Genomic DNA, 57671 nt, shown 5'->3' with positions numbered 1-57671 from the left:
ATGTCGACCTGCAGCAGTTCCCACACCAGATCGGCGCCAAAGTGACCCAGTTCAATTATCAACTGGCCGGGGCGGACATTCTTAACGGTGGCATTCAGGGCGAGGGCAATGCTCAGGTAGTCTATCAACAGACGCCGGCGCAGATTGTCGTCAGCCAACTGAACGTCAGCGCCAACAACAGCCAGTTGGCCGGCGATATCAGCGCCACGCTGGGGGCGGTGCCGGGCTATGTGGTGAATCTCAATTCGGCTAACCTCGATCTCGACGCGCTTTCCGGCTGGCAATCCAGCAGCAATACTGCCGAACAACCGGCCGTGACTGCCGCCCCGGTGATCGCGAGCCAGGTTGACGATCGGCAGCAGAATTTAGAGGCGCTGCGCGATTTCAATGCGCAGTTGAACCTGCAAGCGGCGCAGTTGACCTATCGCGGTATGAACGTCACCCAATTGACCGTTGCCGCAGACAACCAACGCGGTCTGCTGACGCTGCATAAGCTTGCCGGGCAATTGGCCGGCGGGGATTTCTCCTTGCCAGGATCGCTGGATGCGCGCGGCAATAAACCGGCCATCAGCGTGCAGCCGACGCTGAACCAGATTGAGCTGGGCACGGTGCTCAAAGCCTTCGACATGCCGCAGATGCTGGCCGGCAAGTTCAGCATGAAAGGGGATTTGACCGGCGATCGCCTCTCTTCACAGTCATTTGAGCACCGCTGGCGCGGTACGGCGCAGCTGGCGATGCAGGATGCGCAACTGCACGGTTTGAACATTCAGCAGCTGATCCAACAGGCCGTGGCGCGCAATGACAACAGCGTGCGCGGTCAAGACAGCTATCAGCGCTATACCGAGGTCAAAAGCGTTTCGGCGCAGGCTACCCTGAACCAGGGCACGGTCAAACTCAGCGGCCTGACGGCGGATTCGCCTTTGCTGGCGCTGACCGGCGCCGGCAGCATCGATATGCCGGGCAAACAGTGTGATATGGCGCTTAACGTGCGCGTCACCGGCGGTTGGCAAGGACGCGGCGAGCTGATCGAACAGCTGCAAAAAACGCCGATCCCGCTGCGGGTCTACGGGCCGTGGCAACAGCTGAATTATCAACTGCAGGTCGATCAGGTGCTGCGTAAAACGCTGCAGGATCGGGCCAAGGATGCGCTGAACAAGTGGGCTGAAAAGAACAAGGATTCGCGCGAAGGCCAGGATCTGAAAAAGCTGCTCGACAAACTCTGATCTCCCTGACGCGGGCCGTCTTGAGGCCCGCGTCAATATCGACATTTCCCGTGAATATTTCCCTCCGTTACCTTGATGAAGGTCATGAAGACCCGCGTTCAGTTTGTGCAAAGTAAGGGCCTGTTCTGCTATGACTATGCGCCTGAGCGCGAAAACATGACGAGTTGAGGAAACATGATAGAGCTTCTTATTGGCGCCTTAGTAGCGGCGGGCGTGGGCCGTTACATCATCAAAGGGTATTCCGCCACCGGCGTCTTGATGGTGGGAGGGCTGCTGCTGCTCGGCATCAGCGCCCTGATGGGGAAAACGCTGCTGCCGTCCGGCGCTGCGTCTACCGGCTGGCGCGCGACCGACATGATCGAGTACGTCAAGATCTTGCTGATGAGCCGCGGCGGCGATCTGGGCATGATGATCATGATGCTGTGCGGCTTTGCTGCCTACATGACCCATATCGGCGCCAACGACGTGGTCGTCAAGCTGGCCTCGCGCCCTTTGCAGATGATCAACTCGCCTTATCTGCTGATGGTGGCGGCGTACTTTGTCGCTTGCCTGATGTCGCTGGCGGTTTCTTCCGCCACCGGCCTTGGCGTATTGCTGATGGCGACGCTGTTCCCGTTGATGGTGAACGTCGGCATCAGCCGTGGCGCGGCGGCAGCCATTTGCGCTTCGCCGGCGGCGATTATTCTGGCGCCAACCTCCGGCGACGTGGTGTTGGCGGCCAAGGCGGCGGAGATGCCGCTGGTGGACTTCGCGTTCAAAACCACGCTGCCGATCTCGATCGCCGCCATCGTCTGCATGGCCGTGGCGCACTTTTTCTGGCAGCGTTATCTCGACAGAAAGGGTAATGAACAACATCACATCATGGACGTCAGCGAAATCAAAACCCATGCGCCGGGGTTTTACGCGGTATTGCCGTTTACGCCTATCCTCGGTGTGTTGATCTTTGACGGCAAATGGGGCCCGGAGCTGCACATCATCACCGTGTTGGTGGGGTGCATACTGCTGGCGGCAGCGATCGAATTTCTGCGCAGCTTCAGCGCCAAACAGGTATTCAGCGGCCTGGAAGTGGCCTACCGCGGCATGGCAGACGCTTTCGCCAGCGTGGTGATGCTGCTGGTGGCTGCGGGCGTCTTCGCGCAAGGGTTGAGCACCGTTGGCTTTATCAGCGGATTGATCGGGTTGGCGCAGTCGTTCGGCACCGGCGGTTTGATCATGATGCTGGTCTTGGTGGTAATCACCATGCTGGCGGCGATGACCACCGGCTCCGGCAATGCGCCGTTTTACGCGTTTGTCGAACTGATCCCGAAACTGGCGGCGCAGATGGGCGTGAATCCGGCCTATCTGGTGATCCCGATGCTGCAGGCGTCTAACCTCGGCCGCACGCTGTCGCCGGTCTCCGGCGTGGTGGTGGCGGTTTCCGGTATGGCGAAAATCTCGCCGTTTGACGTGGTAAAACGCACGTCGGTGCCGGTGATTGTCGGATTGGTGGTGGTGATCGTGGCGACGGAGCTGCTGGTTCCCCAGTAAAGAAAGGCCGGGCAATGCCCGGCCTCAATGTTAAACCTCGTAGTCCTCCGGTGGGGAAGGCGGGGTGATCTTCACTTTCAGGATACGGTGGCTGTTGACCTCCAAAGGTTCGAACTGGTAGTCACCGATCTTGATTTGCTCGCCCTCTTGCGGCACGCGTTGGCTGTGCTCCATCAGCAGCCCCGCCAGCGTGTGGTATTCGCGCTTTTCTTCCAGCGGCATCGGCAGATACAACACCAGATCCTCCAGGGGCATATAGCCGTTGGCAATCCAGCTGCCGTCTTCGTTTTGCTGAATGTCGTGGCGTGCGTCCACCTCTTCGCCGGCCTCCGGCAGGTTTCCGGCAATGGTTTCCATCACGTCCGTCAGGGTGACGATACCTTCGACCGAGCCAAACTCATCGACCACAAAAGCGAAGTGCGTCTGCGCCTGACGGAATTGTTCCAGGGCGCTTAACAGCGTGAGCTGTTCCGGGAAGATCAGCGGTTGGCGTATCAGCGCACGCAGATCCAGCGGTGCCTGCGCCAACTGCTGTTTGAGGACGTCGATGGTGTGGATCACGCCCAGCGGTTCGTCGCTGGCGCTGCTTTCCACCACCACGATGCGCGTGTGCTGATTACGTTCCAGCAATTGCGTCAGCTTTTCCTGTGGATCGTTCAGCTCAAGATATTCGACGTCATGACGCGAGGTCATGATGCTGCTGACCGTGCGCTGCGCCATGCCCAGCACGCGTTCGATCATGCGCCGCTCCTGCTGGTTAAAGATCTCGCCGTTTTCACTATCGCTGTCCGCCAGCAGGTTGGCCGAATGGCTGTCGACTTCTGCTTCTTCATGTTTACCGCTCAGCATGCGCAACACCGCCTCGGCGGTACGTTCGCGCAGCGGCCGCACCTTTGACAGGAAGCGGCGGCGGTTGAACTGCGCCAGTTGGTTCAAGGCTTCGATCATCACCGAGAAGCCGATCGCCGCGTAGAGGTAGCCTTTCGGAATGTGATAGCCGAAGCCCTCCGCCACCAGGCTGAAGCCGATCATCAGCAGGAAGCTCAGGCACAGGATGACGATAGTCGGGTGAGCGTTGACGAAGCGCGTCAACGGTTTGCTGGCCAGCAGCATCAGGCCGATGGCGATACAGACCGCGATCATCATCACCGCCAGGTGGTCGACCATGCCGACCGCGGTGATCACCGAGTCGAGTGAGAAGACGGCGTCCAGCACCACGATCTGCGCCACTACCGGCCAGAAACGCGCGCCTTTGCGTGTGCCGTGCTGCTCTTCATCCTTGCCTTCCAGCCGCTCGTTCAGCTCCATGGTGGCTTTGAACAGCAGGAATATCCCGCCGACCAGCATGATCAGATCGCGGCCGCTGAAGGGGTGCTCCGCAACGATGAACATCGGTTTGGTCAGCGTCGCCAGCCACGAGATGGAGGCGAGCAGCGCCAGACGCATCACCAACGCCAGCAGCAGGCCGACGACTCGAGCCTTATCTCTTTGTTGTTTTGGTAGTTTATCCGCCAGAATGGCGATGAAGACAAGGTTGTCTATACCCAGAACGATTTCCAGCACGACCAAGGTGGCCAGGCCGGCCCAAATTGTTGGATCAGCGATCCATTCCATACGCCCAATTTCACCTGTAAGTTCTACGGCTTATGCCGCAGGGGAATGATGGGCGCTGAGACGGCAAAATTCAACTTTAATCAGAGGAAGTGAATGAAAACAGGTTATTTCGGCAGAAAAAGCATCCAATAATTTAAAGCACATTCAGGTGTATCTGGCATCACGGGGAAACGTTGTATGAGAATGCTAACTGGGCTGTTCATAAAAAACACACGCTTTAAACATCAATAATATCAACGTATTGAAATAGGTTTCTTATGCTATTATTTGCATGGCTCCAGCGCGTTAGTAGTCTTATTCTGAAAACACCTAGCCACGGGTATCTAAGGCTTGTATCAGCAAGTCAATAGTATAAGAATCTTAGCCATATAAGCGAAGATAACTCGCGTTTTTTGGTTATAAGGGCATAGATTCTCGTTGTTCTTCAAGCTGCGAAATACCAACGTGTGATGCGCGCTCTTTGCCATGTACAGAAGCGTGCTTAGCGTTCATTGGATTGCGTACAGGAATTTTCATAACAGCGTTTTGGCAGCTATAAGCCAAGGGCGGTAGCGTGTCTGATCGAATGGTTTGCGCTGCCATACTTTGCCTAAAATTCGTTGTTTATACTATATAAATCAGTTAATTGCTTGTGGAAGTGGAAATGCAGAAAAGACTGAAGGCTGTGATCCCAGTGGCGGGTTTAGGAACTCGTATGTTGCCGGCCACCAAGGCGATCCCTAAAGAAATGTTGCCGGTGGTCGATAAGCCACTTATCCAATACATTGTCGGTGAGTGTGTCGCCGCCGGCATTAAGGATATCGTGCTGGTCACCCACTCTTCGAAGAATGCGATTGAAAATCATTTTGACACTTCTTTCGAGTTGGAAGCCGTGCTGGAAGCGCGTGTAAAACGCCAGCTGCTGGCTGAAGTGCAAAACATTTGCCCGCCGGATGTGACCGTGATGCAGGTGCGTCAGGGGCAAGCGAAAGGGCTCGGGCATGCGGTATTGTGCGCGAAACCCATGGTAGGGGATTCCCCTTTTGTCGTCTTGCTGCCAGATGTATTATTGGATGATGCAACCGCGGATCTTCGTACAGAAAACCTGGCTAAAATGATCCAGCGCTTTGAGGCTACAGGGTGCAGCCAAATCATGGTTGAACCGGTACCAGAGCAGGATGTGTCAAAATATGGTGTAGTGGATTGTGCGGGAGTAGCACTGGTTGCAGGCGAAAGTGCGCCGATGTCGGCAGTGGTGGAAAAACCCGCACGCGAGGAAGCGCCATCTAACCTGGCGGTTGTGGGGCGCTACGTGCTTTCCGCAGCTATTTGGCCGTTGCTCGAGAAGACGCCTCCAGGCGCGGGCGATGAGATCCAGTTGACCGACGCTATCGCCATGCTGATGGATGAGCAAATAGTGGAAGCCTTCCATATGAGCGGCAAATCACACGACTGCGGCGATAAACTGGGTTATATGAAGGCCTTTGTGCAATACGGTCTACGCCATGCCACAGAAGGTGAAGATTTCTCGCGATGGTTGAAGCAGGCCTTGAATAACAACTAACATGTGGCTGAGTACGTTCACAAGATTGAAGAGGACGAGCATGACGAAGTTGAAAGCTGTCATTCCTGTCGCTGGCCTGGGCATGCATATGCTACCGGCGACCAAAGCGATTCCTAAAGAGATGTTGCCGATCGTCGATAAGCCTTTGATTCAATACATTGTTAATGAGTGCGTAGCGGCAGGTATCAAAGAGATCATTCTGGTTACGCATTCATCTAAAAATGCAATAGAAAACCATTTCGATACGTCCTTTGAATTGGAAGCGATGCTCGAAGCTCGCGTTAAGCGCCAGTTGTTGGATGAAGTCCAATCGATAACGCCGAAAGGCGTAACGTTGATGCATATTAGGCAAGGGCAACCTAAAGGGCTGGGTCATGCGGTACTGTGCGCCAAACCATTGATCGGAGACTCTCCTTTCGTGGTGCTGTTGCCGGATGTGTTGCTTGACGATGCTAAAGCCGATCTGAAAAAAGATAACCTGGCTCACCTCATTTCCCGCTTCGAAGAGACGGGTTTGAGTCAGGTATTGATCCAACCCGTGGATGAGCATGTTTTGCGCGACTATTCCGTTGTGGAGTGCCAGAACAATGCGTTGCGACAAGGTGAATTTTCACCCATCACCGCGATTATCGAAAAACCGGACAGCGGTGTTCAACTGAAATCCAACTATTCAGCCGTTGGGCGCTACGTGCTTTCAGCCGCTATCTGGCCCATTTTGGAAAAAACCGAGCCGGGTGCCTGGGGGCGCATTCAGTTGACGGACGCGATTGCCGAATTGCTGAAACATCAGACGGTAGAGGCCACTGAGTTGGTTGGCGAGTCGTTTAACTGCGGCGAGAAGATGGGCTACTTACGAGCATTCGTGACGTATGGCTTGCGTCATCCAACGCAGGGTAAGGCCTTCCGTGAGTGGGCTGAGCAGCTCTCTCTGTAGCGTTTATCAATTATCTTTATGATGGCTGGTCTGGAGCGATATCCGACCGGCCTCTGCTATGTTTAGGCAAAAACGACGGCGCTTATGCTGCTCTTTTTATTTAAGAACTATGCAATAATGCTCCTAGGCTCTAAGTCTAACAAATCTGAATTCAACACTTGCTCAATGAAAGTGCGTTTTAGGATGTCTTCGTGTGAGCATTGATAACTCATTTCGCTGAGTGCCGCGGTAGGCACCATGGTTGGCCTGGGACTTGGCATTACATGCATTTTTTACTTTGAAAGTGATGATAACTCGATGGCAAAAAAACAATGGAAACTGATACCGCTTCTGGTATCTATCAGTGTGGTCAGCGGCTGTACTATCGTGCCGGGCTCTCATCTTTCAACCAGTGGCAAAGACGTCGTAAAACAGCAAGATAGCGATTTTGATCTCGATAAACTGGTTAATGTTTACCCAATGACCCCAGGTTTGGTTGAAAAAATGCGACCTAAATCTGTTGTAGCACAAACTAACGCTTCACTAGAACGTGAATTGCAGAACTACGAATATCGCATCGGTATCGGTGATGTTTTAATGGTCACTGTTTGGGATCACCCGGAATTGACGACGCCGGCGGGGCAATACCGCAGTGCTAGCGACACAGGGAACTGGGTAAATTCCGACGGTACGATTTTCTACCCTTATATCGGGAAGGTTAAAGTCGTCGGTAAAACTATGAGCCAGGTTCGTAATGAAATCGCTAATCGGTTGGCTCAATATATTGAAAGCCCGCAGGTAGATGTCAGTATTGCCGCGTTCCGCTCGCAAAAAACTTACGTCACTGGTGAAGTTGCCAAGTCAGGTCAACAACCGATAACAAACGTTCCATTAACAGTAATGGATGCGATCAACGCCGCAGGAGGGTTATCGGAGAATGCGGATTGGCGTAACGTAGTGCTAACACATAATGGTAGGGAACAGCGTATTTCTCTACAGGCATTGATGCAACGTGGTGATTTGACGCAAAACCGTTTGCTCTATCCTGGCGATATTCTCTATGTACCTCGCAATGACGACCTTAAGGTATTCGTCATGGGAGAGGTCAAAAAGCAGGCGACTCTGAAGATGGACCGTAGCGGAATGACCTTGACCGAGGCGCTCGGTAACGCTGAAGGAATGGATCAAAGTTTCGCTGATGCTACAGGGATATTCGTCATTCGTCCTCTTCGAGGAACTGAAGGTCAAAAGCTAGCTAATATTTATCAGCTTAATGCTTCAGATGCAGCAGCTATGGTTATGGGAACCGAGTTCCAATTGCAACCCTACGATATTGTATATGTCACTACTGCACCAGTAGTTCGTTGGAACCGCGTTATTAGTCAATTAGTACCAACAATCACTGGATTCAACGATCTAAGCGAAGGATCGTTACGCATTCGCAACTGGCCTTAGTCGTTCGGGAGGGGCTTATAATGTTTGATTCAGTTCTAGTTATATGTGTTGGCAATATATGCCGCTCCCCAACTGGGGAGCGTTTGCTACAACGTGAGTTGCCTGAAAAAAAAATCCATTCTGCAGGCATCAGTGCGGTTGTTGGCCATGGGGCAGATAGCAGCGCGGAAGAAGTCGCAAGGTCTTATGGATTAAGTTTAGATGGGCATATAGCAAGACAGCTAACAAAAGAAATGTGCAGGGATCATGATTTATTACTTGTAATGGAAAGGAAACATATTGAGGCCGTATGCCAAATTGTTCCTGAAATGCGAGGAAAGATAATGCTCTTCGGCCATTGGGATAATCACAGAGAAATAGCCGATCCTTATAAGCAAAGTCGAGAAGCATTTGATTTTGTATATCGATCACTTGAAGCCTCATCGAAACTGTGGGCTGCGGCGTTAAAGAACTGAATTGGAATAGTTATGTCAGATAAAAAGAAATCGGCTCCGTCTTCGGATGTCTTGAGTGAGTTGGATATAACTCGATTGATGGCTACTTTGGTTGATAGTCGATGGTTAATTTGTGCAGTAACGGCCTTAATAACCATGATTGGAATTATGTACGCATTATTTTCGACGCCAATATATCGTGCAGATGCATTAGTTCAGGTTGAAAAAAATATCGGTAGCTCATTATTGAATGATATATCATCAATGTTACCGACAAATTCATCAGCTTCCGCATCTGAAATAGAACTCATTCAATCACGTATGGTTATCGGAAAGACAGTCGATGATCTGAATCTAGACATTGAAACAAACCAGGACTATTTCCCTGTATTTGGTAAAGGATTTAGCAGACTTGTTGGTAACAAACCTGCAGAGATTGCTGTTTCGCGTCTTTCTTTACCTGAGACTTGGTCTGAAAGCGACCAGGAAATAAAGGTTACTGTTATTGACGAAAATACTTATGAAGTATCTTCAGATGGCAAGGATTTATTTAAAGGAACAGTTAATAATTTTGAGTCTCACAGTGGCTTGAGCCTATTAATCAGTGGCATTAGCGCCCCAGCAGGTACGACTTTCACCATTGAGAAACACACACGCTTAGAGTCTATCAACGATATTTTGGACAGACTTACTGTTTCGGATAAAGGAAAAGAAACAGGCGTATTAGAGATATCTTTAACTGGTCAAGATCCTGTCCTTATTCGTAAAATTGTTGATGGGATTAGTCAAAATTATTTACGTCAAAATGTTGAGAGAAAATCTGAAGAGGCTGCTAAAAGCCTTGAGTTTCTTAAAGAGCAGCTACCAATTATTCGTGCCAATCTTGATAGCGCGGAAAATAAGCTTAATAGTTATCGCCAGCAGAATGATTCAGTTGATCTATCACTGGAGGCTAAGTCTGTCCTTGATACAATGGTCTCCGTTGAGTCACAGCTGAATCAATTGACATTTAGTGAAGCCGAAATATCAAAACTTTATACAAAAGAGCATCCTGCATATAAGGCTTTGTTAGAAAAAAGAAAAACACTTGAAAATGAAAAGGAAAAACTGAACAAACGAGTCAGTAGCATGCCAAAGACTCAGCAAGAGATCTTGCGATTGACACGTGATGTTCAATCAGGACAAGAGGTTTATATGCAGCTGTTGAATAAACAACAAGAGCTAAATATAAACAAAGCAAGTACTATCGGTAATGTTAGAATTGTTGATAATGCAATAACGCAACCTAAACCTGTAAAACCAAAGAAAACAATCCTTGTATTAGCTGCGATGATAGCTGGCTTCGTTCTATCATCTGGCTACGTTGTTCTTATGAGTTTGTTACACCGCGGCATTGAAAGCGCGGAGCAGCTTGAAGAAAACGGCATAAGTGTATATGCAAGTATTCCTCTTTCGGAATGGCAGGTCAGCCAGGCTACAAAAAACCTGGCTAAGATGAAGTTCTCCAAGAGCCAGGCAGGCAATGACCTGCTTGCGGTGGGCAACCCAGCTGACTTGGCAATGGAAGCCATAAGAAGCCTTCGGACAAGTTTGCATTTTGCAATGATGGAGGCAAAAAACAATGTAATAGTTATCTCCGGCGCCAGTCCTGGTATCGGTAAAACATTTGTCTGCGCCAACTTGGCTGCAACAGTGGCGTTAAGCGGATTACGCGTGCTTTTCATTGATGGTGACATGCGTAAAGGCTATTCGCATAAACTGTTTACGGACGGAAAAAATCACACCGGACTATCATCTGTGTTATCCGGTAAAGACTCCATTGAAAATGCAATTACAAAAACGAAAGTTGGCGGATTAGATTTTATGGGGAGAGGGCAAGTTCCTCCAAATCCATCTGAATTACTGATGCATAAGAATTTCGAACAGTTGATAAAAGTAGTCTCTGAAAACTACGATATTGTATTGATTGATACACCACCAATATTGGCCGTTACCGATGCGGCTATCATAGGCAAGCAAGCTGGAACATCATTAATGGTCGCCCGTTTTGATATAACGCCGCTGAAAGAGATTGAGGTGAGTATTCGTCGATTTGAGCAAAGTGGTGTGGAAATTAAAGGGGTCATCCTAAATGCTGTTCGCAAAAAAGCCTCAGGCTATTATGGCTATTATCAATATGACTACAAGTCATCGAATACATAATCTTTGTGGCTAGTAGTTTGTTAGTTGTTACCAGGTTCTGGCTCTGTTCAGAACCTGATCTTAATTCAGAGTGTGAATATGGATAATGCGCTTATTTCAGTATACATTCCCACGCATAACCGCAGTGAAATGCTTAAACGGGCAGTGTTTTCAGTTATTAAACAAACCTATAAAAATGTTGAGATAATTATTTGCGACGATGGTTCATCCGATAATACCGAGCAAGTTGTTATTGCACTACAAGAAAAATATAAAAACATCCGCTATTTAAAAAATGAGACTCCAAAAGGAGCGTGTGCGGCTCGAAATCTAGGTATATTCGAGGCTAAAGGCGAATATATCACAGGTTTGGATGACGATGATGAATTTTCTGATAATAGACTCGAAGAGTTACTTAACTTTTTTTGTTTGGCCAGTGGAAAATATGCGTTTGTTTGTAGCGGCATTGAAATGAGAGAGAGAGAGGTTACCTCATTTGGCTATACAAAACCTGGAGCAGTTAATCTGGATGACTTGCTTAGTTCAAATGTGGTAGGGAATCAAGTACTGACTAAAACGAAATATCTACAAGAGATTGGTGGGTTTGATACGACATTCCCTGCTTGGCAAGATTATGATTGTTGGGTTCGGCTCTGTAATAGGTTTGGTAGCGGGTATAGAGTAGGTAACGTAAGTTATATCATGCATATGGAGCATGAGCAGCAAAGGATTTCTACCAGTAGTAAAGTGAGAAGTGGCTATGAACGTTTTATCAGTACCCACTCAATACTGATGAGTGCAACACAGAGAAAATCCCTTTATGTCAACTTTAAACTGGGACAAAACGAAAAGTTCTCTTTTTCTGAAATAATAAAGTTTACCTCTTATAAAACACTCCCTTTAGTTTTTAAAGCGTATTTAAAAAAACGGTTATTTTTTATTAGAAAGTTGTACAATTTTGTACGGGAACAACAGCTATCAAATAGACGAAATTCTTTAGAAGAAAAGGACTGATAGTGTTAACTGAATATGAAAGTAGGACGATAAAGACGGATGCTAGTCTAATATTTTTCTTAGGATCGTTTCTTCTATGGGGAGTTGCGGCATTTTCTCCGTTATTAGGTTTCTATTGCTCATTGATCTATCTTGCTACGCAGGGATTCTCATTGAGGATTCTTCGGATTAATGTGGCTATTATAGCCATCATAAGCGGTTCATTTATTGCTGCGTCCCGTAATACGTTGATGGTACTGGGTGATGACTTTAATGTAAATTATTATGTGTATCAACTGATGCAACATGGTGAGTCAGTTTTTTATCATGACTTTTCAGGTGGGATTGAATTTATACTGCCGTTGTATTTTAAGATAATTGGTTTTGTTTTTGGTATTGAAAACCCCGTTTATATCTTTTTTGCAGTTACAGCACTTTGCTTGACGTTATTTTATATTTGGTTGGAGAAGTATGGGCTGAAAAATATAGAAGCTGATAAGAGGGCATTATGTGTTGCTGCGTCTTTGGGATTGTTTGTTCTATTTAGCACGACACAGCTAATGCGACAGATGATCTCCACCGTCTTTCTTTTATATGCTCTGTCACTTTGGTTTGAAAGAAAAAAAACGCCTTTCCTCATATTTTTTGCGCTGGCAATATTTTCTCATTTGAGTTCTGTTTTGTTATTTTTTATCATAACAACTCTAATGGGGGAAAGCCGATATAAAAAATATATGATACTAATGATAAGCGCAGGTTTTGTATCCTTATTTACAATATTCTTATCATATGTATTGGGGAGTAACTTGTTAGGGGCCGCAACCTATAAATTTAATTATTATGCATCCACAGAGTTATCAGGTTTTAATTTGGATTCATTTTTCAAGTTTCTTGTTATTATGTGGTGCGGAGCTGCCTTTTTTAGAGATAAAGCTAACGCTAAATGGAATAGTTTGCTGGTATATGGTGGCGCATTATATGTCATATTCCTTCCGCTTCCCTTAGCGTCGGATCGAATATTAATGCTGATGGTTTCTTACCTTCCTGGTTTTCTCATGTTTATTGCCTTTTATAGAGCTGCTCTAGTTTTTAAAGTAATACTTATTGCTTTTTTTACTCTGAAGATATTACTTTTGGGGCCATTGTACAGTGGAGGCTCATTAGAAGGTATGGAACTGTGGAAAAGTTATCCTTGGTTTAATAAAGAGTTTTTCTATTATCTTGTTTGACTGGTCAGGGATGGGGATTTATTTATGAAAGTAGTTATGGTTGTACAATGCATTCATAAAATTGGTGGAACAGAGAAGGCAACGATTGAATTAGCTAATCTTCTACAATCGAATGGTCATGATGTCACAATTGTTAGTCTTTATAAAAAGGTGGAGAATGCAGCTTTAGCTCTAAGTCTCGTTCAAGGAATTAATATTTGCTACGTCTTTCCCCATGTTGTCCTCTTTAAATACAATGATAAGTTTTATCGCCTGCACGATCTCTTACTAAAAAAAAATATTAGCAGATGTGTAGATTCTTTTTCACCAGATGTAGTATTCCATACCAGTATAAAAAATATAGATTTCAAGAATGATAATCATAAAAAAATATTGATGGTCCATTTTTCTCTAGAACATTATTTGACCGGAAAGGTGACTTCAACATTATTGAAGAAAAAGCACCCATTCATTGATAAAATTGTTTTTCTATCAAACAAAGATGCAGAAATGTATCACGAAAAATTCAATACCAGTAATGGAACTTATGTGCCCAATAGTACTACCGTCAAGGTAGTGGATAGGCAGGATGCGGAAAGTAATAAGAGGATCATATTTCTTGGCCGTATCGATGAGGGGCAAAAACAACTCTCCCACGCTATAGACATAATTGGTTCCCTTAAAATTCACAATCAGTTAAATGGCTGGCGGCTTGATATATATGGCAGTGGGCCTGATGAAAAAGCACTTGCTGAATTGATAGATAGCAAGAATTGCAGTGATGTGATTACTATGCACGGTTTTTCAAATGATATAGATAATGTTCTTAGAACTGCTGATATTATGATCTTGACGTCAAGATATGAAGGCTTGCCCATGTGTTTGATAGAAGCTGCTGCTAGTGGAATGCCACTAATCAGCTATGACTGTGCACCTGGTATCCGTGATATTATAATTGATGGCCATAATGGGTACATTATAGCCCAGGATGATAAAGAAGAATTTATTGAAAAATTATCACGTATTATTAATGAACCAGAACTGCAGGCTACTATGGGAAAGAATAGTAGGGACGTTGCTGAGTCTAAGTTTAGTCAATCGAGCATTAAACTGCGTTGGGATGAAATATTGGAAAACGTGGGAAAGAATTTTAAAAAATTAAGGAATTAAAGGCTGTGATATATATAAATGGACGGTTCCTTACTCAAGAGCTTACAGGTGTTCAGCGCTTTGCTGAAGAAATATCCCGTCATTTGCAGAAGATTCGTGACGATATAGTAATACTGTGTCCTCCTAACATTGACCAGTCAAGAATTGCTCAGCTCGATAACATTGAAATAATTGGTAAAAATACAGGGCATATTTGGGAGCAATATGATCTCCCTATTTATTTAAGAGGTAGAGGTGGTTCACTGTTAGTTAACCTAAGCAATACGGCTCCTGTTTTTTATAAGAATAAATTAGTAACTCACCATGACATAACTTATAAGCGATATCCGAATAGCTATTCATTAAAGTTCAGGTTGCTTTATAACTCAATTATTCCTGTTATCTTAAAAACTAGTCGAGCACTAATTACTGTTAGTGATTTCTCTAAAGGTGAAATCTGCGAAGCATATAATTACGATCCTAAGAAGACACATGTTATATATAACTCGACTAGCAAAGAGTTTGCTCCGAATATTAATTATGAAAAAACTGAGTCATACTTCTTAGCGGTGTCCTCTTCGAATTTTCACAAGAATTTTCACGGCCTTATAAAAGCCTTTGGAGAGATGCCTAATGAGCAAGGTGTTAAGTTAAAAATAATTGGCGGTTGGAATAAAAACTTTTCCAATCCTGAATTGGATTTGATAATAGAAAATGGTGATTCGAAAGGAATAGTTTTTTTAGGAAGAGTGTCTGACGAAGAACTGATTAAACTTTATTCAAATGCATTGGCATTTATATTTCCATCATTTTATGAAGGTTTTGGTATACCTCCATTAGAGGCTCAGGCTTGTGGGTGTCCTGTAGCATCATCAAATAGAGCATCGTTACCAGAGGTTTTATCTGATAGCGTTCTATATTTCTCCCCAGATGATGAGGAGGAAATAATAAATACAATGGAGTTGCTCATTGCAAATCAATCTATAAGGAGTGACTTAATTGAACGTGGTTTCAAAAATGTTAAAAGATTCTCTTGGGATAATTCAGCAGAAAAATTAAACGATTTAATTAGAAGCCTGGAGTAATCTTTATATTTATTGAGAAATCTTTCTTTGTGATTTTAAGGTGATAAGATGAATAGTGGTAAAATGAATGTAGGCGTTGTTGCTGACTGGCTCGTTACTTTTGCAGGTGCAGAAAAGGTTATTCAAGAAATTATTAATATATATCCGGCAGCTACCCTATATTCAGTTGTCGACTTTTTGTCAGATAATGCCCGTAGCAAGTTACAAGGCAAGAAAGCAAACACAACATTCATACAAAAGCTTCCAAAGGCAAAAAATGCCTATCAGAAATACCTACCTCTAATGCCTTTTGCGATTGAGCAATTAGATGTTTCTTCCCATGATGTCATTGTTTCTAGCAGTCATGCTGTTGCTAAAGGAGTACTGACTGGGCCGGATCAATTGCATATTAGTTACGTGCATTCACCGATCCGTTATGCTTGGGACTTGCAACACCAATATTTGAAAGAGGCGAATTTAGACAAAGGCATTAAAGGACATTTTGCTCGATGGATTCTACATAAAATGAGAATGTGGGACTATCGCACTGCTAACAGTGTTGACCATTTTATCGCTAACTCGAAATTTATTGCTCGAAGAATTAAGAAAGTTTACGGAAGAGACGCAGACGTAATATATCCACCAGTTGATGTTGAGCGTTTCAGTTATCAAGAAAATAAAGAGGACTTTTATTTTACGGCTTCTCGAATGGTCCCTTATAAAAGAATCGATTTGATCGTTGAAGCATTTAGTCACATGCCTGATAAAAGGCTGGTTGTGATCGGTGATGGTTCAGAGATGGCTAAAATCAAGTCAAAGGCCAAAAATAATGTAGAGATTCTCGGCTATCAATCGAACGAAGTTATGCTTGAATATATGCAGAAAGCTAAAGCATTTGTTTTTGCGGCCGAAGAGGACTTTGGTATTACTCCCGTTGAAGCACAAGCCTGTGGTACACCTGTGATCGCTTTTGGAAAAGGGGGGGCCTTAGAAACTGTGCGTCCGTTTGGTACGTCGAAATCGACAGGATTATTCTTTGCTACTCAAGAAATAGCCTCAGTTGTTGATGCGGTTTCTAGTTTTGAGAAAGTAAGCACTTCTATTCTTCCACGCGATTGTCGCGACAACGCATTACGATTTTCTGTTTCTCGTTTTCAACAGGAAATGGAACAGTATGTAAATAATAAGTGGGGAGCCTTTAGTAGATCAAAAATGATCAGTTATTGATTTAGGATTGCGATTTTATTTATATATGGTGTGTTTACTTTATAAGTAAGGTGTCATCATGAAAAAAACAGTTCATTTTTTTGCGATTGCTTCTATTTATCTGATTACAGGTTTTGGATATTCATACGCTTTTTATCCTGGTGTCGGAGTTCACCCCAATGAGTTTAAGGGGAGCGCTGAAGAACTTGTTGGTTTAATGAAGAAATATCGAATAGAGTCGTTCAGAACTGACTATCCATGGAGTAACGTAGAGATTCAGAAAGGGATACTGGCGAGTTCAAACGATACTACCGACAAAGTTATTAGTATTGCCAAGGGTAATGGAATTTCTCCACTAATTATATTAGATTATGGTAATAAAAACTATGGCGGCGGAAAACCTCTCTCATCATCGGAGATTGAGGCCTTTGTAAACTATGCTGCATGGACTGCGAGACATTTTAGAGAGAAGGCTGATATTTTTGAAGTTTGGAATGAGTGGTCTCATCGTAGTGGTCAATCTCAAGATGCGGCGAATAATGCTTCAGCTGAGGCTTATTTTCAACTTGTTAAAGCAACATCACTTGCTGTAAAAAAAGAAAATCCGAAGGCAATTGTTATTGCTGGCGGTTTCAATCCTCTGGATAATACAGATAAAAATTGGGGCATAATGCTCGTAAAACTAGGCATACTTGACTATGTCGACGGAATTTCTCTGCATCCTTATTCTTACCAGAATAGAACTGTTGCAGATCCGATGTTTAATCTTAAACGAATTGATCTTTATCAAGACGAATTGATTAAAATTACAGGAAAAAAGGTTCCGTTCTATATTACAGAAGTTGGCTATCCTGCATACGATGGTGGAGCAAATCTGTCTGATGAAGAGGTTGCCAGGTATGCCTACGAATATATGACATTGGCCAGTAAAATGGATTATGTGGCAGGTGTTTGGTGGTATGACTTTATTGATGATGGTGTTGATAAGAAAAATAGAGAGTATAATTTTGGTATCTTAAAAAATGATCTTTCTGAGAAGTTGGTAACTAAAGAATTTAGTGGTGCGCTGAAAAAAATTACAAAAGATGCTAATAGATAAAATGTAACGTTTTAATCTTTATCACGCTTAGTAAAAGGTCAAATTTGATTTTCAAATTTGGCCTTTTTTATTGTAAAATTTAAACCACCTCTTAAGGTGGTGGTGATTGAGCCTGTGAGACTCTATCCTGAAGGAAGCCCATACCGGAATATTCTAGCTTACGCACCACAAGTAAGAATGGAATCATCAGTATGGGGCTGTATAGGATTTCATCACATGTGTTCTGGGGTTGCAAATACCAGCTATCTGGAAGCTGAAATATCGATTTCAAATTCTCCGCGACAAGGTGGGCAAAGAGCTCTACCGAACAATTTATATCCTCTGCAACATGAAGGGCTGTGAAGCTCTTGAGCTAAATATTCAGCTAGATCATGTGCATCTGGTCGTGATAGTCCCACCGAATTTATTGATTTCAAAGTTTATTAGATTCCTGAAAGGACGAAGTGTAATCCGGCTTTACAATCGTTTCCCACATATACGAAAGAAGCTGTGGGGCACTCATTTTTTGCTGGGGAATACTTTTTCGATACGGTAGAGGTAATTGAATAAATTATCAGGCGATTCGTCAAGCATTAGAATAAGAAGGGCCAAGAGAACGAACGGCAGGTGGAGTTGTTGCAGGCTTAAGTCAAACACTGCCCCTGGGTGGGGGGCATTTTATAAAGCTACCTCCTCAGGCGGTGGTCTTTTACTGGGGTAAATGTAATGGAAGCTGTCTTTTATCTCGTCTTAGCTTGAGTTATTTCCATATTGTAGATTCATTTTAATAGTAACGCGGCATCAGTAATGAGTTTATGGCTGTGTTACCATGTTTATTATTCGCTTTTCACGTTGAGTATGGCAGTGGGAAACGATTCGGTTGATTGTGGCTATAGGTTTCTTGCTCTTAATCGCGAACTCAGTTTTGAATTATATTGACGTTGAATCTATGTTTTTTATTCTTATCATGCTAAGAATGCTGTTGTATTTCAAATTTGTGAGCTAGTGCCTAAATATTAATATCAAAACTGGACGTTTTTATGTGGTTAGAGTAATCTTTTAAAATGTTGCTTCCCCCAATACTATACTTCACTATGCCGATAGTGGTTTAGTTGTTTTATGAGGGTGTATGTTGAAAGGTAGGAAAGTCGCAGTTATTTTTACAGCATCAATCCTCGGGGGCCATGAAGTGATGGCTGTTTCTCATCTAAGACGATATGTTAAAAAAGATGTGAGGGTGACGTGTTATATTCCATTGGGGAATAATAAGCTGGCTGAATTATTGATGGCTTCTTCCATTTGTTATGAGTTTCATGATGTTCGTCATAATAACATGGAGATAATTCATTCTTTTTTTAACCCAACTCATATTTTTCGTGCTGCTTGCTTTCTTATCTCAATAAGAGACGAATTTGATTTTATTTTTATAATTCAGGGTGATATAGAGTTTGGCTCTGTTTTTATCAATGTAGGAAAGATTCTGGGAATGAAAAACACTATTAGTTATCTTCCCTATACTCATAGTTTTAAAAAAATGGAAAGCTGGGCCCCTTCTATTAAAGATTTCCTTGCCAGGTTTGTATATAGAAATTGTGACTGTTTCTTCACCATTTGTGAGGCGACAGCTAAAGGTATCATTGCCAGAAATAAAAATGCTTCTGTCAGGGTTATTAATAATTTTGTTGCCAAGCCACGACGTTCTGAAATAAGAGGTATTGGATATGAATTTTCTCCTTCGAACAAGGCATTAAAAATTATCATGGCAGGAAGGGTTCTTTTCCGTCAAAAAGGACAGGATATATTGATCAATGCATTGAAATATATAGACTTTCCTGTTGAGTTGCAAGTTTTCGGTGACGGTCCAGACCTTAAGCGGCTCAGAGAACTCGCTGCTAACCTCTCTCCTAATATTGAGGTCATTTTCTTGGGGTGGAAAAATAATGTTTGGGAGAACTCGAGAGATATAGATTTCACTGTTGTTCCATCCAGATATGAAGGTGTTCCATTAATAATGCTTGAATCTTTGGCGAGAAACATACCAGTTATTTCTCCGGCTAGAGATGGGATGATTAATTATTTAACATCCGAGTCGCTTTATAATACTGGTAGCGCGGATTTTGAGTCGCGAGAATTAAGTAAGAAAATTTCGGACTTTTTCTTTGAAAGAGAAGGTAAAAAATGAGTGGGTGGATTGTACCTTTTGTTTTTTTCAGACATGAGAAACTCGCCCTATTCTCTAGGATATGATATGAGCGAATGAGGGAGGTGAAGGGTGTGAGCAATAGGCGAATAATGCTAATCAATTCTTTTGCTTTATATAGCCGAACGTTGATATTGATGTTTGTAACTTTGTACACTTCCCGTATGGCGCTAAACACTCTTGGCATCTCTGATTTTGGACTTTATAGTCTGGTTAGTGGTGTCACATTTCTTTTTTCTTTTATTCAAAATGTCTTTTCACTGTCTACGCAAAGGTTTCTTACAATCGAGATAGCAAGAAAAAGTGAGCTATTAGAGAAAAGATTTGGCAGTATTGTTATGATGTATTTAATTATTTGCATTGTTATTCTTCTTGTTGCGGAAACTTTTGGGCTGTGGTTTGTTTTATCGCAAGTTAAGTCTGCAAGAGTAAGTGCTGATGATGTTTTTTTACTATATCAATTAACAATAGCAACTCTACTTTTTCAAGTTTTACAGACCCCTTTCATGGGATATTTACTTGCATCTGAAAAAATGTCTGTCTTTGCTAAAGCTGGAATATTTGATGCCTTTCAACGTTGGTTGATGGTTTTTGTTTTTACATCTTTCCACTTTCAAAACAAGATTGTCTCGTATGCTTTACTTGTTTTCCTTGGTTATGCTTTTGTTTCTTTATTGTATGTTTATCTATGCTCAAGATATGTTTCTTTCCATAAAGTATTTTTTTCAATTGGGATTGATGGTCTCTTTTTTAAAGAGATTATCTTGTTCTCTCGTTGGCCATTATTAGGTGCATTTAGCATTATAGCGGTATCCCAATCAATTGCTCTCTTAGCTTATTATTTTGTAGGTTTGATCGCTAATGCAGCAGTCTGGTTGGCTGAGCAGGTTCTGAATGCTTTTAATCGAATAACTGGTGCTTTACAAATGGCATTTACGCCAAAAATAATTAAAAGTGGTTCTTTAGGTAATACCGAAGAGATGAGTGATGTTATCTTATTGTCTTGTAAATTGACTGCTTTTGTTACTATTTTATCAGGCGTCCCAATGTTTGTGTTCGCTAATTTTGTGAGCGCCATTTGGCTTGGGGATATACCTGATTATCTTCCCAATCTTATCAGGGTTGTTATCGTTTATATGTTTGTTGATTCATTGTCAAATCCCTTTGTCACTGCTATATATGCCAATGGTGAGTTGAAAAGATATCAATTGGTTATATCTTTAGTTATGGGAATATCCGTTCTGTTGATGATGGGTTTATTTTTTTTGAACTGCTCAATCTATTTTGTTTTTTTGATAAGGATCTTGTGTGCGTTAATTCTGTTCGTGTTGAGGGTTTTGTGGACGCAAAGAATTTTTTCTCTTTATAGTTTAAATGCTTTCCTGCTCATAGTTTTTCCTAAGTTTGTGGCTATAGCAACAATTTCTGTTTTTACCTGTCTTTACATGAGTCGTTTGTTTGACGATGGTTATTTTTCTTTATTGATAGTTTCTCTTTGTAACTTGCTTATTGTTACCGTGATGTTCTTTTTTATCATATTTGATACTGGTGATAGAGCATCATTTTTCAAGTTGCTTAGGAAGATGAATATAGCTAGATGAGGTTATAATGGCTGCGTATGGATTTCTGACGTACGAGAGTGATATCTACCGTAAAAGAGGGTGGATTAATTTAGGCGACTATGTGCAAACTATTGCAGCTAGACAGTTTTTGCCTTCATGTGATATCCCAATACCACGGGATAGCTTAAGCAACTATCGCGGTGAGCCCGTGAAGATGATAATGAATGCCTGGTATATGGACTCGCCAGAAAATTTCCCTCCATCCTGCAGTATTTCTCCACTTTATACGTCTGTTCATATCAATGCATTAGTTGCTGATAAGATCTTCTCTGCTAAAGTCATCTCTCATTTTAAACAACATGCTCCCATTGGATGCAGGGATTTTTATACGGTAGAATTGCTCAAGAAGCATGGGATTTCTGCATATTACTCGGGGTGTATGACTCTTACCTTGGGCGATACATATAAGCGTGACTCTTGCTCTGGTGATATCTATTTTGTTGATGTGATGTATGATGCGTTGACACCTTTTGAATTGGTGCGACAACCTCTACGTTTGGCGAAAAGGATTCTTAACGGCCGTGTTTTGGAGTTTTTTCATAAGGATAAAGTTCTTAATAAATGCTTTAGCAGGGATCTATTAAATGATGCCAGTATATTGACTCAAATAGTTCCTTATGTCTCTTATGAAGAGGGTATTGAAATGGCTCATAACTTTCTTCTAAAACTTTCTTCGGCTAAGCTGGTTGTTACTTCACGTATTCACACCGCGCTGCCTTGTCTGGCAATGGGGACGCCTGTTATTTTCATTAATGGCGGATTTAAGAATAAAATAGACAACTGCCGTTTTGATGGCCTGCTTGATTTTTTCAATAGAATTGACGTTGATAGTCGAGGGAGGGGGGTGAAAAATTTTGGTTCATCAAATGTTAAAATAAATAATAACACGATGATTATTAATGGTACCAAGCACCTTAACTATTCATTTTCTCTTGCCATGGATTGCAAGGCATTTATTGGGTAGCTTGATTCTCGCATTCTATGAATTTTTTTTGAAACTGCTTTTTCAGAGGTCTGAGTATGGTTGTGTTGTGATTTTATACGTGATTATTAATCTGTATATAAATTCTATGTAGTGTAACATACATTATGTCTGTTTTTTGTTTTTTTTGGTTTTTTGTGTTGTTAGGAATATTTTTATTTTAATTTTTTTATGTTGTTTGACAATGTTGAGTTTTTGAACTTTCCTTAACTTGCATGTGTCCACATGTTTCTTTTTTGTTTTTGTTAACCTTTTGATATCTGAGATTAATTTTTAATTTTGAGGATATACTTATGGCTTCTCAAGTTTTGCTGTACCAGAAGGTCGTGGCAGCTATACAGTACGCCGTCTTAGGGCATAGTACTTTTACTAGCCTTACGGCCTTTGATGCCGATGCTGGTCAAATCCGTACGGGACAAATTACTGCGCAGACTTACGTTGGCAACCTGTTAGCATCTGCTGAAGGGCAGGCCTTGTATGGGTCGAGCACTTCGTTGGATATCCTAAGAACGGTTTATACAAAGGTTTATGGTACTGCACCGGCTGACAGCGTTCTTCAAGGTATTCTGGGGACAACGTCTCTGAACAATGCAATTTACAGCGCAATCGATAACTTGTTAAATTATAAGCAATTCGATAGTACTAATTTGACTGCCCAAAGCAATTTTGACAACCACATCGATGCTCTGTTGTTTAATAATTACGGCACAGCAGCATGGAACCAGTGGAGCGTTGCGCTTTCTTCTCAGGAGCAAGTTGCGTCTGTTTATCTGGCGGTGCCTTATCGTTCGGCTGACTCTAGTGGATTAAACTATTGGACGAACTATTTATTGCAACCGGGCAAGTCATTTTCTCTTTTGGTTAGCAACCTACTGGCTTCCTCAGAGTTTCAGCAGAAAGGCGCTAATTTGACCGGTGATGCGTTCATTCAGCACATTTTTAATGGCGTGTACGGTGTGAATGCTACGGCTTCTCAGCTAGCGACTTATAACGCCTTGGGAACGAACAAATCTGTTATTACGCAGGCTATCATCAATGACTTACGTAACTCGACGGCTACCGATGCTCCCACAGTTACGCTACAGCATGCCTTTGAATACCAGATCGGTACCAGTCTGGTTTACAACACTGCTGCGGCGTTGTCATCATCGGCTTCCGGTGGTAATGCCATTGGTACGATCAATTCGGGGCTGTCCCACCAGATCAGCAATGCTGAAACGGCGGTATTGACTGATGTTCAACTTAATGCCAGCACAGCCAGCCTGGTCAACCTGAAGTTCGCCGATCACCTGGCTAACCTGACCATCAACGGCACCAGCGCAGCAACGGTGAACCTGTCTGATAACGGCGTCAACCCTGGCGTGGCGGTGACTGTCAACAACGGCAACGTCATTCTGAACGCCAGCTCCGGTTCAGACAATGTGGTCGTGACTTCGACGGCTAATATCGCGACCGGTACCGCACAGTTTAACCTCGGCGCCGGCAACGACAGCCTGCACTGGGCGGGTAACGCGGTCTCCGGCGGTGCGAACACCGTTGCCAATACCGTCAAGGCTGACGGCGGTACCGGCACGGATTCCATCTCTGCCAACTTCATCACCAAAACCGTAGTAACCAACCAGAACGCCCTGGGCGTTCGCACCAGCACGGTGACCAGCAACGCCAACAACTTCTCGAACTTCGAGCAGATTGATCTGACCGGCTACATCGGTAAGTCTGTCGGTACGCTGATTACGACACCACTGATTGGTTCGCCGACTACCACTACCGTCACTACGCCAACCAACACCTTCGACTTCGGCCTGACCAACGGCACGTCCACGGTGGAAGGCACTACCGGCGGTACGGTTACCCAAAACGCGGCAGCGACCAACCTGGGGGCGCAAGGTTTCGTGATTTCCGGGCTGGCTAACGTCAACGTCATCAACGCCGCCGGCGGTAACGCCGCGCAGCTGGAAGTGAAAGGGGACGCGACCTCTGCCAGTACGCTGAACTTCACCTTCGTGCAGAACGCCACCGATCACTTCAATATCAACTTCGATGCGGTGAGTTCGGCCAACGTGAATGCCGGCGCCATCAGCCTGAACAGCAGCAGCAGCGCCCTGCTGGGCACTGCGCTGACAACGGTGAACGTGGCTTCCGGCGGTACAGGTTCGTTTAACAACATTCTGTCTCTGGCCGGTACCAATGCGCAGGTTCAGACTGTTAATGTGACTGGCGATCATGCGTTGAATCTGACGCTGGGCAGCGGTTTCAGTAACGTGCGTGATGTTAACGCTTCGACCAATACCGGCGGTTTGAACCTGGATTCAAGCCATGCGGGTACTGGTGACGGTATCATCGTGCAGCTGTTGAACGCCTTGCCATTGAGCGCGGTTACCACCGCGTTGCTGACCCCGTTGTTGAACACCTTGGGCCTGAACGGTTATCAACTGACGGTTGAAGGGACGTCGACAGCCGACAGCTTCAACGTACTGGGCAACACCACGTTGACCGGCGGTGCCGGGGCGAATATCTACGATCTGAAATCCAGTAACACGCAGGCGGGGGTCACCATCACCGACTTCAGCACCGCGAAGGACAAGATCGTTGATGCTGCTTCCGGGCTGACCCTGTCCAATACCGGTACTGCGGTGGCGGATTACGGTACTCGCGCTTCAGATACGTTGGATGCACTGTTGGGCTCGTTGGTTGGCGGTCTGACCACCGGCGTTGTCGGCCTGTTGGGCGGCATCCTGGGCCTGAGCAATCCAAACTCGCTGACGGCGAAGGTGGGCGTGGCTTCGGTGGTGTTCAGCGGTACCGGTAACAATGCTGACTCCTATGTGATTATTGATAACAACAATAACCACACGCTGGATGCCAACGACACGGTTATTTACCTGACTGGCCAGAACCACCAGCAATTGGTGGATACTCTGCACTACGCCTAAGGGTAAAGTTGCAATAACCAATAATTCCCCATGGGACTATTGGGAATTAAATAATGCGGGGGCGTAACCCCCCGCATGTTTAATTTTGTGAGCGGCATCATCCTCTCTAAGTTATTCCATTTCGTTATCTTCCTCTCTTATTTTTGCTCTCCTATATCTCATTGTTTTGTCATGGTTTATTTCATCTTTGTGACCGTCTTTTTTTTTATGGCCAACCTTGCCGATTTTCACTTTCTCAACCTATAGTTAACGAAAGTATCTGCAGTCTCGGGCATTTTTTTGGGGTGAGTCTTCCCGGGGTAAATTCTTTTTTAGGAATTTCTTTAGGGGAGGGGTCAATGCGGATTGGACTGACAGTGCACATGATGTAAGGGCAGAACGTGAATCAATTTATCCCGCGCAACGAAATTGCGGATGTTATACGGACGCGCAGTAAAGTCTTCTGGACCGTTGGTATTTTCACGGCGTTTATTAACCTGTTAATGCTGGTTCCTTCTATTTACATGCTCCAGGTTTATGACCGGGTGCTCCCTTCGCGTAATGAAATCACGCTGTTAATGCTGACGCTGATCATGCTGGGTATGTTTGGCATGATGTCCTTGCTTGAATACGTGCGCAGCATGGTGGTGATCCGCATCGGCAGCCAGCTGGATATGCGCCTCAATACGCGCATCTATACGGCGGCTTACGAGGCGAATTTAAAGAACGGCTCTTCCGATGCCGGCCAGATGTTGAGCGATCTGACCAACGTGCGCCAGTTTTTGACCGGAAGCGCGCTATTTGCCTTCTTCGATGCGCCCTGGTTCCCGATCTATCTGCTGGTGATTTTCCTGTTTAACCCTTGGCTGGGGTTGTTCGCCCTGGTGGGTTCCTTGCTGTTGATCGCCCTGGCGGTGATCAACGAAGTGGTGTCGAAGAAGCCGTTGGCGGATGCCAGCCGCCTTTCTATTATGTCCAGCAGTCTGGCCAGCACCAACCTGCGTAATGCCGAAGTGATCGAAGCGCTGGGCATGTTGCCTAATCTGAAAGGACGCTGGTTCGGTCTGCATCAGCGCTTCCTGAACAGCCAACGCATCGCCAGCGAGCGGGCGTCGCGGGTGACGTCGATCACCAAGTTTGTGCGTCTGTCGCTCCAGTCGTTGGTTTTGGGGCTTGGGGGCTGGCTGGCGATCGATGGGCACATTACGCCGGGCATGATGATCGCCGGTTCCATTTTGATGGGGCGCACGCTGGCGCCGATCGAGCAGGTGATCAACGTTTGGAAAAGTTGGAGTTCTGCCAAGCTGGCATACCAGCGCCTGGTACGCTTGCTGGATCAGCATCCTCCGCGCGGTACCGGCATGTCGTTGCCGCGTCCGGAAGGGGTGATCTCTGTTGAAGGGGTGACTGCGACGCCGCCCGGTTCGAAGGGAAGCGCGGTGTTGCATAACGTCAGCTTTGCCATTCAGCCGGGAGACGTGCTGGGGATTATTGGGCCAAGCGCCTCAGGCAAGTCAACGCTGGCGCGCCTGTTGGTCGGTATCTGGCCAGTCAGCGAAGGCATTGTGCGGCTCGACAACGCCGATATCTATCAGTGGAACAAGGACGAACTGGGGCCTTTCATCGGTTATCTGCCGCAGGATATTGAACTGTTCGCCGGCAGCATCGCAGAGAACATCGCCCGCTTCAACGAACTGGACTCGGAGAAAGTGATCGAGGCCGCCAAGTTGGCCGGGGTGCATGAGCTGATTCTGCGCTTCCCTAATGGCTATGATTCGGTGATCGGCAGCGGTGGCGCCGGGCTTTCCGGTGGTCAGAAACAGCGTATCGGTTTGGCGCGCGCGCTGTATGGCGATCCTTCTCTTATCGTGCTGGATGAACCCAACTCCAATCTGGACGATGCCGGCGAGCGGGCGTTGAACCAGGCCATTACGTTCCTTAAACAGCGGAATAAGACGGTGATTCTGATTACTCACCGTACCAATCTGCTGGCGATGACCAACAAGCTGTTGCTGTTGGTTAACGGGAACGTCAATGCGTTTGGCCCTACGCAGCAAGTACTGCAGGCGTTGGCGAATGCGCAAAAAGCGCAGGTGCCTCCGCAAGCGGTGCGCGCGGTGAACTCCGAGCCGGATGAAGGCGATATTCCTAAAACTCAAATTAATTAAGCCGTGAACTTGTCTGGCGGCGCCGTTGCGTCGCCGACAGTCAAAGGAGTTGGTATGTCTACGCATATTGGCGAGCCGAATGACTCGTACTCAGAACAGATCCCGCTGGATGAGCGTCGTTATACCCGCCTCGGGTGGTTGGCGCTAGGAGTGGGCGTGTTCGGCTTCTTAGCCTGGGCGGCGTTTGCGCCTCTGGATAAAGGGGTCGCTTCGCCGGGATCGGTAACCGTTTCCGGCAACCGTAAAACGGTGCAGGCGCCGGCCAGCGGCATAATCAAAAATATCGTGGTGAAAGACGGCGATAAGGTGAAAGCCGGCGAAGTCCTGGTGCAGTTGAGCCAGGTGCAGGCGCAGGCGCAGGTCGATTCCCTGCGCGATCAGTACTATACCACGCTGGCGACCGAAGGGCGTTTGCTCGCTGAACGGGATGGTCTGAGCGCGGTCACTTTCTCCCCCATCTTCATCAAGATCAAGGATCAGCCACGCGTCGCGGAGATCATCGCGCTGCAGACGCAGCTGTTCGCCTCCCGCCGCCAGGGGCTGCAGAGTGAAATTGACGGTTACAAGCAGTCGATGGACGGGATCCGTTTCCAGTTGAAAGGCCTGCAGGATTCGCGCGCCAACAAACAGATCCAACTCTCCAGCCTGCGTGAGCAGATGAACAGCATGAAACAGCTGGCGGCGGACGGTTACCTGCCGCGTAACCGCTATCTGGAAATTCAGCGCCAGTTCGCCGAGGTAAATAGCAGCATCGATGAAACCGTCGGGCGGATTGGTCAATTGCAAAAGCAGCTGCAGGAATCTCAACAGCGTATCGATCAGCGTTTCGCCGACTATCAGCGCGAGGTTAGAACGCAGCTGGCGCAAACCCAAATGGACGCCAGCGAGTTCCGCAACAAGCTGCAAATGGCCGATTTCGATCTGGGCAACACCGCCATCACCTCACCGGTGGACGGCACCGTGGTCGGATTGAATATCTTCACTCAGGGGGGCGTCGTGGGAGCGGGTGACCACCTGATGGACGTGGTACCCAGTCAGGCGACATTGGTGGTGGATTCTCGCCTGAAAGTCGACCTGATCGACAAGGTGTACAACGGGTTGCCGGTGGATCTGATGTTTACCGCCTTCAACCAAAATAAAACCCCGAAAATTCCGGGAACGGTCACCTTGGTTTCCGCCGACCGTCTGGTCGATAAAACCAATGGCGAACCTTACTACCAGATGCAGGTCACGGTCTCGCCGGAGGGCATGAAAATGCTCAGCGGCGAGGACATCAAGCCGGGGATGCCGGTGGAGGTGTTCGTGAAAACGGGGTCGCGCTCGCTGCTGAGCTATCTGTTTAAACCTATTTTGGATCGCGCTCATACTTCATTAACCGAGGAATAATTTTGATTCAATCAAAACGACAGGCTGCCGGTCTGGTTATCGGCACCCTATTGTTTGCGATGTCTGCGCCGGTTTATTCGATAGGGATTTTAGACGCATATTCGCTGGCATTAGAAAAGGACCCGACCTTCCGGGCGGCTATAAAAGAGAAAGAAGCGGGAGATGAAAACGAAAATATCGGCAGGGCCGGGTTGCTGCCGAAGGTATCGCTGAACTACCAGAATTCGCCGCGCAACTGGCAAACGCAGAAGTACCCGCAGAGCGACTTCTTTGGCAATATTACGGAAGCGACGCGGCGTCAGCAGTACCGCAGCTATTCCAGCTCGGTGACGTTGACGCAGCCGCTGTTCGATTACGAAGCCTATGCGCGCTATAAAGGCGGCGTGGCGCAGACGCTGATGTCGGACGAACGCTATCGCGGCAAACTGCTCGATCTGGCAGTGAGGGTGGTCAATGCCTATGTCGAAGTGGCCTATTCCAAAGATCAGATTGCCTTGGCCGAGGCGCAAAAAGCGGCCTATAAAGAGCAGCTGGCGTTGAACGATCGGCTGATGAGCGCGGGTGAGGGGACGTTGACCGACGTTTCCGAAACGCAGGCGCGCTACAGCCTGGCTGAAGCGCAGGTGATCGAAGCGCGCGACGCGTTGGATGCCGCGCAGCGTGAGTTGGAAGTCATCATCGGGGTACCGCTGAATCAACTGGATGAGCTGCAGGTCTTGCGGCCGGGCAAATTCCAGGTGGCGCCGCTAATCCCGTCGAAGTTCGATGAGTGGCAAAAGATAGCTCTGGAGAATAACCCACTATTGGCCGCCTCGCGCCACGGCGTCGATGCGGCGAAATACGAAGTAGAGAGAAACCGCGCTGGCTTTATGCCGAGTGTGCAACTCTATGCTTCGCATTCGGAGAACGATTCCAGCAGCGACAACACGGTTAACCAGAAATACCGCACCGACAGCATCGGGGTACAGGTGAGTCTGCCGATTTACTCCGGCGGCGGCGTGGCGGCCTCAACGCGGCAGGCGGCGGCACGTTACGGCCAGGCGATGGCCGAGATGGATACGCAAGTGGGTTCGACGCTGAACGATCTGCGCAAGCAGTTCAATCTGTGCATCAGCAGCCGCGCCAAGCTGGCGGCCTACGAGCTGGCGGTGAAGTCGGCGACTACCCAGGTGACGGCGACCCGGCAGAGCGTATTGGCGGGGCAGCGCGTCAACGTCGATGTGCTCAACGCCGAACAGCAGCTCTATAGCGCCCAGCGCGATCTGGCTTCTGCCAAGTACACCTACATCAAGTCCTGGATTACCCTACTGAGCGACTCCGGTACGCTGGACGAGAAGGATGTGTTGCGTGTGGCGCAGTATTTTTCTGCAGGACGCTGAACAATAATTCGGCGAACAGTTCTGACCACCCTAAGTATAAATCTGAAAGAGCAGCTCAAAGCTGCTCTTTTTTGTGTTTATACGTTATGTTATCGCTTGATTGGTGAGATGAGCTAAAAATAGCTCCCTTGCCTTATATAAGCCTTGTGAAGTCAGATGCGGTGATGTGTTAACACGCTTTTATCGCCGCTTGGTATGTGATGTTTACCAAGTGACAAACATCACAGTAGTGACCATTAATGACAACAAGTGGACGTATACATCAGTGATTGGTAACTGGAAGCCAAGGGCGGTAGCGTTGTATTTATTTTGTTGATTTTTATGGCTTTTGTTTTTTCTATTTGATGCTGCTAGTGTCAGGGGCTCACTCAGAGTGCTGGAGCCATGTTGTATAATAGTAAGTCACGTCCCTGATATTAACATTATACTCTCAGGTTATTCTTATTATTGGTTTGAAAGATCTTACCAGTCATTTTCAGGCTTTTGAGAATTATCACATTAATAATTTTAAAGATTTTTTCGAATGCACTGATTTTCCTATTTCTTATCAAGAACTATAGCTTTTAAAGCTCATGTTGAAATAACAGATTAGTGAAGGGTTAAATTATGTCCAAGATAGTCCCGGTAATTATGGCCGGAGGAACGGGTAGCCGCTTATGGCCTTTGTCTAGAGAATCTTTTCCTAAACAATTCCTGTCGATTGACGATAGTGGTTTAAGCCTGTTGCAGCAGACTTTAGTGCGCTTGGAGAACGCTTCCAATCTAGATATTGTGGCACCTTTAGTGATATGTAACGAAGAACACCGTTTTTTGGTCGCAGAACAGTTGCGTGAGATCGGCCAACTGGGGACAAATATAATTTTGGAACCTATGGGGCGGAATACTGCACCAGCTGTGGCTTTGGCGGCTCATTTGGCGGCAGAAGAAGCCTTTGATGGTATGCTTCTGGTATTGGCAGCCGATCACTTGATCACTAAAGTGAGCAATTTTCATAAAGCAATCAATACGGCTGCTCAGTTTGCGACACAAGATCGGCTGGTGACGTTTGGCATTATCCCTCAGCACCCAGAGACGGGGTATGGGTATATTAGACGTGGTGACAGCCTCTCCAAGGAGTGTTTCAAAGTAGATGCCTTTGTTGAGAAGCCTTGTCTGGAAAAAGCAAAAGAATATGTCACTTCCGGCGAGTATAGCTGGAATAGCGGCATGTTTATGTTCAAGACGGAGAAGTTTCTCAGCGAGCTGGAAAAATTTAGCCCGGAGATTTACCTGGCGACTAAAAAATCAGTCATGGAGAGTCAACGTGATATGAATTTCATTCGCGTGGAGAAAGAAACCTTCCAATGCTGCCCAAGTGACTCCATTGACTATGCCGTGATGGAAAAAACCCAGGATGCCGTTGTGATCCCGATCGATGCAGGATGGAGTGATGTCGGATCGTGGTCGTCATTGTGGGATGTGTCTGCAAAGGACCATTCGGGAAATGTGAATGTTGGGGATGTTATCTCCATTGATTCAAATAACAATTACATATCCTCTGACTCTGCCCTGGTGGCTACTATAGGGTTGCATGACATGGTTGTGGTTACAACGAGCGATGCCGTGCTTATTGCCACCAAAGATAAGGTTCAAGAGGTGAAAAAAATCGTCGAGGAACTGAAAAAGCGCAATCTTCATCATTTCCGGCAGCATTCTTCCTCTTACCGTCCGTGGGGGAAAATTTGCGACATTGACAGCGGCCCGCATTTCCAAGTGAAAAAGATCATTGTTCGACCAGGTGAAGGTTTGTCAGTACAACGTCATCTCCACCGTGCTGAACATTGGGTGGTCGTGAGCGGGACAGCAAAAGTTAACATTGATGATAAAGAGTTCTTACTATCCGAAAATCAGTCCACTTTTATTCCTGCGGGCAGTGTCCATACCTTGGAAAATCCAGGGAAAATCAATCTGGAAATGATTGAGGTCAGATCGGGCCGCTATTTGGAAGAAGATGATATTGAACGCTTACAAGATCGCTATGGCAGAGTTTAAAAAAGGGTTTGGCAATGCAAAAGTTGACGTGTTTTAAAGCCTATGACATTCGCGGAAAATTGGGCGAAGAGCTGAATGAGGACATCTCATACCGCATTGGGCGCGCCTACGGCGAGTTTTTGCAGCCTAAAACTATCGTATTGGGCAGCGACGTGCGGTTGACCAGCGAAAGTTTGAAGTTGGCGTTGGCGAGAGGCTTGCAGGATGCGGGCACCGACGTTATCGATATCGGACTAACCGGTACCGAAGAAATCTATTTCGCCACGACCTATTTAAAAGTTGATGGTGGCGTTGAAGTGACCGCCAGCCATAATCCTATCGACTACAACGGGATGAAGTTGGTTCGTGAAGGCTCTCGCCCAATTAGCGGCGATACCGGATTACGAGCGATCCAAGAGCTGGCGGAGAAAAACCAGTTTCAGGCACCGGTGGCAATACGCGGCAGTTACGTCCGTCAGGACGTGTTAGGGGCTTATGTAGCGCATATTTTGTCCTATGTCGATGTGAACAACTTCAAACCGTTGAAGCTGGTGATCAACTCGGGCAATGGTGCGGCAGGGCACGTGATCGATGCCATTGAAGCGCAACTGAAGGCGCAGGGTGTACCACTGGAGTTTATAAAGTTGCATCACCAGCCGGATGGTACTTTCCCTAACGGTATTCCAAATCCACTGCTGCCGGAGTGTCGCACGGATACCGCCGATGCTGTGCGCGAGTATGGCGCTGATATGGGCATCGCGTTCGACGGTGATTTCGATCGTTGCTTCCTGTTTGATGAAAAAGGCGATTTCATTGAGGGCTATTACATCGTTGGCTTGCTGGCGGAAGCCTTCCTGCAGAAACAGCCAGGGGCGAAGGTCATTCACGATCCGCGTCTGAGCTGGAACACCATCGATGTGGTCACCGATGCGGGGGGCGTACCCGTGATGTCGAAAACTGGGCATGCTTTCATTAAGGAACGTATGCGTGCGGAGGACGCCATTTATGGTGGAGAGATGAGCGCCCACCACTATTTCCGAGATTTTGCTTATTGTGATAGTGGCATGATTCCGTGGCTGTTGGTCGCTGAGTTGGTCAGCGTGAAGGGACAAACTTTGGGGCAATTAGTACAGGATCGCATTGCCGCCTACCCGTCTTCCGGTGAGATTAATATCAAGTTGTCGAACCCAGAAAGTTCGATTGAAGGTATTAAAAACCACTATGTTTCGAAAGCAAGCTCGGTCGATTATACCGATGGTATAAGCGTTGAGTTCCCAGAGTGGCGTTTCAATCTTCGCTCATCAAATACGGAGCCTGTAGTTCGGCTTAATGTAGAGTCTAGAAATAATAAAAAATTGATGGAAGAAAAGGTTAAGGAAATTTTGAATCTGTTGAGTTTATAATTTAAAGGGGGCGCATTTATTTTTTATGGAATTAATTGCGTGCTCATTTATAAGAGTGCTTTTATTATGAAAATACAACATCAGCGGGCGCATTCCAAAGCAAATGCATCTCTCATATCTATGGTTCAGCGTTTTTCTGATATCTCTATTATTTTCTTTGGCGGATTTGTTGCAAGTAAAATAAATGGTTTTAACTTTAACTATGAGAGCATTTTGGTTGCTCTCATAGCTTTAGTCGCATTTCAAATGATTGGTGGTATAACTGATTTTTATCGCTCTTGGCGTGGCGGGAAGTTCTCATCAGAGCTTCGACTTATACTTAAAAATTGGACACTAAGCATAGTCGTTACTGCCGGAATAACCTCGTTCATGCCGAGTTCTAATTTTACATTTGAAGTTTTTTTATGCTGGTACCTATCAGTATGTCTCGGCTTTACGTTCTGCCGCTCTGCAATCCGTTTTTTGGTTGGGACAATTAGAAACCTCGGATATAATAATCGAAAGGTAGCCGTTGCGGGTTCGATGCCTATCGGGGTAAGATTACTGAAAAATTTTAAAGAAGAACCTTGGTTAGGATTTATCGTTGAAGGTGTATACGATGATGTACAAAGTCACAATGATAATGAAATAAAGTACTGTGGTGACTTGGATAAATTAGTCGAGGATGCACGCCAGGGACGACTTGATTATGTGTATATCGCGATGAAAATGAGTGAAGAGCATAAGTTCAAGAAGATACTGGGGCAGTTAACGGACACAACCTGTTCTGTCATGTTTATTCCTGATGTGTTTACGTTTAATATATTGCAGTCAAGAACTGAAGAGGTAAATGGAGTTCCTGTTGTTCCTTTGTTCGACACCCCATTAAATGGAATAAATAAAGTTTTTAAAAGAGCTGAAGATATTATTTTATCAATACTGATATTGGTATTTATCTCGCCGGTACTTGCATTGATCGCGTTCGCTGTTAAGTTTACATCTAAAGGTCCAGTTATATTTCGTCAAACACGGTATGGTATGGATGGCAAGCCTATCATGGTTTGGAAATTCAGATCTATGACTGTGATGGAAAATAATGATGTAATCATCCAGGCAAAGAAAGGTGATGCCAGGGTGACCAAAGTCGGTGCATTTTTACGACGAACCTCTTTGGATGAGTTGCCGCAATTTTTCAATGTTCTCATTGGTGGGATGTCGATTGTTGGGCCTAGGCCGCATGCTGTGGCACACAATGAACAATATAGAAATCTTATCGAAGGTTATATGCTCCGACACAAAGTCAAACCAGGAATTACAGGTTGGGCTCAAATTAATGGGTGGCGGGGAGAGACTGACACCTTGGATAAGATGCAAAATCGAGTCGAATATGATCTTGAGTATATTCGTGATTGGAGCATTTGGCTCGATCTGAAAATAATTTTCCTTACAGTATTTAAAGGTTTTATACACAAATCCGCGTATTGACAGATACTTGTGAGAACAAAGATGTCTCTTTGAGGGTGGCTGTATTGACAGCCACTGCTTGCATAGATTGTTCTGTGTCATTCTACCTACGATAAGGTGCGCCTTAGTTTCTTTCCTCGCAACTAGCTCACTTTTCTGACCCGCCCCAAGGATTAGATACAACGTTCAGTTAGTTATGTCGGATCCGGGAACCTGACCCCGAATATGATCCAGCCATAATCAGGAATAACCGGCCTCTGTTGGCTGCAGATTCTGGCAATCGGCAGCCAACAGCGAATTCGGATGGCGTCATCCAGCCCAGTGCAGAATGGGGACGCCTCTGATTATAGTGTATGCGCCACGCCTCGATTTTGCACCGTGCATCCTCCAGCGACATGGGCTCGTTCTCGTTCAGGCACTCCTGGCGTAACCTGCCGTTGAATGACTCCACTGTGGCATTATCCGTTGGTGTTCCCGGCCGGGAAAAATCAATACGAATCCCATGCTTATACACCCACTTATCCAGCATTTTTCCTGCAAATTAAGAGCCATTGTCCGTTTTCAACAACCGGGGAAGTGGGCGACTGAGCGCGATGCTATTCAGCATTTCCGCGACTTCCGTTGAACGTAGACTCTGCCCGACGCAGATCCCCAGACATGGTTCGGATACAGCCCCTGAGGCTGGCGACGTTGCGCTGTATTTGTTGCGATGCGGTCTTTTGAGACGCAGGGACAGTCCCTGTTCACGGTAAAGACGGTAAATGCGTTTATAGTTATCCTGCCAGCCCTGCCAGCCCTGCCAGCCCTGCCGCCTGAGCAAGATGTGAACCTGCCGGTATCCGTAATGCACGCGGGTTTCCGTGATCTCACGAATACGCAGGCGCAGCGCACTGTCATCGGCCGCCAGTTTCTTCAGCCGCAGGTTTTCCTCTTTCAGCTGGCGCATGTGCTTCAACTCAGAGGGCGAAATACCTCCGTATTTCTTGCGCCACGTATAGAACGTGGCATCAGAAATGCCCAGCTTACGGCAGACCTCAGGCACCTACGTACCCACTTCGGCCTGCTTCAGGGCAAAGACAATCTGCTCTTCGGTGAATCGTGATTTTTTCATCGGCACCACTTCCGTTCAGGGAGTGTGATCATGCCGAAATTCTGTTTCTGTATGGCTCAGGATTTTGGGGCAGGGTCATTTCTCCCGTGCTTCTCTCGTATCCTGCTTTCCTCGTGGCGTCCCGTTCGGAACGCGAGCCATTTAAAATCATTGCGATATCCAGGCTAGGGCTGTCTCTACCCGCTGCAGGCAGCCTCAAGATTATGATTAAACCAGATGTATTCTGATGTTTATCACCATGTATCTCGTTAGAATGAGCGTCTATCTAACTTAAGGGCCGTATTTTAGCGCAAACAAAGGAGTTTGTATGACAACCCTAGTCACCGGTGGTGCCGGTTATATAGGATCCCACACCGTTTTATCTCTGTTGGAACGCGGCGAAGACGTTGTGGTGTTGGATAATTTGTCCAACTCATCTGCAGAGTCATTACAGCGGGTGGAGAAACTGACGGGGAAAGCCGCGGTGTTCTATCAAGGGGATGTTCAGGATGCCGAATGCCTGCATCGTATCTTTGGCGCGCATCAGATCACTGCCGTGATCCACTTCGCCGGCCTCAAGGCCGTAGGAGAGTCAACGCGTAAACCACTCGAGTATTATCAGAATAACGTCACCGGCACGCTGGTGCTGTTGGATGCCATGCGCCGTGCCGGTGTACATGATTTCATCTTCAGTTCCTCCGCCACCGTGTATGGCGCCAATTCGCCGGTGCCCTATGTCGAGACCACGCCGATTGGCGGCACGACCAGTCCTTATGGCACGTCTAAGCTGATGGTGGAGCAGATCTTGCAGGATTTCGCCAAGGCTGAACCGCAATTTTCGATTATTGCTTTGCGTTACTTCAATCCTGTGGGGGCTCACGAGTCCGGCCTGATTGGTGAAGACCCCAACGGCATACCCAACAACCTGTTGCCGTACATCTCTCAGGTGGCGATCGGCAAACTGGAGAAATTGGGTATTTTCGGCGGTGACTATCCAACGAAAGACGGTACAGGCGAGCGCGACTACATTCATGTCATGGATTTGGCCGAGGGCCATCTGAAAGCGATGGATCACCTGGCAAAGATCAACGGCTTCAAGGCTTATAACCTAGGCGCCGGCGTAGGGCATTCGGTACTGGCGATGGTTCAGGCATTTGAAAAAGCGTCCGGCGTAACGATCCCTTACCAAATATTACCTCGCCGTGACGGCGACCTGCCTGCTTTCTGGGCGAACGCGGATCTGGCATATCGAGAGCTGGGATGGAAAGTTCGTCGGAATATCGATGATATGATGCGCGACACTTGGAACTGGCAGAAAAAAAATCCGCAAGGGTATAAGTAAGAATACTGATATAAAGTTAAACAATGAAAAGCCCACATCAAGCTGTGGGCTTTTTTGTTGTTATCTGTGGCGAGAGAGGGAAGCGCAGTTTTAGTAATTAGCAATCATTCTCAATAACTTGGTGTTTTTGTTAGCGTGCTAATTATATTTTCCTTTCGTGGTCCCCCTCCAACCCTGCAGGCGCAAAAAGTACCAAGAGTCAGAAGACGCTTAGGGTTAGTGAGAACGCGTACGTGATTTTGCTTTTTTTATTGTTATTCAATACATTGAGATTTTTATTGGTGATTGGCGGTTACAGCATAGACAAATGACGTTTTGTCTATGTGGCGTTAATGTATTAACTTCCCACATGGGTGTATAATTCAGCCCGAAGAAAACAGAGGCCCCTTGGTTGCATAGCAGAGGGCGGTGATAACGTTGAGTGTTATCGCGATAATTTTGACATGTTGCATTAATGAAACTGAAGTCGTTGGGAGCCCCCACAGATATGCTGAAAGCTGTCATCCCCGTTGCCGGTCTTGGTACCCGCATGTTACCGGCCACAAAGGCAATCCCTAAGGAAATGCTGCCGGTTGTAGACAAACCTCTTATCCAATACATCGTAAATGAATGCGTTGCTGCCGGTATTAAAGAGATTATTCTGGTCACGCACTCGTCAAAAAATGCGATTGAAAACCACTTTGACACCTCGTTTGAATTGGAAAGCATGCTGGAGTCACGCGTTAAGCGCCAGCTGCTGGAAGAAGTTCAGTCTATCTGTCCGAAAGGCGTGACCCTGATGCATGTACGGCAGGGGCAATCTAAAGGATTGGGCCATGCCGTACTCTGTGCCAGACCCCTGATCGGTGATGCGCCTTTTGCCGTATTGCTGCCGGACGTGCTGATGGACGATATTGCCTCTGATCTGACGAAAGATAACCTCGCCAGCATGATTGCCCAATTCGAAGCGCACAGTCGCAGCCAGATCATGGTAGAACCTGTGCCAGAAAAAGACGTGTCCAAATACGGCGTGGTCGATTGTCGCGGTGTGGCCGTGGCGCCAGGCCAAAGCGTGCCGATGCATGCGATCGTCGAAAAACCTTCTCAAGAAGAGGCACCTTCAAATTTGGCCGTCGTTGGCCGCTATGTTTTGGCTGCTGATATCTGGCCGCTGCTGGAAAAAACGCCTTATGGTGCTGGCGGTGAGATTCAGCTTACCGATGCCATCGCCATGCTGATGGAGCAAAAACCGGTTGAGGCTTTCGCCATGGTTGGGCGTTCGCATGACTGTGGCGATAAATTAGGTTACATGAAGGCCTTTGTTGAGTATGGTCTTCGTCATCCAACGCAGGGTGAAGCATTTTCTGAGTGGTTAAAGGGGATGTTGCAGGCTTAAGCGTTTGCTGTACCTGACGAATCCAGCCGATTCCTAAAGTAAAATAGATCGGCTGGATGTAGCTTGAGGGCAGGCTACACGCGCTCATCGTGGTGTGTAGCGAACTGGGTGCAGGAAGTTTTCCCGGTTATGAAGTCAAATCAACAGGTTGTTTTAAGTGTGCTCTGGTTGCCACAATGCCAGGGGCGGTAGCGTGGCTGTGATGAGCTCAGAAACGCATGCTACCCGTCATGCCACCCAGGCTACGCTGGGCCTGAAGACGTACGGCCATGTTTCATCTGTCAGGGAATTTTAATCTTAAATCGAGTTTTTATATGAAGTATAGCTTAGGTTATCTTTGGGATTTGGCTTCGGTCATCACAGAGAAAGAATTAAAAGTAAGATATAAAAGCAGCTTCTTTGGCTATTTATGGTCAATTGCTAATCCATTACTCTTTGCTATGATCTATTATTTTATTTTTAAATTGGTCATGCGGGTTCAAATACCAAACTATACCATTTTCATTATTACAGGCCTGTTCCCTTGGCAGTGGTTTGCTAGCTCAACGACTAACTCCTTGTATTCGTTTATTGCAAACGCACAGATCATCAAAAAAACCGTATTCCCGCGTTCGGTGATTCCTTTTAGTAATGTCCTAATGGAGTGCCTGCATTTCCTCTGCACGATTCCGGTCATTATCTTCTTTCTCTATGTCTATGACATGCGGCCATCAATCGATTGGCTATGGGGGGTTCCGCTTATCGGCATCGCGCAGATGATGATGACCTTCGGGATCGCGATGATGTTATCGACGCTGAATCTTTTCTTCCGCGATCTGGAACGTTTCATCACGCTGGGCATCATGCTGATGTTCTACTGCACGCCGATTTTGTACTCCGGTGATATGATTCCTGAACAATATCGCTTCCTGATTGATTTTAACCCACTGGCTAACATGATACTGAGCTGGCGTGATCTTTTTATGAATGGCGTAATTGATTATCATCAGATAGGCATGCTCTATGGATATGCGTTGCTGTTCATTATCATCGGCGTCAGCATTTTCAATAAGTTGAAGTACAGATTTGCAGAGATATTATAATGAGCATAGCTATAGAATTTAAAAACGTCACTAAGCGCTATCCATTATACCATCATATTGGATCTGGCATTAAAGAGTTGATTTTTAACCCTCGTAGAGCGTTGAGTTTACTGAGCGGCCGCAGTTATCTGGCGATTGAAGATATCAGTTTCCAGGTGAAAAAAGGCGAATCGGTTGCGCTTATAGGCCGAAACGGTGCAGGGAAGAGTACGTCGCTTGGTTTGGTCGCCGGTGTGATGAAACCATCATCCGGTTCGGTTCATGTTGTTGGCCGGGTGGCTTCGATGCTGGAGTTAGGCGGCGGGTTTCATCCCGAACTGACTGGCCGTGAGAATATTCGACTGAATGCGACGTTGTTAGGCCTTCGTCGTAAGGAGTTGAAGCAGCGTCTGGATAAAATTATCGAGTTTTCCGAACTGGGTGAATTTATCGATGAGCCAATTCGAGTTTACTCTAGCGGTATGTTGGCGAAGCTGGGTTTCTCGGTCATTACGCAGGTTGATCCAGATATTCTGATTATCGATGAGGTCTTGGCGGTCGGGGATATTTCATTCCAACGCAAATGCCTTGAAACCATTAATGAGTTCAAGAAGAAAGGAGTGACAATTCTTTTTGTTAGCCACAATCTTCGTGATATCGAAAAAATTTGCGATAGAGTCATTTGGATAGAAAACCATAAGATGAAAGTTATGGGTGAGGCTCATTCTGTTATAGCGCAATATAAAGAAGCAATGAGTTGAAATTCATAACCGTGATTGCCAGGTAGTGCAAATGCAGAATATTAAAATATATACGTGTCATCACAAGCCTAGTGCTTTTCTCGACTCAAAGTGGATACAGCCAATCCACGTCGGTAAGGCTAATAGCCTTACCGAGATTGGATGCCTTGGTGATGATACGGGGGATAATATATCGTTCAAAAACCCATTTTATTGTGAGCTGACTGCGCATTACTGGGTGTGGAAAAATGCAGAGCCAGCCGACTATGTTGGGTTTATGCACTATCGCCGTCATCTAAACTTCTCTGAAGATCAGCGTATTCCTGAGGATCGATGGGGCGTGATAGGGGCTGAGAAGGTAAGTAAAGAATACCAAGATAAATTTGGTTTGAATGACGAAACGATTCCTCTGTGTCTCGAAGGCGTCGATATTGTTTTGCCTAAGAAATGGGATGTCGGTGCTGCAGGTAGCAAGAATAATTATCAGCATTATAAAATCTCTAACCATCTGCATATCGAAGACTATGATGCTGCATTGGCCGTGTTGGGGGATCTTTATCCCGAATATATCACCGCTGCAGAAAAATTTAACCAAGCATCAGATGGTTATTATACGAATATGTTCGTGATGAGAAAGGATATCTTTGAGGACTATTCAATTTGGCTCTTTTCTATTTTAGATAAATTGGAAGAAAGGCTGAGGTTTAAAGATTACAGCGATCAGGAAAAGCGAGTTGTCGGTCACATAGCCGAGCGGTTACTTAACATTTATGTTGGCCACAAGCGAGAGGTTGAGACCTTAAATATTAAAGAATTGCAGAGAACTTTCATTAAGAATGAGACCTTCTCGGCGACTCTGGAACCTGCATTCTCTGATAATAATGTACCAGTTGTCATTTGCTTTGATGATAATTATGCGATTAGTGGGGCTGCATTAGTCAACTCTATCATTAAGCATGCTAATCCTCTTCTGAACTATGATTTGGTGGTGCTTGAGAACGGAGTCTCTCTGGCGAATAAGCAACGTTTCGTCTCTCTGCTTGCTGCGCATGACAATATTCATCTTCGCTTCTTTGATGTTAACGCTTTTTCAGAGATAAAGAATGCGTTCACACGTGCGCATTTTAGCGCTGCAACCTATGCGCGTTTGTTTATCCCTCGGCTGTTTGCTGAGTATGAGAAAGTGATCTTTATTGACTCGGATACCGTGGTCGAAAATGATTTGGCTGAGTTACTCGATATTCCGTTGGCCGATAATTTAGTTGCGGCGGTAAAAGATATCGTAATGGAAGGATTCGTTTTGCTTGGTGCCATGTCACAATCCAGTGACGGGGTGATGCCGGCGAAGGAGTACCTTTCTTCTTCATTGGGTTTAACCAATCCAGATGAATATTTCCAAGCAGGAATATTGGTATTTAACATCGTTCAGATGAATCAAGAGAATACCTTTTCCAGTCTGATGGAGGCCATGCAGAGCAAGCGCTACTGGTTCCTCGATCAAGATATTATGAATAAAGTTTTCCATGGCCGCGTACATTATTTGCCGTTGGAGTGGAATGTCTATCATGGTAACGGTAATACAGAGACATTTTTCCCCAACTTACCATTTTCGACCTACATGCGCTTCCTTGAGGCGCGTCGTAATCCGAAGGTGATTCACTTCGCGGGTGAGAATAAACCGTGGAATACACGTAGCGTTGATTTCTTCGATAATTATCACAAGAATATACTGAATACGCCCTGGGCTCCGGAGCTTTATGCCCGCTTGCAAGGTGAGAGGAAGGATTTTTCACCCACGCGTAAGAAGAGTGGGGCGCCGATAGTGAAAAACTCCCTAATGTTTATTCTTAATCGTGTAGCGCCGAAAGGGACAACACGGCGTAATGCAATGACCAAATACTACTACAAATTTAGACAGCTAATTATCGGATAATAAGATGATGAAAATTAAGAGAATTTTAATCGTTGGGGCAGGTTTTTCCGGTGCAGTGATCGGGAGAAAGTTGGCAGAACAAGGCCATCAAATTCATATTATCGATCGTCGTACTCATATTGCTGGCAACTGCTACGACGCTCGGGATGAAAAGACGGATGTCATGGTACATACTTATGGTCCGCATATTTTCCATACAGACAACGAGCAAGTATGGAACTTTGTGAATCAGTACGCCACAATGATGCCTTATGTTAACCGCGTAAAAGCGACGGTAAACGGCCAGGTTTTCTCGCTGCCGATCAATTTGCACACCATCAACCAATTCTTTAAAAAGACCTGTTCGCCAACGGAAGCGAAAGCTTTGATCGCCGAGAAAGGCGATTCCAGTATCACTGACCCGCAATCGTTCGAAGAACAGGCGCTGCGCTTTGTAGGCAAAGAACTGTATGAAGCCTTCTTCAAAGGTTACACCATCAAACAATGGGGTATGTCCCCGGCACAGTTGCCGGCTTCGATTCTGAAACGTTTGCCTATTCGCTTTAATTATGATGATAACTATTTCAATCATAAGTTCCAAGGGATGCCGAAAGACGGTTACACCAAGATGGTGGAAGGTATTCTGGAACACCCGAATATCTCGGTGGTGTTGGATACTCAGTTCCAAATGCAAGACCGCGAGGGGTACGATCATGTGTTTTACAGCGGCCCGCTGGACGCGTTTTATGACTTCCAGTTTGGGCGGCTCGGCTACCGTACGCTGGACTTTGAGAAATTTACCGTGGAAGGGGATTATCAAGGCTGTGCGGTGATGAACTATTGTGAACAGTCGGTACCTTATACTCGTATTACCGAGCATAAGTACTTCTCCCCTTGGGAACAGCACGAAGGGTCGGTTTGCTATAAAGAGTACAGCCGCGCTTGCGAAGAAAACGATATTCCTTATTATCCGATTCGTCAGGTCGGTGAAATGGCGTTGTTGGAAAAATACGTTGATTTGGCTGAAAAAGAACATAACATCACCTTTATCGGCCGCCTGGGTACCTATCGCTACCTAGACATGGACGTGACCATTGCCGAAGCATTGAAAACGGCTGAAACCTATCTGGCCAGCCTGGAGCAAGAAAACGCCATGCCAGTATTCACGGTCAGTATCAGATGAGATGTTCGGCGTTAATTGTTACATTCAATCGCCTCGAAAAATTGAAACAATGTTGGGCGGCAACCTCTGCGTTGCCGTTTGTTGACATTGTCATTGTCGATAATGCGTCGACCGACGAAACCCAGTCGTGGCTGCACTGTATCGAAGACAGCCGTTTGCACGTCATACGCGCTGCGCAAAACGACGGTGGCGCTGGCGGATTCAGGCTCGGCGCTGAATATATTGCGAGCAAGATAGACACCGACTGGGTGTTTATGTTCGATGATGACGCTTATCCCGATAGCGCATTATTGACATGTTTCGCTGAATTGACGCAACGGTTCGACTATGCGGCTTACTGTTGCCGAGTCTTGGATAAACAAGGGACGTTATGCAAAATGAACGTACCTTTCAGCAAGATGCCAACGTCGTTGGTACAGACGTTGGGTTATATTTCCAGACCCGGACGTTACACCCCTGCGGAGCATAAGCCTGCGGATGTCGTGACTTTCTCATTTGTTGGTGCAATAATACGCAGAGACGTTTTAGCCGCTAACATTGAGTACATCTGGCCAGAACTTTTTATTTATTATGATGATCTTTACTTCTCTTACAGGTTGAGTCAACAAGGGTATCGGTTCCGGTACTCACCAGAGTTGGTATTTCTGCACGATGTGCCTACTAGCCAGGGGGGGATAACCCCGTCATGGAAAGTCTACTATCTGGTCAGAAACCTGCTCCTTTCAAGGACGCTTTTCAACAAACATGAAAGACCTTACTCACTCGGAGCTATCGTGTTACGTATTGCAAAATATTTACTTTCTTTTACCTCTCAAGGCAAAAAAGGCGAATATATTAAATACGTAATGCGCGGTATTGTTGACGGTATATCACGTAAAAATGGTAAACAACATTAGCCGGTAAGAGTTAAATGAAAAAGATTTGTTATTTTATCAACTCAGATTGGTACTTTGAACTGCATTGGGTTGAAAGAGCGCTGGCGGCTCAGGCTGCTGGCTATGAAATCCACGTTGTCAGCCACTTTGTCGGAGACGACATTCAGCAAAAGTTGGCAGATAAAGGTTTCATCTGCCACGATTCGTCGGTATCTGAGCTGTCTATCAACCCGTTCAATTTCTTTGGTTCATTGGCCAAGGTATGGTCGTTGCTGAAAAAAATTGACCCTGACGTACTGCATTGCATCACTATCAAACCTTGCTTGATGGGCGGGTTCTTTGCGCGTTTTTACAACAAGCCGATTATTCTCGGCTTTGTCGGGCTTGGGCGCGTCTTTATGGAGGATAAATTGTCAATGAACGTCATTCGTTATCTGACGTTACATTCGTACAATCATATCTTTAAGAACAAAAAATGCTTGCTGGCCTTTGAGCATGAACATGACCGCGATCGACTTCTGGCGCTGACTGAAGCGAAAAAAAGCCAAACGGTTGTGATCGATGGTGCTGGCATTAACCCCGATATTTATCACTACTCGCTAGAAATCAACCGCGAAAAACCGGTCGTCTTGTTCGCCAGCCGTTTGCTCTGGAGTAAAGGATTGGGCGATCTGGTCGAGGTGAAAAAGCGGTTGGCGCAGAAAGGCGTGGATTTTGTGTTGAATGTGGCTGGCATTTCCATTGTTGACGATCCGGATGCTATTCCGCTATCGCAAATAGAAGAATGGCATCAGCAAGGGCTCATCAACTGGTTGGGTCGTTGCAGTGATGTTTACAGCCTGATTGAGGCCTCGAACGTTGTCGCTCTGCCTTCTACGTATTCAGAAGGCATTCCGCGTATTTTGCTGGAAGCGTCTTCGGTTGGGCGTGCTTGCATCGCTTATGACGTGGGCGGCTGCCAAAGTCTGATTATTGATGAGTACACCGGTAGCCTGGTGGAAATGCGCAATATCGAAGTTCTGGCAGAGAAGTTGGAACAGCTGCTTACCAGCCCAAGCAAGCGCGTCGAGATGGGGGTGCGCAGCCGTGAGCGTATCGAGAGCAAGTTCGCCTCATCATTGGTTATTGATGACACGCTAAAGCTCTATCAGCGCGCGATCGCAACCGGAAGCTATTGAGCGTCTTGTGAAAGTTGGGTTTTTCGCTGAAAGGGCAGTGGAAAACCCAAATTTGTAAGCAAGAGCCATGGCAGTAACCTAAATCGCTGTTATTGTCGCGATTGTGCAATTTTTGATGGTTCGTAATCTGTTGCAAAGCCTATCGCACCAATCACTACCCACCCGGCTCAATCCTGAGTTAACATGTGTGCCACATCACAAAACCTGCTGGCCGACGTTGCCGGCAGGGTCATCCTCAGACAGGAGTTCCTAAATGTCCAAGCAACAAATCGGCGTTGTCGGCATGGCGGTAATGGGCCGCAACCTCGCGCTTAACATCGAGAGCCGTGGTTACACCGTTTCCATTTTCAACCGTTCTGGCGACAAAACTGACGAAGTGATCGCTGAGAACCCGGGCAAGAATCTGGCGCCGTATTACGCCGTTGAAGAGTTTGTTGAATCGCTGGAAAAACCGCGCCGCATCCTGCTGATGGTGAAAGCGGGCGAAGCAACGGATAAAACCATTGCCTCGCTGACTCCGCACCTGGACAAGGGCGATATCCTGATCGACGGCGGCAACACCTACTATCAGGACACCATCCGTCGTAACCGCGAACTGTCCGACCAGGGCTTCAACTTCATCGGCACCGGCGTTTCCGGCGGTGAAGAGGGCGCGCTGAAAGGGCCTTCTATCATGCCTGGCGGCCAGAAAGAAGCTTACGAGCTGGTGGCGCCAATCCTGGAGAAAATCGCTGCGGTTGCGGAAGGCGAGCCTTGCGTGACCTACATCGGCGCAGACGGTGCCGGCCACTATGTGAAAATGGTGCACAACGGCATCGAATACGGCGACATGCAGCTGATTGCCGAAGCCTATTCTCTGCTGAAGCAGGCGCTGAATCTGAGCAACGAGCAGTTGGCCGAAACCTTCGCCGAGTGGAACAAGGGCGAACTGAACAGCTACCTGATCGACATCACCAAAGACATCTTCACCAAGAAAGACGAAGAGGGTAAATACCTGGTCGATGTGATCCTGGACGAAGCCGCCAACAAAGGCACCGGCAAGTGGACCAGCCAGAGCTCGCTGGATCTGGGCGAACCGCTGTCGCTGATCACCGAGTCGGTGTTCGCACGCTACCTGTCTTCGCTGAAAGACCAGCGCGTTGCCGCGTCTAAAGTGCTGACCGGCCCGAAAGTGGCGCCGTTCACCGGCGACAAAGCCGAATTCATCGAGAAAGTGCGTCGCGCGCTGTATTTGGGCAAGATCGTGTCCTACGCGCAGGGCTTCTCTCAGCTGAAAGCTGCGTCTAAAGAAAATAACTGGGATCTGCACTACGGCGAAATCGCCAAGATCTTCCGCGCCGGCTGTATCATCCGCGCCCAGTTCCTGCAGAAGATCACCGACGCTTATGCGGCGGACGCAGATATCGCCAACCTGCTGCTGGCGCCATACTTCAAGCAAATCGCCGACGAGTACCAGCAGGCACTGCGTGACGTGGTGGCTTACGCCGTACAGAACGGTATCCCTACGCCAACCTTCTCCGCTGCGATCGCTTACTACGACAGCTACCGTTCTGCGGTGTTGCCGGCGAACCTGATCCAGGCGCAGCGCGATTACTTCGGCGCTCATACTTACAAGCGTACGGATAAAGAAGGTGTCTTCCACACCGAGTGGTTAGATTAACATACTGTAATTGTTTAATATTTTAAACCACCATGCCATTGGCATGGTGGTTTTCTTGGCTTTAATTAATTATTTCTGTTAGCCGTTCCTGCATTCATTGTTGCTAATTCATTTGGCGCCATTCCCTCTGTCTTCAATATTGCGAAATTACCAGGATAGCATATATATGCTGACTCTCAACGACATTATTAGATAGAGAGAAAGGTTTATACTAAGGTTTTTATGAAAAAAATAACCTATCTTGAAGGTTTACGGGGTATATGCTGTTTTATTGTTATTATTGACCACTGTGTCAGCATCTATAAACCAGATATTAGATATACATCGTTTAGCGAAATCGGAGGAATGCTTCGGCGGTTAATTGCATGGACACCGTTAAATATAGTTTACAGTGGGATTGCGCCTGTTTGCATTTTTTTCATTCTAAGCGGTTTTGTTCTTTCAATTAAGTTCAATAAAACCCACGAGAGTAGTGCCATATTCAATGGCGTTGTAAAGAGGTACCCGAGACTAGTTCTTCCTATTTTAGCCTCTATGCTAATGAGTGCATTGCTATATTATGTATTGAAGCATACAACTGGCCATGTGATTGAACTTGGTTTTATGCCAGCGATTCTTGAAGCGGTATATTTCGCGCCTTTCCAACATGTACCGCTGCATAATTATGCGCTGTGGACTATATCTTTCGAACTTTATGGTTCTTTTATTGTTTTCGGTCTGCTTGCTTTTTTCGGCATGCATCGTAGACGACTAATATTTTATGCATTAGTTTTCTCTTTCCTTTATGCATGGGGCTCCTTTTATTGTCTCTTCGTCTTTGGAATGATTCTAAACGATGTATACATTGAAAATAAATTTAAAATCCATGGAGTGCTGCGTGCGCTTATGTTTTTGATCGGCATTGTGCTGGCAACTTCGCCGTATGAACGGGATGGCGTGTATTTATATGGCGGTGTCTATAAATACATTGAATATATTTCCTTCGGTTCATATCGGGATACTTATCAAATGCTTATGTTGACGGGAAGCATGCTTGTTTTTATGTCGATTTTAGGCGGCAGTTTGAGCGAAAAGTTGCTCGAAAACAAGTTGGCGCAGTTTTTGGGACGTATTTCTTTCCCGTTATATGTCGTACATGTCTGTATACTTAATATTATTGCAGCAATAGCGAAGAGTTATTACGGCGATATACACATGTCTACATTCATCATGCTGTTGTTAGTTACCGTATCAGTGTGCCTACTGCTTTCTTATTACTTTGAAAAGTATGTTGACTTGCCCTCAATCAAAATGGCAAATGTATTCGCTAAAAAAATAGCATAGTTTTAGCAACCATCAAATATATAGCTGACATTTCTAAGTGGATCCAATGAATGAATAAGGATGCTATGATCGACGTTAAGAGTAATGCTTCCGCAGCAAGCGAAAGTGTTAAGGTCTCGATAATAATCCCGGTATACAATGCTCAGAATTCCATTGTTGCAACCCTGGATTCTATTTTACGTGCGATTAAGAGTACACATGAAATCATCCTTGTCGATGATTGCTCAAGTGACAATACTATCTCGGTGATCGAGGATTATCTTGCCCAGAGAGAAAATATCAAGCTCATTAGGCAAGAGAAAAATCAGGGGCCGGGTATTGCCCGAGATGCAGGCCTGGCATCAGCGAGCGGTGAGTATACGATCTTCTTCGACAGCGATGACTTTATGTTGCCTAATGTGGCTGATAATGCCATCGCCAAGCTTGAAAAAGAAAAGCTGGACGTTGCTGTAACTCAGTACAATATCGTTTATGGCAAAGCCAAAGAAAGTATTGGCATGTGGGAAGGCGATGAGAAGTTGTTTGAGGAAGTACGTGTAAAACATGGTGATATCCTTTCTCTGAAAATGCTACCCGATTTTCTGACGCTAACAAACTATCCTTGGAATAAAGTCTGTAGAACACGATTTTTAAAGGATAATGACATAAAATTTGGTAGTTTACGTCTGCATGAAGATATTTTACCTCACTGGAAAATATTGATGAATGCAGAAAAGATTGCCATTCTGAACGATGCAATATGTAATTATATGCTTTGCCCAGACGGCAGCAATGTGACTAATAATAAAAGTCAGTTACGTATGCAGTGCGTAGATGCTATTGCCGAATTATATGACTATATTAAGTCAGACAAGCGCCATGATGTCTATACAACGAGTTTCTTCGTGTTTAGCGTTAATCTGGTTGATTGGGCAAAAGAAAATATAGTCATTGACTTCAAGTCAGCGCTAACCTCCAAAGTGAGAGACGTTTTCCTGCAGAGCAGCTACAGCGATCTGCAAAAAGTTTTCCACACGAATAAATATATTCATTCTAAAGTGTGCGAGTATTTAGTTAATAAAAAGGTTTTTTGAGATGACTGCAAAATTATCTATCATTGTCACATCCTATAACATCGAAAAATACATTGGCGAATGCTTGGACAATGTTCTGGCCCAATCGTTAGAAGACATTGAAGTCATTGTAGTGGATGATGGTTCTAAAGATAGTACGCCGAAAATTATCGAATCATATGCAGAGAAAGATAAGCGTATCATTCCTATTCTGATGAAAGAGAATTCACCTGGTGGGGTTGCTACCGTTGCCAATATTGGCATGGAAGCAGCTACGGGCGAATTCATTGGTTTTGCCGACGGTGACGATCTTTACGATCCGACAATGTTCGAGAAGCTTTATAACATTGCAGTGGCTGAAAATGCCGACGTCGCGATGTGCAATTTCCTCGAATTTGAGACAGAAACCGGTATCGAAAATGCGCCGTATGAACCTGCGTGGGCGCCATTGGCGAAAGAGCCTGTTTGGGATATCCGCAGCGTTGAGAACAAGAAGAAAGTTCTCGAGTTATTACCGGTGCCATGGCGTAAAATTTACAAGCGTAAACTCATTACTGACAATAATCTGAAATTCCCTGTTGGAAAATACTTCTTTGAAGATAATGGGTTCCATTGGTTTGTCTCGTTAACGTCAGATAAAGTCTGCTTTATCGACGAAGTGCTGTGCTATCACAGACGTAATCGTGCCGGCCAGACGATGATGGCCGGCGGGGATCGGTTACTCGGTGTTTTCCTGCAGCACCAGGTTATTTTTGACTATCTTGAAAAGTCAAAAATGCTGGCGCAATATCGCGAGTATTCACTCAACTGGCTGATTGGTCATATTGCTTGGGTAAGCCAGGTTCTCACACCTACATTTTCCACAGAGTTCTACCAAACGCTGTTGCCGCATGTAAAACGCTATCAGAAAGATGAAATTCAGCGGTATTTGTCCACACGCTTCTATGATAGAAAAACGGTTGGTCTCGTTATCGCACTGATGAAAGAAAACAGTGCAGATTTCTCAAAAGTTATGAATGGCTGGGTAGCGAAAACGAAGGCTGAAAAATTACGCTTCAACTACGACAAACTGGGAGCGAGTGGTTTGCTGAACATGCTAGTACGTGTTGGCAAGCATAAGTTTGTCGAGCGCGGGCTACATCGAAAGAGTACGCGAACTTTGTTAATTGAAAACAATGCAAAACTGGATTCTATTCATTGGCGTTTGTCGGAGTTAGAGCGAATGATCGAGTCTGGGTTTATTCTGCAAGAGCAGAGAATTGCAGAAATAAAAAAACAGGTTGAAGAGATTAAATAAGAAGAAATGAGCCTTATGCGGTAGCATAAGGCTTTTTTCATTTAATCTCCTTCGATTCTATGATTATGGGATTAAACGCGGGAGGTTTCACTGGGGGCCAATGTCATTTTAAAAGTTGGCTTTATTACAATAAACATGGTGGAATAATAATGTCTGAAGATAAAACGATACCCTATGTTTCGGTAGTCATGCCAGTTTTTAATGCCGAGATTTATATTTTTGATGTCATTGATAAAGTCAGAAAGCAAACACTGAAATCGCTCGAGATTATTATCGTTGACGATAATTCCACGGATGGTACCAAGGCGATCCTGGAACGTATTGCCGCCGAGGATGACAGAGTTATACTGCTTTCAGGAATTGAAGGTGGTGGGGCCGGTGCTGCGCGCAATGTTGGTTTAAGCCATGCTAGAGGTGAGTTTGTTGTTTTCCTCGATGATGATGATTTTGTTGATGAAAACCTGATGGAAAAAGCCTATTCAATGGCGAAATCGCATGATGCCGATGTTGTCATTTATAGAAGCCAGTTCTATAACGTTCAGCAGGATAAGCATCTGTCGATCCACTGGTCTATACGCACAGATCTACTGCCACAAAAAAATGTATTCTCTTCCGTTGAGATTAAGAAGGATTTTTTCAACGCTTTTGTTTGGTGGCCTTGGGACAAAATGTTGAAACGTGAGAGGATATTGGCCGAAGGTTTACAATTTCAGCAGATAAGAACCTCAAACGATCTTTATTTCATTTGTGCGTTCGTTTTGTTATCTGAAAAAATATGTATTCTCGATGATGTATTAATTGATCACACGGTTTCCAGAGAGACATCTCTGTCTAATACTCGCGAAAAATCCTACCACTGTGCAATTGATGCGTTGGAAGCATTGAGATCCTTAATGATTGAACGAGGGATCTATGATGGACGAAAAATCGATTTTATCAACTATTCGGCTTCGTTCCTAGAGTGGCATTTGAATACCCTGTATGGTAAGGCTTACTTCACATTATATGAAGATATCAAAAGTTATCTGAATAAACTCGGTGCCAAGCTCGAGGATTTTTACGAAGAAAGAACACAAGTCTTTTTCGACAGTCTTTATCGTTTGTCAGCGAATGACTATCTCTTTTATTTAAGTCGACGTTTACAGAATGAAAATGATGAGCTGGTTTCTGCTAATTATGATCTCTCTTCTGCCAATCGCGAAGCCGCGTCGTCTTATCAGATATTATCTACCTCTTATCAAGATGTTTGCGCTGAGTTCAAACGAAAAGAGGAAACGGAACAAAAGCTTCATGCTGAACAGCAAGCTATCGAGGCGAAGTTGAGTGCCCTGGAGGCTCGGCTCAGAGCTCATGAAGGGGTTATTCTTGAGAAAGACCACCAATTGAGAGCTGCTGACAGCGAGATAGAGTCGCTTACGCATCAACTCAGAGAGTGCGAAATGCGTAATCGTGAGATCGTTAATTCCTGGTCATGGCGGCTGATGGCTCTGTTCCGTCCTTCGCGCAAAAACGGAAAATAAAGAATCACGTAGTGGGGCTGGGGAGAGCTCTCTTCTGCTGCAGAGTTCGATTCCTGTGAACAAATCATAAGCCGCCGAGGTTAACGCCCGGCGGCTTTTTTATTGCGCATGATTTAACGTCACGCTTTTTTCTGATGCCGCTCGCGCAGCCGGCCGATCACCGCGCTCAGATCCAGATCCTGGTCCTGCAGCAGCACCAGCAGGTGATAGATCAGGTCCGAGGCTTCGTTGGTCAGCTCTTCGCGATCGTTGACCGTGGCGGCCAGCGCGGTTTCCACGCCTTCCTCCCCGACCTTCTGCGCGATGCGCTTGGTGCCGCTGGCGTACAGGCTGGCGGTGTACGAGCTGTCCGGGCTGGCGTGCTTGCGCTCCGCCAGCAGCTGTTCCAGCTGATAGAGGAACGTCCAGTCGCTGGCAGCCGGGTGGAAGCAGCTGCTGTTGCCCAGGTGGCAGGTCGGGCCGATCGGGTTGGCCAATACCAGCAGCGTGTCGTTATCGCAGTCCGGCGTGATGCTGACCACCTTGAGGAAGTGGCCGGAGCTTTCACCCTTGGTCCACAGGCGCTGCTTGGTGCGTGAGAAGAAGGTGACGTTGCCGCTCTGCTCGGTGGTCGCCAGCGCTTCCGGTGTCATGTAGCCCAGCATCAGCACTTCGCCGGAAACGGCATGTTGCACGATGGCGGGCATCAGGCCGTCGGTTTTTTCCCAGTCCAGCTGGTTTCTTTGTTGTTCTGTCAGCACACGCGAATCTCCACGCCTTGTTCAACCAGGAACCTTTTCAGTTCGCCGATATTGATGATTTGTTTGTGGAACACCGACGCTGCCAGCGCGCCGTCGACGTCCGCATCGCGGAACGCCTCAAGGAAGTGTTCCATGGTGCCCGCGCCGCCGGAGGCGATCAGCGGCACCTTGCAAGCCTCGCGTACCAGGCGCAGTTGCTGCAGATCGTAACCGTTGCGCACGCCGTCCTGATTCATCATGTTCAGCACGATCTCACCGGCGCCGCGACGCTGCACTTCCTGCACCCAGTCGAGGGTTTCCCACTGGGTGATGCGGGTGCGGCTCTCATCGCCGGTATATTGGTTGACGTGATACTTGCCGGTTTCACTGTCAAACCAGGTATCGATGCCCACCACGATGCACTGCACGCCGAAGCGATCCGCCAGGCGGCTAATCAGCTCGGGATCGGCCAGTGCCGGGGAGTTGATGGAAATCTTGTCGGCGCCGAAAGACAGGATCTGGCTGGCATCCTCGGCGCTTTTAATGCCGCCGGCGACGCAGAACGGAATATCAATCACCTCCGCCACGCGCGATACCCAGCTTTTGTCCACCACCCGGCCGTCGCTCGAGGCGGTGATATCGTAAAATACCAGCTCGTCCGCACCTTCTTGCGCATAGCGCTGCGCCAGCGGCACGATGTCGCCGATGATTTCGTGGTTGCGGAACTGCACGCCTTTCACCACTTGCCCGTCTTTAACATCCAGGCACGGGATTATCCGTTTTGCCAGCATGCGATCGCCTCCTCAACGCTAAATTTACCTTCCAGCAGGGCGCGCCCCACGATCACGCCGGCAACGCCGCTGCCGCGCAGCTGGGCGATGTCGTCCAGATTGCCGATGCCGCCCGAAGCCTGAAAGGCCACCTGCGGATAGCGGCGGCTAATCTCCTGATACAGCGCCACATTGGAGCCGGCCAGCGTGCCATCGCGCGAAATGTCGGTGCACAGCACGTGCTTCAGGCCGTAGGGCAGGAACTGCTCCACCACCTGTTCCAGCGTGGCGTCGGAATCTTCCTGCCAGCCGCTGATGGCCACGCGTTTTACGCCCTGCGCATCGATGCGCACGTCCAGCGCCAGCACCAGTGCGTCGGCGCCATAGCGCTCGAACCAGCTTTGCACCAACTGCGGCTGTTTCACCGCGGTGGAGCCGATCACCACGCGCGTGGCGCCGGCCTCCAGCAGAGCGCTGACGTCCTGCTCGTTGCGGATGCCGCCGCCGACCTGCACCGGCACGTCAACCCCCGCCAGCAGCTTGCGCAGCAGCGGGATCTGGCGCGCGGCCGGATCCTTGGCACCGGTCAGATCGACCAGGTGCAGCACCTGCGCGCCCTGTTGTTGATAGTCCTGCAGGCGCAGCAGCGGATCGTTGCCGTAGTCGCGCTGTTGGCCGTAATCGCCCTGGTGCAAACGCACCACGTTGCCGTCGATCAAATCCAAAGCCGGAATAATCATGCTGCCTACATCTCCAGAAAGTTTTTCAACAGTTGCGCACCGGCTGCTCCAGAACGTTCTGGATGAAACTGCACGCCGAAGAAGTTGTCTTTTTGCACGGCGGCGGTGAAGGGCTCGCCGTAGTTCGCCTGAGCGATGGTGCTGGAGCATATCGGCATCGCATAGCTGTGAACGAAATAGAAGTAGGCACCGTCATCGATGCCGCGGAACAGATGGTGGCCCGCCTGCGCAGACACCTGGTTCCAGCCCATGTGCGGCAGCGGCAGGCCGAAGTCGGTCATCTGCTTCACCGGCGTATCGATGAGGCCGAGCGTGGTCACGCCGCCGTTCTCCTCGCTGCTGGTCGCCAGCAGCTGCATGCCGAGACAAATGCCCAGCACCGGCTGAGTGCAGGCCTTGATCAGCTCGATCAGATCGCGTTCGCGCAGCTGATCCATCGCCGCCTGCGCGGTGCCGACGCCCGGCAGGAACAGCTTGTCGGCGCGCAGCACGATCTCCGGATCGCGGCTCACCTCCGGCTGATAACCCAGGCGCCGCACCGCGTAGGTGACGGAGGCCAGGTTGGCGCAGCCGGTATCCAAAATCACCACGTTCATCACAGCACTCCTTTCGAGCTCGGCAGGGTATTGCCTTCGACGCGGATCGCCTGGCGCAGCGTGCGGCCAAACACTTTGAACAGGCTCTCGACCCGGTGGTGGTCGTTTTTGCCCTTGGTCTTCAGGTGCAGAGTACAGCCCATGGTATAGGAGAGCGAACGGAAGAAGTGCTCGACCATTTCAGTGCTGAGATCGCCGACGCGCTGATAGTTGAACTCGGCCTTGTACTCCAGGTGCGGGCGGCCGGAGATATCCAGCGCGCAGCGCGCCAGGCATTCGTCCATCGGCAGCACGAAGCCGAAGCGGGCGATGCCGCGCTTGTCGCCCAGCGCCTTGTTCAGCGCTTCACCCAGTGCCAGACCGGTGTCCTCTACCGTGTGGTGATCGTCGATATACAGGTCGCCTTTGACGTCGATCTCCATGCGAAAGCCGCCGTGGGTAGCGATCTGATCCAGCATGTGGTCGAAGAAGCCGACGCCGGTTTTGATCTTGCTGCCGCCTTCGCGATCCAGCCAGACGTTGACGTCGATTTGCGTCTCTTTGGTCACGCGGTTAACCCGCGCGTGACGATCGCGCAGGGTCAGCTGGCGCACGATCTCTTTCCAGCCCAGCACGCCGCGCTGGTAGCGCAGCCCCTGAATGCCCATGTTTTCCGCCAGCTGCACGTCGGTCGGCCGATCGCCGATCACGTAGCTGTGGGCGGCATCCAACACGCCGGGTTCGAGATATCCCTTCACCAGCGCGGTTTTCGGCTTGCGGCAGTCGCAGTTGTCCGCCGGCAGGTGCGGGCAGATCAGCACATCGGCGAACTGAATGCCCTGCGAGCTGAGGATCTGCATCATCAGGTTGTGCGGCGGATCGAAGGTTTCCTGCGGGAAACTGGCGGTGCCGAGCCCATCCTGATTGGTGATCATCACCAGCTGATACCCCGCCTGCTGTAGCGCCAGCAGAGAAGGGATCACGTCCGGCTCGAGCGCCAGCTTGTCCAGGCGGTCAACCTGGAAATCTTCCGGTGGCTCGGCGATCAGCGTGCCGTCACGATCGATAAAGAGGATTTTTTGGCTCACATTGGCTCCTGGCGAGTCTGGTTGGCGCCGGGCAGGGCGGACAAGGCGTCCACCACGCGTTGACATTCGTCGCGGGTGCCTATGGTGATGCGCAGGCAGCCGGACAGCCCGGGCTGTTTGTTTTGGTCTCGTAAGATAATGCCCTGATCCCACAAGCTTTTAAACACATTACTTGAGGCGGTGAAGCGGGCCAGCAGGTAATTGCTGTCGCTGGCGAAAACCTGCTCGACGCAGGCGCATTTTTCCAGCTGTTGCTGCAGCCAGCTGCGGGTGGCTGCGATGTCGGTTACGCGCTGACGCATGGTGCGGATGCCCTCTTCGCTCAGCGCCTGTGCGGCGATATCCGCCACCGGCGTCGAAAGCGGGTAAGGCGCGATCACCTTCAGCAGCAGGGCGATCAGATCTTCGTTGGCGAGCGTAAAGCCGCAGCGCAGGCCTGCCAGCGCAAAGGCTTTCGACAGCGTGCGCAGGATCGCCAGGTGCGGATAGTCGCTCAACCAGCCCGCCACCGAAGCCTGCGGGCAAAACTCGATATAGGCTTCGTCCACCACGACGATCGCCTTGCCTTTGGCCAGCTCCAGCAGGCTGCGCAGAGAATCCGGGTCGATCAGGTTGCCGGTCGGGTTGTTCGGGCTGCAGACGTAGATCAACTTCACGTTGTCCAGGCTGTCTGCGATGGCTGGCAGATCCAGCTGCCAGTCCTCTTTGGCGGCCACGGTACGGCGCTCCACGCCAAAGGTTTCGGCGCTGACGGCGTACATGCCGTAGGTCGGTGGGCAGAACAGAATGGCGTCTTTACCCGGCTCGCAGAAGGCGCGGATCAGCAGCTCAATGCCCTCGTCGGCGCCGCGGCTGACCAGCACCTGTTCTTTCTTCACCCCGGCGTAGGCGGCATAACGTTCGATCACCTGCGCCGGCTGGCACTCCGGATAGCGGTTGAAGGTTTGCGCGGTCAGCTGGAATTCCGGCGCGATCGGGTATTCGTTGGCGTTGAGCCACACATCGCCCTTACCGCCGAGGCGGCGCGCCGATTGATAAGGGGTCAGCTCGCGAACGTTGGCGCGCGCCAGTTTTTCGA

At 47.2% G+C, this 57671-nt stretch carries 43 protein-coding genes and 2 pseudogenes (1 of these 45 running past the window's edge); 37 read left to right on the top strand and 8 right to left on the bottom strand.

Going from position 1 to position 57671, the window contains the following annotated elements; genetic code table 11:
• Both asmA and dcuC read left to right on the top strand, forming a co-directional pair.
• Positions 1–1223 carry the 3' portion of an outer membrane assembly protein AsmA gene (asmA, locus tag AC6BYQ_RS05135; RefSeq protein ID WP_498056422.1) on the top strand. The gene continues 610 nt to the left of window position 1, outside the view, so the window shows 1223 of its 1833 coding nt (coding positions 611–1833); its start codon lies off the left edge, out of view; the stop codon is at positions 1221–1223.
• Positions 1224–1397: 174 nt separating this feature from the next.
• Positions 1398–2750 carry an anaerobic C4-dicarboxylate transporter DcuC gene (dcuC, locus tag AC6BYQ_RS05130; RefSeq protein WP_498056421.1) on the top strand — a complete coding sequence of 451 codons (1353 nt, stop codon included), beginning with the start codon at positions 1398–1400 and terminating at the stop codon, positions 2748–2750.
• A 30-nt stretch (positions 2751–2780) separates the two neighbouring features.
• Here the strand turns inward: dcuC and AC6BYQ_RS05125 are convergent, their stop codons facing one another.
• Entirely contained in the window at positions 2781–4364 is a 1584-nt protein-coding gene (locus AC6BYQ_RS05125) for a TerC family protein (protein WP_498056420.1), read from the bottom strand.
• Between the two features lie 643 nt (positions 4365–5007).
• Between AC6BYQ_RS05125 and galU (AC6BYQ_RS05120) the strand changes: the two genes are divergently transcribed.
• From galU (AC6BYQ_RS05120) to wcaJ, 22 genes and pseudogenes are all read left to right on the top strand, one after another.
• On the top strand, positions 5008–5907 hold the full coding sequence (galU, locus tag AC6BYQ_RS05120; protein ID WP_498056419.1) for a UTP--glucose-1-phosphate uridylyltransferase GalU: 900 nt from the start codon (positions 5008–5010) through the stop codon (positions 5905–5907).
• A 40-nt stretch (positions 5908–5947) separates the two neighbouring features.
• Positions 5948–6841 (top strand): sugar phosphate nucleotidyltransferase, encoded by an 894-nt coding sequence (locus AC6BYQ_RS05115; protein WP_498056418.1) that lies wholly within the window; start codon positions 5948–5950, stop codon positions 6839–6841.
• A 297-nt stretch (positions 6842–7138) separates the two neighbouring features.
• Complete coding sequence (locus tag AC6BYQ_RS05110; protein WP_498056417.1) at positions 7139–8275, top strand: polysaccharide export protein; 1137 nt, start codon at positions 7139–7141, stop codon at positions 8273–8275.
• Positions 8276–8295: 20 nt separating this feature from the next.
• A complete protein-coding gene (locus AC6BYQ_RS05105) occupies positions 8296–8730 on the top strand; it encodes an arsenate reductase/protein-tyrosine-phosphatase family protein (RefSeq protein ID WP_498056416.1) in 435 nt (144 codons plus the stop codon).
• A gap of 12 nt (positions 8731–8742) precedes the next feature.
• Complete coding sequence (gene wzc / locus AC6BYQ_RS05100; protein ID WP_498056415.1) at positions 8743–10911, top strand: tyrosine-protein kinase Wzc; 2169 nt, start codon at positions 8743–8745, stop codon at positions 10909–10911.
• A gap of 78 nt (positions 10912–10989) precedes the next feature.
• Positions 10990–11904 carry a glycosyltransferase gene (locus AC6BYQ_RS05095; RefSeq protein ID WP_498056414.1) on the top strand — a complete coding sequence of 305 codons (915 nt, stop codon included), beginning with the start codon at positions 10990–10992 and terminating at the stop codon, positions 11902–11904.
• A 2-nt stretch (positions 11905–11906) separates the two neighbouring features.
• Positions 11907–13112 carry an EpsG family protein gene (locus AC6BYQ_RS05090; protein ID WP_498056413.1) on the top strand — a complete coding sequence of 402 codons (1206 nt, stop codon included), beginning with the start codon at positions 11907–11909 and terminating at the stop codon, positions 13110–13112.
• A 24-nt stretch (positions 13113–13136) separates the two neighbouring features.
• Positions 13137–14261: a glycosyltransferase gene (locus AC6BYQ_RS05085; protein WP_498056412.1), complete on the top strand. Its 1125-nt coding sequence runs from the start codon at positions 13137–13139 to the stop codon at positions 14259–14261.
• Positions 14262–14266: 5 nt separating this feature from the next.
• A complete protein-coding gene (locus AC6BYQ_RS05080; RefSeq protein ID WP_498056411.1) occupies positions 14267–15325 on the top strand; it encodes a glycosyltransferase family 4 protein in 1059 nt (352 codons plus the stop codon).
• 48 nt (positions 15326–15373) lie between these two features.
• Complete coding sequence (locus AC6BYQ_RS05075) at positions 15374–16531, top strand: glycosyltransferase family 4 protein (protein WP_498056410.1); 1158 nt, start codon at positions 15374–15376, stop codon at positions 16529–16531.
• A gap of 58 nt (positions 16532–16589) precedes the next feature.
• Entirely contained in the window at positions 16590–17609 is a 1020-nt protein-coding gene (locus AC6BYQ_RS05070; protein WP_498056409.1) for a hypothetical protein, read from the top strand.
• A 191-nt stretch (positions 17610–17800) separates the two neighbouring features.
• A pseudogene (gene tnpA / locus AC6BYQ_RS05065) lies at positions 17801–18185 on the top strand (IS200/IS605 family transposase).
• Between the two features lie 532 nt (positions 18186–18717).
• A complete protein-coding gene (locus tag AC6BYQ_RS05060) occupies positions 18718–19770 on the top strand; it encodes a glycosyltransferase (RefSeq protein WP_498056408.1) in 1053 nt (350 codons plus the stop codon).
• A gap of 155 nt (positions 19771–19925) precedes the next feature.
• Positions 19926–21389: an MATE family efflux transporter gene (locus AC6BYQ_RS05055; RefSeq protein WP_498056407.1), complete on the top strand. Its 1464-nt coding sequence runs from the start codon at positions 19926–19928 to the stop codon at positions 21387–21389.
• 7 nt (positions 21390–21396) lie between these two features.
• Positions 21397–22374 carry a polysaccharide pyruvyl transferase family protein gene (locus tag AC6BYQ_RS05050; RefSeq protein ID WP_498056406.1) on the top strand — a complete coding sequence of 326 codons (978 nt, stop codon included), beginning with the start codon at positions 21397–21399 and terminating at the stop codon, positions 22372–22374.
• A gap of 311 nt (positions 22375–22685) precedes the next feature.
• Positions 22686–25325, top strand: coding sequence for a beta strand repeat-containing protein (locus tag AC6BYQ_RS05045; RefSeq protein ID WP_498056405.1), 2640 nt, complete (start codon positions 22686–22688; stop codon positions 25323–25325).
• Positions 25326–25705: 380 nt separating this feature from the next.
• Positions 25706–27472, top strand: a complete 1767-nt coding sequence (locus AC6BYQ_RS05040) for a type I secretion system permease/ATPase (protein ID WP_063919074.1) — start codon at positions 25706–25708, stop codon at positions 27470–27472.
• Between the two features lie 54 nt (positions 27473–27526).
• Positions 27527–28858: an HlyD family type I secretion periplasmic adaptor subunit gene (locus AC6BYQ_RS05035; protein ID WP_498056404.1), complete on the top strand. Its 1332-nt coding sequence runs from the start codon at positions 27527–27529 to the stop codon at positions 28856–28858.
• A 2-nt stretch (positions 28859–28860) separates the two neighbouring features.
• Positions 28861–30237, top strand: coding sequence for a TolC family outer membrane protein (locus tag AC6BYQ_RS05030; RefSeq protein WP_498056403.1), 1377 nt, complete (start codon positions 28861–28863; stop codon positions 30235–30237).
• Positions 30238–30843: 606 nt separating this feature from the next.
• Positions 30844–32268, top strand: a complete 1425-nt coding sequence (locus AC6BYQ_RS05025) for a mannose-1-phosphate guanylyltransferase/mannose-6-phosphate isomerase (protein ID WP_498056402.1) — start codon at positions 30844–30846, stop codon at positions 32266–32268.
• A 14-nt stretch (positions 32269–32282) separates the two neighbouring features.
• A complete protein-coding gene (cpsG, locus tag AC6BYQ_RS05020; RefSeq protein ID WP_498056401.1) occupies positions 32283–33650 on the top strand; it encodes a phosphomannomutase CpsG in 1368 nt (455 codons plus the stop codon).
• Positions 33651–33716: 66 nt separating this feature from the next.
• Positions 33717–35114, top strand: a complete 1398-nt coding sequence (gene wcaJ / locus AC6BYQ_RS05015; RefSeq protein WP_498056400.1) for an undecaprenyl-phosphate glucose phosphotransferase — start codon at positions 33717–33719, stop codon at positions 35112–35114.
• Between the two features lie 169 nt (positions 35115–35283).
• On the opposite strand, the pseudogene AC6BYQ_RS05010 reads toward wcaJ, so the two are convergent.
• Positions 35284–36204, bottom strand: a pseudogene (locus tag AC6BYQ_RS05010) (integrase core domain-containing protein).
• A 307-nt stretch (positions 36205–36511) separates the two neighbouring features.
• Here AC6BYQ_RS05010 and galE point away from each other — a divergent pair.
• From galE to AC6BYQ_RS04945, 13 genes are all read left to right on the top strand, one after another.
• Positions 36512–37525 carry a UDP-glucose 4-epimerase GalE gene (gene galE, locus AC6BYQ_RS05005; RefSeq protein WP_498056399.1) on the top strand — a complete coding sequence of 338 codons (1014 nt, stop codon included), beginning with the start codon at positions 36512–36514 and terminating at the stop codon, positions 37523–37525.
• A 487-nt stretch (positions 37526–38012) separates the two neighbouring features.
• A complete protein-coding gene (galU, locus tag AC6BYQ_RS05000) occupies positions 38013–38900 on the top strand; it encodes a UTP--glucose-1-phosphate uridylyltransferase GalU (protein ID WP_025159965.1) in 888 nt (295 codons plus the stop codon).
• A 314-nt stretch (positions 38901–39214) separates the two neighbouring features.
• Entirely contained in the window at positions 39215–39982 is a 768-nt protein-coding gene (locus tag AC6BYQ_RS04995; protein ID WP_019454384.1) for an ABC transporter permease, read from the top strand.
• Positions 39982–40722, top strand: coding sequence for an ABC transporter ATP-binding protein (locus AC6BYQ_RS04990; RefSeq protein ID WP_019454383.1), 741 nt, complete (start codon positions 39982–39984; stop codon positions 40720–40722). The genes AC6BYQ_RS04995 and AC6BYQ_RS04990 overlap by 1 nt, the downstream gene beginning before the upstream one ends.
• 31 nt (positions 40723–40753) lie before the next feature.
• Positions 40754–42634, top strand: a complete 1881-nt coding sequence (locus tag AC6BYQ_RS04985; protein WP_498056398.1) for a DUF4422 domain-containing protein — start codon at positions 40754–40756, stop codon at positions 42632–42634.
• A gap of 7 nt (positions 42635–42641) precedes the next feature.
• Positions 42642–43796, top strand: coding sequence for a UDP-galactopyranose mutase (gene glf, locus AC6BYQ_RS04980; RefSeq protein ID WP_498056597.1), 1155 nt, complete (start codon positions 42642–42644; stop codon positions 43794–43796).
• Complete coding sequence (locus AC6BYQ_RS04975; RefSeq protein WP_498056397.1) at positions 43793–44692, top strand: glycosyltransferase; 900 nt, start codon at positions 43793–43795, stop codon at positions 44690–44692. The genes glf and AC6BYQ_RS04975 overlap by 4 nt, the downstream gene beginning before the upstream one ends.
• A 14-nt stretch (positions 44693–44706) precedes the next feature.
• On the top strand, positions 44707–45849 hold the full coding sequence (locus tag AC6BYQ_RS04970) for a glycosyltransferase family 4 protein (protein ID WP_498056396.1): 1143 nt from the start codon (positions 44707–44709) through the stop codon (positions 45847–45849).
• Between the two features lie 253 nt (positions 45850–46102).
• On the top strand, positions 46103–47509 hold the full coding sequence (gnd, locus tag AC6BYQ_RS04965) for an NADP-dependent phosphogluconate dehydrogenase (RefSeq protein WP_498056395.1): 1407 nt from the start codon (positions 46103–46105) through the stop codon (positions 47507–47509).
• Positions 47510–47731: 222 nt separating this feature from the next.
• The gene (locus tag AC6BYQ_RS04960; RefSeq protein ID WP_063919079.1) at positions 47732–48832 is read left to right on the top strand and encodes an acyltransferase family protein; all 1101 of its coding nucleotides are present in this window, start codon (positions 47732–47734) and stop codon (positions 48830–48832) included.
• A gap of 50 nt (positions 48833–48882) precedes the next feature.
• A complete protein-coding gene (locus tag AC6BYQ_RS04955) occupies positions 48883–49905 on the top strand; it encodes a glycosyltransferase family 2 protein (RefSeq protein WP_498056394.1) in 1023 nt (340 codons plus the stop codon).
• A 1-nt stretch (position 49906) separates the two neighbouring features.
• On the top strand, positions 49907–51181 hold the full coding sequence (locus AC6BYQ_RS04950; protein ID WP_498056393.1) for a glycosyltransferase: 1275 nt from the start codon (positions 49907–49909) through the stop codon (positions 51179–51181).
• 149 nt (positions 51182–51330) lie between these two features.
• On the top strand, positions 51331–52701 hold the full coding sequence (locus AC6BYQ_RS04945) for a glycosyltransferase family 2 protein (RefSeq protein ID WP_498056392.1): 1371 nt from the start codon (positions 51331–51333) through the stop codon (positions 52699–52701).
• A 119-nt stretch (positions 52702–52820) separates the two neighbouring features.
• Here the strand turns inward: AC6BYQ_RS04945 and hisIE are convergent, their stop codons facing one another.
• Genes hisIE through hisC form a run of 6 tightly spaced genes read right to left on the bottom strand, consistent with a single transcriptional unit; the run spans position 52821 to position 57663 of the window.
• Positions 52821–53441 (bottom strand): bifunctional phosphoribosyl-AMP cyclohydrolase/phosphoribosyl-ATP diphosphatase HisIE, encoded by a 621-nt coding sequence (gene hisIE / locus AC6BYQ_RS04940; RefSeq protein WP_015377251.1) that lies wholly within the window; start codon positions 53439–53441, stop codon positions 52821–52823.
• On the bottom strand, positions 53435–54211 hold the full coding sequence (hisF, locus tag AC6BYQ_RS04935) for an imidazole glycerol phosphate synthase subunit HisF (protein WP_019454372.1): 777 nt from the start codon (positions 54209–54211) through the stop codon (positions 53435–53437). The genes hisIE and hisF overlap by 7 nt, the downstream gene beginning before the upstream one ends.
• Positions 54193–54930 carry a 1-(5-phosphoribosyl)-5-[(5-phosphoribosylamino)methylideneamino]imidazole-4-carboxamide isomerase gene (hisA, locus tag AC6BYQ_RS04930; RefSeq protein ID WP_004938806.1) on the bottom strand — a complete coding sequence of 246 codons (738 nt, stop codon included), beginning with the start codon at positions 54928–54930 and terminating at the stop codon, positions 54193–54195. Before hisA ends, hisF begins: the two co-directional genes overlap by 19 nt.
• Positions 54931–54935: 5 nt before the next feature.
• Positions 54936–55526, bottom strand: coding sequence for an imidazole glycerol phosphate synthase subunit HisH (gene hisH, locus AC6BYQ_RS04925; RefSeq protein ID WP_063919082.1), 591 nt, complete (start codon positions 55524–55526; stop codon positions 54936–54938).
• Entirely contained in the window at positions 55526–56593 is a 1068-nt protein-coding gene (gene hisB / locus AC6BYQ_RS04920) for a bifunctional histidinol-phosphatase/imidazoleglycerol-phosphate dehydratase HisB (RefSeq protein WP_198635507.1), read from the bottom strand. The genes hisH and hisB overlap by 1 nt, the downstream gene beginning before the upstream one ends.
• On the bottom strand, positions 56590–57663 hold the full coding sequence (gene hisC / locus AC6BYQ_RS04915; protein WP_498056596.1) for a histidinol-phosphate transaminase: 1074 nt from the start codon (positions 57661–57663) through the stop codon (positions 56590–56592). The genes hisB and hisC overlap by 4 nt, the downstream gene beginning before the upstream one ends.
• Between the last annotated feature and the right edge of the window lie 8 nt (positions 57664–57671).

Source organism: Serratia sp. LTN-2 (genome assembly GCF_059740205.1).
The sequence above is the reverse complement of the archived record's forward strand: the minus strand, read 5'-3'. Positions and strand labels throughout refer to the sequence as shown.

Excerpts from the sequence above, each read along its gene's own strand:
- dcuC (WP_498056421.1), top strand. The coding sequence starts at position 1,398 with ATGATAGAGCTTCTTATTGGCGCCTTAGTAGCGGCGGGCGTGGGCCGT.
- AC6BYQ_RS05095 (WP_498056414.1), top strand. The coding sequence starts at position 10,990 with ATGGATAATGCGCTTATTTCAGTATACATTCCCACGCATAACCGCAGT.
- AC6BYQ_RS04960 (WP_063919079.1), top strand. The coding sequence starts at position 47,732 with ATGAAAAAAATAACCTATCTTGAAGGTTTACGGGGTATATGCTGTTTT.
- galU (WP_025159965.1), top strand. The coding sequence starts at position 38,013 with ATGCTGAAAGCTGTCATCCCCGTTGCCGGTCTTGGTACCCGCATGTTA.
- AC6BYQ_RS05045 (WP_498056405.1), top strand. The coding sequence starts at position 22,686 with ATGGCTTCTCAAGTTTTGCTGTACCAGAAGGTCGTGGCAGCTATACAG.
- AC6BYQ_RS05050 (WP_498056406.1), top strand. The coding sequence starts at position 21,397 with ATGGCTGCGTATGGATTTCTGACGTACGAGAGTGATATCTACCGTAAA.
- cpsG (WP_498056401.1), top strand. The coding sequence starts at position 32,283 with ATGCAAAAGTTGACGTGTTTTAAAGCCTATGACATTCGCGGAAAATTG.
- AC6BYQ_RS04985 (WP_498056398.1), top strand. The coding sequence starts at position 40,754 with ATGCAGAATATTAAAATATATACGTGTCATCACAAGCCTAGTGCTTTT.
- AC6BYQ_RS05115 (WP_498056418.1), top strand. The coding sequence starts at position 5,948 with ATGACGAAGTTGAAAGCTGTCATTCCTGTCGCTGGCCTGGGCATGCAT.
- AC6BYQ_RS05085 (WP_498056412.1), top strand. The coding sequence starts at position 13,137 with ATGAAAGTAGTTATGGTTGTACAATGCATTCATAAAATTGGTGGAACA.
- AC6BYQ_RS05105 (WP_498056416.1), top strand. The coding sequence starts at position 8,296 with ATGTTTGATTCAGTTCTAGTTATATGTGTTGGCAATATATGCCGCTCC.
- hisH (WP_063919082.1), bottom strand. The coding sequence starts at position 55,526 with ATGAACGTGGTGATTTTGGATACCGGCTGCGCCAACCTGGCCTCCGTC.
- AC6BYQ_RS04950 (WP_498056393.1), top strand. The coding sequence starts at position 49,907 with ATGACTGCAAAATTATCTATCATTGTCACATCCTATAACATCGAAAAA.
- galE (WP_498056399.1), top strand. The coding sequence starts at position 36,512 with ATGACAACCCTAGTCACCGGTGGTGCCGGTTATATAGGATCCCACACC.
- AC6BYQ_RS04995 (WP_019454384.1), top strand. The coding sequence starts at position 39,215 with ATGAAGTATAGCTTAGGTTATCTTTGGGATTTGGCTTCGGTCATCACA.
- AC6BYQ_RS04955 (WP_498056394.1), top strand. The coding sequence starts at position 48,883 with ATGAATAAGGATGCTATGATCGACGTTAAGAGTAATGCTTCCGCAGCA.
- AC6BYQ_RS05075 (WP_498056410.1), top strand. The coding sequence starts at position 15,374 with ATGAATAGTGGTAAAATGAATGTAGGCGTTGTTGCTGACTGGCTCGTT.
- galU (WP_498056419.1), top strand. The coding sequence starts at position 5,008 with ATGCAGAAAAGACTGAAGGCTGTGATCCCAGTGGCGGGTTTAGGAACT.
- AC6BYQ_RS05070 (WP_498056409.1), top strand. The coding sequence starts at position 16,590 with ATGAAAAAAACAGTTCATTTTTTTGCGATTGCTTCTATTTATCTGATT.
- AC6BYQ_RS05035 (WP_498056404.1), top strand. The coding sequence starts at position 27,527 with ATGTCTACGCATATTGGCGAGCCGAATGACTCGTACTCAGAACAGATC.
- AC6BYQ_RS04975 (WP_498056397.1), top strand. The coding sequence starts at position 43,793 with ATGAGATGTTCGGCGTTAATTGTTACATTCAATCGCCTCGAAAAATTG.
- hisF (WP_019454372.1), bottom strand. The coding sequence starts at position 54,211 with ATGCTGGCAAAACGGATAATCCCGTGCCTGGATGTTAAAGACGGGCAA.
- AC6BYQ_RS05125 (WP_498056420.1), bottom strand. The coding sequence starts at position 4,364 with ATGGAATGGATCGCTGATCCAACAATTTGGGCCGGCCTGGCCACCTTG.
- AC6BYQ_RS05055 (WP_498056407.1), top strand. The coding sequence starts at position 19,926 with ATGTTTGTAACTTTGTACACTTCCCGTATGGCGCTAAACACTCTTGGC.
- AC6BYQ_RS04970 (WP_498056396.1), top strand. The coding sequence starts at position 44,707 with ATGAAAAAGATTTGTTATTTTATCAACTCAGATTGGTACTTTGAACTG.
- wzc (WP_498056415.1), top strand. The coding sequence starts at position 8,743 with ATGTCAGATAAAAAGAAATCGGCTCCGTCTTCGGATGTCTTGAGTGAG.
- hisA (WP_004938806.1), bottom strand. The coding sequence starts at position 54,930 with ATGATTATTCCGGCTTTGGATTTGATCGACGGCAACGTGGTGCGTTTG.
- glf (WP_498056597.1), top strand. The coding sequence starts at position 42,642 with ATGAAAATTAAGAGAATTTTAATCGTTGGGGCAGGTTTTTCCGGTGCA.
- AC6BYQ_RS04990 (WP_019454383.1), top strand. The coding sequence starts at position 39,982 with ATGAGCATAGCTATAGAATTTAAAAACGTCACTAAGCGCTATCCATTA.
- AC6BYQ_RS05025 (WP_498056402.1), top strand. The coding sequence starts at position 30,844 with ATGTCCAAGATAGTCCCGGTAATTATGGCCGGAGGAACGGGTAGCCGC.
- gnd (WP_498056395.1), top strand. The coding sequence starts at position 46,103 with ATGTCCAAGCAACAAATCGGCGTTGTCGGCATGGCGGTAATGGGCCGC.
- AC6BYQ_RS05110 (WP_498056417.1), top strand. The coding sequence starts at position 7,139 with ATGGCAAAAAAACAATGGAAACTGATACCGCTTCTGGTATCTATCAGT.
- wcaJ (WP_498056400.1), top strand. The coding sequence starts at position 33,717 with ATGAAAATACAACATCAGCGGGCGCATTCCAAAGCAAATGCATCTCTC.
- AC6BYQ_RS05060 (WP_498056408.1), top strand. The coding sequence starts at position 18,718 with ATGTTGAAAGGTAGGAAAGTCGCAGTTATTTTTACAGCATCAATCCTC.
- AC6BYQ_RS04945 (WP_498056392.1), top strand. The coding sequence starts at position 51,331 with ATGTCTGAAGATAAAACGATACCCTATGTTTCGGTAGTCATGCCAGTT.